Here is a 56,172-nt window from a genome sequence, read left to right as displayed (position 1 = left end):
AGGCCTTCTGTGTAATTCCTAAGCCCGCCTTGAACACGGAATTTCTGACACTCCCCCTCAAGCTCGTCATCATCGTTTGGTAGGGTCGTCCTAACCATGGATGGAATGTCGGTTCTCAGCACTCCGCCGGTCAATCACAAGTTGGTTGGCGTTTTCTTCTCCCAACAAGGTTACGCGCAGGTCCGCAGCGGACTCAGACCGTGGTTTATGGTAAGTAGGGCGCGATCTGCGCTCTATATCGAACGTCGGTAGCTGTCTGCTTTGAGTCAAAAGTAGTCGTTAGATCTAAGTGCTTCTGTAATTCGGTCCTAATCCACCCCAGAAGTTGAAATTCCTAAATAAGAGGAGCTCATTCTTCTGTATATTCCCCCGACTACCTCACCAACGGTAGCCCGGTCTGGAAGCCGGAAATCTCACCAAGTGAACCGCCGTCCCCAAGACGGATCCCCGGCATTCACACGCCCCAGCGAACCCTCTTTCAAAAGAAGGCAAGCCCAAGGCGAGGCCAAGCCAGCCCCCCGCTGGCCCGGTGATTCCAATCTTCCAACCTCGTCTTGCCCAGGGGCGTGAGAACCAACCCTACCTCACCCAAGGCTCCCATGACCCCTCACCCCCTAACCCAAAACCCCTGGTCCCTGGACACCGACCCCGAACACGGACTGGTCGCGCTCTCCCATCTCCAACACCTGGACCGCACCCGCTACGCCATCGAAACCATCGCCCGCATGGTTGGCAATAGCGCATCCGAACCCGACGCCACCGGCTCGCAACCCCTGGACGCCTGGACCGTAGCCACCCTGCTAGGCGGCGTCGAAAGCCTGTGCGACCACATCGGCACGCTGACCGAATCCATGCTGGAACAGGCCCGTGAATCCGGCCTGGCGCTGGCACATTGCACCGAAACGCACGACGCGCCTCCGGTAATCCAATAAGTCCATAACCCAACAAACCAACCGGCCAATCAACCCACAGGCCGCAACAACTGCCTCCCATCAAGGCAACGCAGACCCCCCCCGGGCCGCCATCACCAAGGCGGCCCGTTCCATTTCCGCGCCCACCCCCTAGCTTCAAAATTCCCCAACCAAACCCGCGCCATTGCTCATTACACTGGCCGCTCCCCATCCCCGCCAAACCGTGCCCGGCCATGTCCTGGGCGACGCCACAGGAGACTCAGGTGCTTGGATCCCAGTTGATCATCCGTACGCTGCATCGCCTGGGCGTCAGGACCATCTTCAGCCTGTCCGGCAACCAGATCATGCCGCTGTACGACGCCTGTATCGACTCGGGCATCCGCATCGTCCATGTGCGGCACGAGGCGGCGGCGGTGTACATGGCGGATGCCTGGGCGCAGATGACCGGCGAGCTGGGCGTGGCGATGCTGACGGCGGGGCCGGGCCTGACCAATGGGCTGGCGCCGCTGTATTCGGCGTTGCAGGCGGAAAGCCCCGTGCTGCTGATTTCCGGCGATTCGTCCGTGGCGGAAGACGGCAAGGGCGCGTTCCAGGAGCTGGATCAGGTCGCAATCACTCGCGCGATGACGAAGCTGTCGCTGCGTCCGATGAGCGTGGGGGAATTGCATCCCGCGCTGGACCGCGCGGTCGGGCAGGCGCTGGCGCCCAGGCGCGGCCCGGTGCATCTGGCGCTGCCGTTTGATCTGTTGACGACCGAGACCGGTTTGCAGGAACTGCCGCCGGCTGCGCCGCAGCCGATCGCGCCGTTCGCCACGGGTGCGCTGGACAGGCTGGCCGCGCTGCTGCACGCGGCGCAGCGTCCGCTGGTGCTGGCGGGCCCGAGCGCCGCGCGCTGGCATGCGCGTGCCGCTTGCCGGCAGCAGGAGGAAGCGCAGGACCTGCGCGTCATCCCCATGGAAAGCCCGCGCGGCCTGAAGGATCCTTCGCTGGGCGCGTTGGCGGCGGTCATTCCCGATGCGGACCTGATCGTGCTGGCGGGCAAGTGCCTGGACTTTCCCCTGGGCTTTGGGGGTGCGGCGGGGTTGGGCAGGCAGGCGCGGGTCGTGGTGATCGATCCGGATGCCGCGATGCTGGAACGCGCGCAGCGTTTGCTGGGCGAGCGGCTGGCGCTGGCGGTGCAGGGCGACGCCATCGCGGCATTGTCCGCCTTGCGGGCGGTGCAGCCGTCGGCGGCGCGCGCGGCGTGGCGGACGCGGGTGGACGAGGCGCTGCGTTATCGCGGCAAGCCGGGGCCTGCCGCGTCGGCGGGAGCGGCGCTGGGACCGCGCGCCTTGTGCGAGACGGTGCAGGCGTTTCTGGCGTCCGCGCCGGATCCGGTGCTGGTCTGCGATGGCGGGGAGTTCGGGCAGTGGGCGCAGGCCTATTGCAGCGCGCCGGTGCGCATCATCAACGGCATGTCGGGGGCCATCGGCGCGGGCGTGTGCTACGCCACCGCGGCCAAGATCGCGCGGCCCGGGGCGACGGTGCTGGTCCTGATGGGGGATGGCTCGGCGGGTTTTCACCTGATGGAGCTGGACACGGCGGGGCGCGAGCAGGCGCCGTTCATCGCGGTGATCGGCAATGACCTGCGCTGGAACGCGGAGCATCTGATCCAGCTGCGCAGCTATGGCCCGCAACGGCTGATCGGCTGCGAGTTGTCGCCGACGGCGAAGTATGACGAGGTGGCGTCGGCCTTGGGCGGGGCGGGTTTCGCGGCGGATGACGCGCAGAACCTGGGCGCGGCGCTGGCGCGGGCGGCGGACAGCGGTTTGCCGGCATGCATCAATGTCTCGATGGCGGGAGAGGCCGCGCCTGTGTTCAACGCGTCTGGTCCGTCCGCCGGCGGGCATTGAGCCGCAGTCCGTGACGCATGCCCGCATGGGGATGAACCAGCAGGCGTAAGCCGCAGGCATCACGCCGGCCGCAGTCCGGTCTCGTTTAGCAGTCCCATTGTTCAGCGCAGCACCTGCGCACTGTCAGTCCCGTTGCGCAACGCAGTCCCGCTTCTCAATGCAATCCCGTCGCACAACGTAGTCCCGCCGCATAACGCAGCCTCGCCTCACAACGCAGCCCCGCCTCACAACGTAGCCCCGTTGCACAACGCAACCCCGTTGCATAACGCAGTCTCGTCGCACCAAGCAGCCCGTCGCATCACGCAGTCCCGCCGTTCCGTTGCCACGTCGTTTCATCGCGTAGTTTCGTTCCCCCGCTCGACAGGAGACATCCCATGATCAGCCTCTCCGGCCTCCGGCCGGCTGCCTTTGCTCGCGCCGCGATTTGTGTATGGGGCGCCTGTACCGGGCTGGCCGCCGCCCAGGCTTATCCCGCCAAGCCGATACAGCTCATCGTTCCTTTCAGCGCGGGCGGCGATGCCGACATGGCGGCGCGCAACCTGGCCGCCGCGGCGCAGGGGCTGCTGGGGCAGCCCGTGGTCGTGGTCAACAAGGCGGGCGCGAACGGCGCGATTGGCTCGGCCGCCGTGAAGCAGGCCGCGCCCGACGGCTACACGCTGCTGCTGGGACGGATCGGGTCGCAAGTGCTGCTGCCCGCCTTGCAGCCCAAGACCACGCCCTACACGGCGGGGGATTTCACGTACATCGGGCTGCTGGAGCTGAACCCGGTCGTCTGCGTGGTGCATCCAGACAGCGGCTACAAGACGCTGGACGATCTGGCGAAGGCGGTGAAGGCCAAGCCGGGCAAGCTGAACTACAGCCACTCCGGCCCGGCCACGGTACAGAACCTGGCGCCGCAGCTGCTGCTCAGCACGCTGGGCCTGAAGCCGGACGCGGTGGTCAGCGTGCCGTACAAGGGCGGCAACGAGGTGGCGCTGGCGGTGTTGAGCCGGGACGTGGATTTCGCGTGCAACAACCTCAGTTCCATGACGGGCCTGCTGACAGGCGGCAAGCTGCGCCCGCTGCTGACGACCACGCCCGAGCGGCTGGCGCAGTTTCCGGACATTCCCACGGCGCGCGAGCTGGGCCTGCCGCAGATGGAAGCGGTGATCGGCTGGAGCGGGCTGTTCGGGCCGCCGAAGATGGCGCCCGAGGCGGTGCAGCGATGGGCGGCGGCGCTCAAGCAGATCGCGCGGGATCCGAAGTGGATCGCGGGGAATGAGAATTTTGGGGGGATCCCGCATGTGCTGTCGCCGGAGGATACCGAGCGGTATGTGCGGGACGGGAGCGCGATTTATGCGGAGCTGGTGGCGAAGGCGGGGTTGCAGGTGAACTAGGGCGGGCTATCAAGATCGTTGGCCGACCCTCTATTTGTTCAGACGCGAGAGGCGACGATCGCCGGTTGGTGGTGGCAGGCATGGCCATTTTTCTAGCCAGCATCAGTCAGCGGGCGGGCTAGTGGTTTGAGCAAATACAGAAATTTCTGGTGTTGTTCCCTGCTTTTTTCCAGCGAAAACAGGGTATTTTTTTATATGCCCGGATCTGAGCAGGGATTTGGCAGATTGTGTGTAAGCGGCTTGTGCATTCCTGCGATCTTGCTGAAATCAAAAAAACTGGGAATTAATCGGATGTGTATATGTTGACGGTCTTGGGGCTGCTGACTGCGCCGTTCGCTATTGCAGTATTCATTTGGATTGTCTTTGTTGCCGCGCCCTGGGCATGGCGGATGCTTCACGGCGCCATGAAGCACTTTGCCGCCCTGTTTGTAGGTGGCCTGATGAGAAGGCTGGAGCCTATCAGCGCGGCTCGAAGTTTTACATTCTCCGGTCTATACAGTCTTGGCCTTTTGGGCCTTGCCATCTCGATCCGTGTTCATCTTGACGTGATGGTCATTTCATTGCTCCTGACTGGGTACATCGTTGCTGTCGCTGCTCTTTCTGCTTCGCTTATAGCGAAGTTGCTGGATTCGGGAAGGATCTGGGGGAATGCCGCAACGAAGATCTGCCTGTTCGTCGTACCGATTGTTGTGACCTATTTGGCTAAAGGCTATGGCGCGTGGTGGGTTGGAGAGATCCTCGGCGCGGACGCCAGAAATGCGCCGATGGCGCACGCTGCTGCGACTGGGTTTCTCATGGTTGCATGTGTGGCCATGGCATTGACGTTGGTGGCGCTTGCGGTCGAAGTGATACTGATCTGCGCGCTTGGAGCGCTGAATGCTGGAGAGAAGACATCTGTGATCGGTGCCTGGAAAATTCTTCGGATTCCCCGTAAGCATCGAGACTGGAGGGGAAGGATTTATCTGCAGAAGGAAGCGAAGAAATGGGGGGTTTGGCTGCTCCTGCTATGTACCTTTACCAGTTGTCTTGCGGCATTCAACGCCAGTACATGGATCTTTACCCGATTTGGAAAAATCGTTCTGAGCGCTGCGGTCTTCGAATTCGATGCGGCACCAGCCGGTCGTTGTGTGTTGATGGCCAACGAGAAAACGCTGAGTGAATTCTCGGTGTTAAAGACGCTGTTCGTCAGCGGTCAGCAGGAGAAGGCTATCCTGCTGGAAAGGGGGGGCAACCTGCTGGAACCCGTGGCGCTGAAGAAACTCAAGGATGAAGTTCCTGACACTAGGACGCTGAAAATGGGGCGGGTTGCCGCTTGCTACAAGGTAGATTGATATCGTGGCAAAGGGGTGTCCGGCGCTATCATGCTTCGCCGGACGCCTTGCGGGGGCTAGGCGCTGTGTTCGTCCGCTGAGGGCTCGAAGTCCGGGTCGCGCATGCGGATATGGCGCAGCAGGATGTCCGACAAACGAGGCTTGCGGTTCGCCACGATGATGGCGTTGGCGGCGCTCTTGAACTTGCTCCATGCCAGTTTGTAGCGGTCGTGGTCTGCTTCCATTCCGGGCAGGCGTTCGCTGTAGAACGTCAGGAATCGCTTCAGCTCGTCGAACGCATAGCTCTCGATGGCCTTGCGTAATTGCACGGACGAGATGTTCTGCAGGAAGGGCATGAGCGCTTCCGAGGCCGACGGCGGATCGGCCTCGATCTGCTCGATCGCGTCCATGACGGTCTGCATGGGGCGGCGTGATTCGTTGACCTCCCGGATCGCCTGCGCGATGGGGTCGGCCAGCCCTTGCAGGACGCTTTCCTGCACATATTCTTTCGAAGCCTTGCGCCAATGCCGACCCCAGGCCTCGGCCATGTGCGACGCCCAGTCCTGGCCGCCGCGCCGTTGTAGGTCGCGGATGATGGTGCTGGCCATCTGCGGGGCCAGTGCATGCCAGCCCGTCGCGCCCCAGTCGCGGGCCATGCGCAGGAAGGTCTGGTCGGTGGCGTCCGGGTCGTAGAGCGCCCGGTCCACATAGTCCAGCGCGGCCATCTTCGCGGTCGCGTGCAGCGCGCGCTCATCTCGCGCCTGCATCCGGGCCGCCACGCGGGTTGCGTCGAGCGGGTGATGCTGCACGAAGTCCGACAGCAGGGCCAGCAGTTCGGTGTCGTTGGTGACGCTGCATCGCACGGCCAGCAAGGCGGCGTCGCCAGGCAGCGTGTTGCCCAGCTGATCGGCGCAGACCCGGGTCCAGTCTTCCAGGAAGGTCTCCACCTGTTCGTCCGGAAAGCGGTTCTCGTAATGCAGGATGGCCAGGAAGACCAGGCTGCGCAGGATGTACTCGGGCAGGGACTGCTCTTGTCGCTCCTGGCGAGGAATCGCCTTCCTGAACGCATCGGTCAGTCGCCCGATGCGCTGGATGATGCGGATGTTGGTCAGACCGGCGGCCTCGGCCGTGGCGACGATAGGCTCGCGGTCCGGACAGGCGGGCGACAAGCCCAATCGACAAGCATCGGCCGGCGTGGGCCGAAGATTGATCTCCGCGTCCAGGCACTTCTCCCGCACGGCGCGCCATTCCTTGCCCTGGTTGGCGCTCAGTTCTTCCTCGTTGTAGATCAGCAGCACCGTGCAGCCTTTGCCCTTGAGCGCGTCCACATAGCCGAACAGCGTCTCCAGCGATAGCGCGGCGTCGCGGCGTTCCAGGTCGTCCAGCACGATGATGCGGTCGCGCACCAGCATGCCGGTGATGACGGATTCAGCCAGCGCGCCGGTCGCCAGCAGCGCGTCGGCGGCCTCGCCGATGAAGGGGATGTTGCGCAGCGCGTCAGTGAGCTTCCTGCCGGTTTCCTTGATGACCTTGCCGCCGGCTTCGCCATACTTGGACGCGTTGCTGGCGGCGTCCTGCAACAGCGCGCGGCCGATCTCGTCCAGCGATTTCAGGCCGAAGCAGGAGGCGTACAGGGCGGTCTTCCCGGCGGGCAGCGTGTCACGCAAGGAAAGCCATAGATGCGTCTTGCCCGCGCCCCAGCGTCCGCTCAGGCCGAGCACCTGGCCTTTGCCGTTTTCAAGAAACTGGGTCAGGGCGTTCCTGCTTGCGTTCAGGTCCATGCCGGGGTCCACTTTTTCTGGTGAGTTCACGGAGGATGCCAGCGTCGCCGGAAACGTGGCAGGCGGGTGGGGCGATAGCGGCCAGGCATCGTACCGCATGCATGGCCGCGCGGTCTGACCGGCTTGGGCTACTTACCTCCGTCTTCCGTCTTGTTGTCCGCAGGTGCGGGATCCGGCGAGCATATGGTGGGATGTGGGGTATCCGGCTTGCCGGACAGGCTTTGCGACAGGGGCGGGCTGATTGTTCTGGCAATGGCCGATTTGGGCACGGCGGACGCTGCGCCCGCCTGCAGGACGGCGCAGGTGTCGGTGTTGCACCAGAGCTGATGGATGACGCCTTGGTTCGGATCAAAACCGGGCAGATGGGGAATCGTGGGCAGCGCGGCCAGCGGAACCTCCTGGCAATAATCCTGTGCGTCACGCTTGCCTATGACTCCAAACGGCTCGACCAGCACGATCAGGCTGCAAGCGACGAGAAGCGCGATCACGAGGATCGAACCGGGGATCGCGAGGACATAGCCAGCAAGCCCGGCCGCGATATAGGCAATCTGGCGCCGCAGGCTAAGGTCTTTGAACGGGATCGAGGCTGCCGTGACGCCGGGCTTGGCGGCCTTGCTGCGGAGTTTTTCGATCATCAGGAAGAGGATGAGCAGCACGCAGCCGATCGCAGCGGGTACGAGGGTCGACATGAGTATGTCGAGAAACCAATCGCCGGAGGTCAGCAGGATATGGGCGGCGCCATTTCCCCAGGCGCGATAGGCAAGCCACATCGCATCCGACGTGGAGATGCTCATCTGTGTGTTGTCGAGGTGAAAATACGCCAGATAGCCAGCCTGATAGGCCTTGCCCTGCAGGTAGAACATCGCCGTCAGGAAGACGGTGAATGGAATGGGAATCAGGCGAAGCCAGCTTTTCTTTCCGGAGCTTTCCGCGTTCTTGTCGGTTGTTTCGTTTTGCATGTCTTGGGATGGGCGTGAGTGTGTCGATGTTCCAGAGGGAGGGCGGGGCGGATGCGGCAGGCGCAATGCAGCCTGAATTGTGGGTGGAGTCCTGCTCAAGTCCGCTGATCGCCAGCAATGTTCCATTTTGCCGGGCGCGGAGCCGCCACAACGCGCCTGCCTGATCAATTGAAAAACGGAGTGCTCAGCTTCTGCGTTCCGTTCCCACGGGCTTCTTTTTCCTGCGTATCGCCTCGCGGTACTGGCTGGGCGTAAACCCGGTCAGTATCTTGAACTGCCGGGTGAATGCGCTGTGGTCGGCGTAGCCGCACTGCATGGCGATCTCGGTGATCGTGACCCCGGTGTCCAGCAGATAGTGCGCATGTTCCAGGCGGACCTTGTGGATCATCTGCCTGGGCGTCAGATGGAAGATCCGCTTGCAGCAACGTTCCAGCTGGGCGGCGGAAATCCCCGCGACCTGGGTCAAGGCTTCCATGGTCACGGGCCGGCTGAAATTCTCCCGGATATGGCGATCCACCGCCGCCATCCGCTGGTAGGCCGGGTCCGAGTCGCTGGCCGATTGCAGGTCGCTGGAAATGCCGACCAATCCGATGATCTGTTCGTTGCGATTGAAAATCGGGCGCTTGTGCGTGATGCACCAGCCGGGCTCGCGGCTGCCGTACAGATGCAGTTCCAGCTGATCTTCCAGCGCGATGCCGAGTTTCAGGACGCGTTCGTCCTGTTCCGTATAGGCGGCCCCCAGCTGCTCGGGAAAGACCTCGACGCTCGTCTTGCCCAGTAGAAAGTCCAGCCGCTTGACGCCGCAGCGCTGCACCAGCGTGCGGTTGGCGAACAGATAGCGCGCCTTGGCGTCCTTGATGAAGATCACCGCGGTGGGAATGGCGTCCAGGACAGGGGCCAGCGGAACGATCCCCGCCAGCATCTGCTCCATGTCCACCAGGTTTCCCTTGCCCCCGTTCTGGTCCAGCAGGCTTATCAGACTGTGCATGGGCTGTCTCGGTATCCAGGTCTCTTGGTGTGCGGAATTCGACTTGCGAGGCTGGGAAATTATCAGACGCCGCGCCGTCGCCCGCAAGGCAATTTCGAGGCAGCCATTGCCGCTATTTACAGGGGGAACACCGCGAATTCAAGCGGCTTTCATAGGTAGCGACTATGTGCCAAATGAGGATAAACCCTGATCCAGACTATGCAAACATCGTCATGCCGAGGACGACAAACATCAAGATCCAAGGCGGCGGCGGATCTATCGTCCCGCTATCGCAGAGGGCTGCATCCGGAGGCAGCGCAAGGAGCTCTGCGGCCAAGTGGTTCAGCCCGGTTTCCGTGGGTGCCGCTGTTCGGCTTGGCGCTTGATTGACATTGCCCGTTCACTCCAATAATCAAAACAGGAGACACCATGTCAGGCCTCGGAAAATTCAAGAAGCAGCTGTCGCTGACGGATTTAACATTCATCGGGCTGGGCGCCATATTCGGCTCGGGCTGGCTGTTCGCGGCCAGCCATGTGTCCAGCATCGCGGGGCCGGCGGGGATTCTCTCCTGGCTGTTGGGCGGGTTCGCCGTGCTGTTGCTGGGCATCGTCTATTGCGAGCTGGGCGCCGCGCTGCCGCGGGCGGGTGGCGTCGTGCGCTATCCGGTGTTTTCCCATGGGCCGCTGCTGGGCTATCTGATGGGATTCATCACGCTGATCGCGTTCTCCAGCCTGATCGCCATCGAGGTGGTGGCCGCCCGGCAATACGCGGCGGCCTGGTTTCCCAGCCTGACGCAGGCCGGCGGCAGCAATCCGACGGTGCTGGGCTGGCTGCTGCAATTCGCGCTGCTGGGCCTGTTCTTCTGGCTCAATTACTCCAGCGTCAAGACCTTCGCCAAGTCCAACAATCTGATCAGCATTTTCAAGTTCATCGTGCCCTTGCTGGTGATGGGCGTGCTGTTCTCGTTCTTCAAGCCCGACAATTTCACGATGCACGGATTCGCGCCGTTCGGCATGTCGGGAATCGAAATGGCCGTGTCGGCCGGCGGCATCATCTTTGCCTATCTGGGCCTGACGCCGATCATTTCGGTGGCGAGCGAGGTGCGCAATCCCCAGCGCACGATTCCCATCGCCCTGATCCTGTCCGTGCTGCTGTCGACCGCGATTTATGTGCTGCTGCAGGTGGCGTTTCTCGGCAGCATTCCGACGGACATGCTGGCCGGCGGATGGGCCGCCGTCAGCAAGCAGTTTTCCCTGCCGTATCGGGACATCGCGCTGATCCTGGGCGTGGGCTGGTTGGCCTACATGGTGGTGGCGGATGCGGTGATTTCCCCCAGCGGTTGCGGCAATATCTACATGAACGCCACGCCTCGAGTGGTCTATGGCTGGGCGCGCACCGGCACCTTCTTCAAGGTCTTCACCCGCATCGACGAGAAGTCGGGAATCCCGCGCCCCGCGCTCTGGCTGACCTTCGGCCTGGCGGTGTTCTGGACCATGCCGTTTCCGTCATGGGAGGCGCTGATCAACGTCGTTTCCGCCGCCCTGGTGCTGAGCTACGCCGTCGCGCCCGTGTCCGTCGCGGCCTTGCGCCGCAATGCGCCAGACATGCCGCGTCCGTTCCGGGTCAAGGGCTTCGCCGTGCTGGGTCCGGTGTCCTTCATCATCGCCGCCCTGATCGTCTACTGGTCCGGCTGGGCGACCGTGTCCTGGCTGTTGGGCCTGCAGATCCTGATGTTCGGCATCTACCTGCTGTGCCGGCGCATGGTGCCGACCGATCATCTCTCCATTGCCCAGCAGGTCCGCTCTTCCGCCTGGCTGATCGGCTTCTACGCGATCACCATCCTGCTGTCCTGGCTGGGCAGCTTCGGGGGCATCGGGTTGATCTCGCATCCGTTTGACACGCTGGTGGTGGCCGTCTGCGCGCTGGCCGTCTATTACTGGGGCGCGGCCACGGGCGTGCCCAGCCGCCTGGTGCGCCTGGAAGGCGACGAGGTGGAAAGCGAATCGGAGCCGGCCGCGATCCGGCGTCCGGTTGATGTCGTAGTCGCGGGTTCCGCGTCCTGAGCGGAGCGGGTAGAGGATGGAAGGATGAAACAAGTACGAGTGATCGATTCCCACACAGGCGGCGAGCCCACCCGCCTGATCATTGACGGGTTTCCCGTGCTCGCGGGCGGCACGATGGCCGAGAAGCGCGACGCGCTGCGCGAGCAATACGATCAGTGGCGCCGCGCGTGCCTGCTGGAGCCGCGCGGCAACGATGTGCTGGTCGGCGCGCTGTGTTGCGAGCCGGTGTCGCAGGATGCCGTGTGCGGCGTGATCTTCTTCAACAACGCCGGCTACCTGGGCATGTGCGGCCACGGCACGATAGGGCTGGTGGCGTCGCTGCGGCACCTGGGCAGGATCGCGCCGGGCGAGCACCGGATCGACACGCCGGTCGGACAGGTCAGCGCGACGCTGCATGAGGACGGGGCGGTCACCATTGCCAACGTGGCCTCGTACCGCCATCGCCAGCACGTCCCGGTGGACGTGCCGGGCTATGGCCGGTTCACCGGCGACGTCGCCTGGGGCGGCAACTGGTTCTTCCTGGTGTCCGGGCATGGCCAGGACTTGCAACTGGGCAATGTGGAACGGCTGACCGATCTCACCTGGAAGATGCTGGCCGCCCTGGAGGCGCAGGGCATACGCGGTGAGAACGGCGCATTGATCGATCACATCGAGTTGTTCGCCGACGACGAGCAGGCCGACAGCCGCAATTTCGTGATGTGTCCGGGCAAGGCCTACGACCGTTCGCCTTGCGGCACGGGCACCAGCGCCAAGCTGGCCTGCCTGGCGGCCGACGGCAAGCTGGCCTCGGGTCAGCTCTGGGTGCAGGCGAGCATCACGGGCAGCCGGTTCGAGGGTCGCTACGAATGGCTGGGCGAGCATATCCGCCCCTTCATCACCGGCCGCGCCTACATGACCGCCGACAGCACCTTGCTGATCGACGAACAGGATCCCTTCGCCTGGGGAATCTGATCCCGTACTCCAGGCCGCCCGCGCGGCGGCTTTTCATCGTTCCCCTGAATCGATTTCAAGGAAGTTCCATGAGCGACAATATTTTCACCGGTACGATCCCGGCCCTGATGACTCCCTGCACCGCCGATCGCAAGCCGGACTTCGATGCCCTGGTGCGCAAGGGCCGCGAGCTGATCGACGTCGGCATGAGCGCGGTCGTCTACTGCGGTTCCATGGGCGACTGGCCCTTGCTGACCGATGCCGAACGCCAGGATGGCGTGGCCCGCCTGGTGGCGGCGGGGATCCCGACCATCGTGGGCACGGGCGCGGTGAATTCGCGCGCGGCCGTCGCGCATGCGGCGCATGCCGCCAGGGTCGGCGCCCATGGCCTGATGGTGATTCCGCGCGTGCTGTCGCGCGGCGCGTCCCTGGTCGCGCAGGAGGCTCATTTCTCGGCCATCCTGGACGCGGCGCCGCAGCTGCCGGCGGTGATCTACAACAGCCCCTACTATGGCTTCGCCACCCGCGCCGATCTGTTCTTCAAGCTGCGCAGCAAGCATCCGAACCTGATTGGCTTCAAGGAGTTCGGCGGCGCCCAGGACATGCGCTACGCCGCCGAGTTCATCACGTCCCAGGACGATGAGGTGATCCTGATGGCGGGAGTCGATACCCAGGTCGCCCATGGCTTCATCAATTGCGGCGCGACGGGCGCGATCACCGGCATCGGCAATGCCTTGCCCCGGGAGGTGCTGCAGCTGGTCGAGTTGAGCAAGCGGGCCGCCCGGGGCGATGCCCTGGCCCGCCGCCAGGCGCTTGAGCTTTCCGAGGCCCTGCAGGTGTTGTCGTCGTTCGACGAGGGTTGCGACCTGGTGCTCTATTACAAGTACCTGCTGGTGCTCAACGGCGACCAGGAATACGCCCTGCATTTCAATGACACCGATGCGCTGAGCGCGGCCCAGCGTCGTTATGTCGAGAGCCAGTATGCGCTGTTCCGCCAGTGGTACGCGCAGTGGTCGGCCGAGCAGCGCCTGGGCTGATCTTACCCTTCACGACCGGCCGCGCCGCGCGCGGCCGGCGGCATACGTACATCAGGTGCATCAGGTGCATCAGGAAATCCCATGACATTGACAGGCGACATGCTCATCGGCGGGCAGGCCATTGCCGGAAACCGTGACGCAATCCACGCGATCAATCCCACGACCGATGAGGTCCTGGCTCCCGGCTATGCCGGCGGCGGGCGCGAGCAGGTCGAACAGGCCTGCGCGCTGGCCTGGGCGGCGTTCGACGGTTATCGAGAGACGGCCCCGGCGGTCCGCGCCCGTTTTCTTGAAACCATTGCCGATGAAATCGAGGCGCTGGGCGACGCGTTGATCGAGCGCGCCTCGGCGGAGACCGGCCTGCCTCTTGCTCGCATCCAGGGCGAGAGGGGCCGTACCTGCCAGCAATTGCGCCTGTTCGCGCAGGTCGTCAGGGCGGGCGAATGGCTCGATGTGCGGGTCGATCCGGCGCAGCCCGGCCGCCAGCCCTTGCCGCGCGCCGACTTGCGGCAGCGGCAGATTGCGCTGGGGCCCGTCGCGGTATTCGGCGCCAGCAACTTTCCGCTGGCGTTTTCGGTGGCGGGCGGGGATACCGCGTCCGCCTTGGCCAGCGGCTGTCCCGTGATCGTGAAGGCGCATGGCGCGCACCCCGGCACCAGCGAGCTGGTTGGCCGCGCCGTGGCGCGCGCCGTCCGGCGATCCGGGCTGCCCGACGGCGTGTTCTCCCTGCTGTACGGGGCCGGCCACGAGGTGGGCATCGCCTTGGTGACCGATCCGCGCGTCAAGGCGGTGGGCTTCACCGGCTCGCGCGCGGGCGGCACCGCGTTGATCAATGCGGCCCGCGCTCGCCCGGAGCCCATTCCCGTCTATGCCGAAATGAGCTCGATCAATCCGGTCTTCCTGTTTCCGGCGGCGCTGGCGGCCCGCGGCGCGGCCTTGGCGCAGGGCTTCGTGGGCTCGCTGACGCAGGGCGCGGGCCAGTTCTGCACCAACCCAGGCCTGCTGATCGCCAGGCAGGGCGAGCCACTGGATCGCTTCCTCGACGAGGCGGCCAGGCTGCTTGAACGCAGCCCGGCGCAGACGATGCTCACGCCCGCCATCCACCGGGCCTATGTGGCGGGCGTGCGTGCGCTGGCCGGCAACGGCAAGGCCAGACTGGTCATGCGCGGCGCGGAGAGCCTTGGCCCCAATCAGGGCCAGGCGCATCTGTTTGTTGCCCAGGCCGAGGACTTCCTGGCCGATCCGCGCTTGCAAGAGGAAGTGTTCGGCGCCGCCTCGCTGGTCGTGCAGTGCGGCAGCGATGAGGCGTTGCGCGAAGTCGCGGAGCGGCTGGAGGGCCAGCTGACGGCAACGCTGCACCTGGACGAGGCGGATCTCCCTGCCGCGCGGACGCTGGTGCCGACGCTGGAGCGCAAGGCGGGCCGGCTGCTGGTCAATGGCTGGCCCACGGGCGTCGAGGTCGCGCCAGCCATGGTGCATGGCGGACCTTTCCCGGCCACGTCCGATGCGCGCGCCACGTCGGTCGGCACGGCGGCCATGCTGCGGTTCCTGCGGCCGGTCTGCTACCAGGACTTTCCCGACAGTCTGTTGCCGGCCTCGCTCGCCTTTGCCAATCCCTTGCAACTGCGTCGTCTGCTCGACGGTCAGCGGGAAGCATGATGGCCGCTGAAGACATCGTCGTGGTGGGCGCGGGCATCGTCGGCGTCGCCTGCGCCCTGACGCTCGCGCGCCGAGGTCTGCGCGTGGTCGTGGTCGACAGGCAGGAACCGGGCCTGGGTGCTTCCTATGGCAATGCCGGGCATCTGGCGACCGAGCAGGTGTTTCCGATTGCCGATCTGTCCATTATCAAGCGACTGCCCGCCATGCTGATGGATCCCATGGGGCCGCTGCGCCTGGACTGGAAGTACCTGCCTCGCGCGCTGCCGTGGTTCACCCGCCTGCTGCTGAATCTGCGTCCAGCGCCATATCGGCGCAGCGTGGCGGGTTTGCGCGCGCTCAACGAATGCAGCCTGGCGGCGTGGCAACGGCTGCTGCGTTCCATCGATCGTCCGGACCTGCTCAAGGAAGAGGGCTCGCTCCTGGTCTACGAGCGCCAGGACTCCCGCCCGGCGGTCGAGGGCTTGCTGGCGCGCATGCGCGATCAGGGTGTGCCGGCGGATCACTGGAACGCGGCCGCGGTGGGCGAGGCGGCACCCTTGTTGAGCAGGCATCTGCTCGGCGGCCTGTTCTTTCCCGCGACAGGCCATTTCATCGATCCGTACCAGGTGGTCCGCGATCTCGTCGCAGCAGCCCGGGCCAGCGGCGTGCGCTTCCTGAAGCAGGACATCGGCGATGGCCGCCTGTCTGACGACGGAGTGGTTTTGCATGGCAGTGACGGCGGATTGAGCGCTCGTCGCGTGTTGATCGCGTGTGGCGCGCATTCGGCGTCGCTCACCGCCCGCTTGACCGGCCAGCGCGTTCCCCTGGATACGGAGCGCGGCTATCACCTGATGCTGCCGCACGAACACGACCGGCTGCCGTTCGCGGTCACGTCGTTCGAGCGCCGATTCATCATGACGCCGCTGTCCGGCGGACTGCGGCTGGCGGGCACCGTCGAGTTCGCCGGCCTGGCGCGGCCCCCGGCGATGGCGCGCGCCTGGCAGCTGCATCGACTCAGCAAGGGCCTGTTCGAGCAGGACCTGGACGCCCGCGACGCCACGCCGTGGATGGGGTTCCGGCCTTCCTTGCCTGATTCGCTCCCGGTGATCGACGTGGCTTGCGCAGGTAGGGTGTTGCTGGCCTTTGGACATCAGCACCTGGGCTTGACGCAGGCGGCGATTACCGCCGAGCTGATCGCGGGATTGGCCATGCCCGCTGGCGAGTCCGCCCGTCTGCCTGCCTTGCCCGAGCTGTCCTGTTATCGGCTGGATCGGTTCGCGTGACTCGCGGCGCGATGCCCGGCATGGCCGGCCACGGGTGGGCGGCCATGCAAGAGGCCAGACGCGCGCCGTCCGGAGACTAGGCGCCGGGCATCTGATTCGTCACGCAATGAATCCCGCCTCCCCCCGACGCGATGGCGTCGATGTTCAGCTGCACCACCTTGCGCCCCGGATACAGCCTTTCCAGCAGTTCGCGCGCATGGGCGTCGGCCTTGGCGTCGCCGAACTCGGGCGCGATGACGGCGCCGTTGATGACGAAGTAGTTGATGTAGCCGGCGGCGAAATCGGGGTTGTCGCGCAGGAAGCGGCTGCGGCGCGGGTTCTGCGGCGGCGGCAGGGTGTGGATGTCCAGCGGCTTGCCGTCGGCGTCGGTGCTGCGCATGAGGATGTCCAGGTGCTTGCGCGTCAGTTCGTAGTCGTAGGAATCCGGATCCATGTCCAGGTTGGCGACGACCACGCCGGGGCGGGCAAAGCGGGCATAGAAGTCGACGTGGGCGTCGGTGATGTCCCGGCCCTTGATGCCGGGCAGCCAGATGATCTTGCGGAAACCCAGGTCGTGCGCCAGCGCCTGCTCGATCTCGGCCTTGGTCCAGCGCGGATTGCGGTTGTCGTTGAGCCAGCTGCTCTCGGTCATGATGGCCGTGCCCAGGCCGTCGGTCTCGATGCCGCCGCCTTCGCCGACCAGGTCGCTGCGCAGGTGGTCGATGTCCAGGCCGTCGCACATGATCTTGGCCAGGCGGGAATCGGCGTCGTGGCGCTGCTTGTCGCCCCAGCCGTTGAAGTTGAAGTCCACGCCGGCCACGCTGCCCTGGCCGTCGGCCAGGAAGACCGGGCCGATGTCGCGTATCCAGATATCGTCCAGCGGCGCTTCCTCGAAGCGGACGCGGGCCGCGCCGCAATGGTGTTCGGCCAGACGGCGTTCCTCGGACCGGCAGTACACGGTGACGGGCTGGAAGGCGGCGATGGCGCGGGCGATGCGGCCCAGCGCGGCCTGCACGTCGGGCGTGTAGTCCTCCCAGATGGCTTGCTGGGCGCCGAAGGCGATGAAGGCGCGCGCCTGTGGCGCGTTCTCTTCGGCCATGTGCCAGCCCTTGACGGCGGCGCGTGCGGCCGGGGTGTGGAAGGCCAGGCCCAGCGGCACGGCTTGCGCCCCAAGCAGCAGGGCGGAATGTTGGAGGAATCGGCGGTGGGTCGTCACGCGGGGCTCCTGGTATCGGTATGGATCGATAAAAAATGCTTGTTGATGGAAAAAGGGCGCGCAACCTTCGAACGACAGTGTATTTCCCGGAAAAATACGCGGACAAGCGATATATTTAGCGGAATACTGATTAGCAAGGCTTATCGATATGTTGAAGCACTGGCCTCCCTTGAACGTGCTGCGCGGCTTCGAGGCGGCCGCCCGGCTGGGCAGTTTCCACAAGGCGGCGGAAGAGCTGCACGTGACGCAGTCGGCCATCAGCCAGCAGGTGCGCAGCCTGGAGGCCTACCTGGGCCAGCCGGTGTTCTTCCGGCAGGGGCGGGCGGTGTCGCTGACCGACGCGGGCTGGGATCTGCTGGGCACCACGCAGGCGATGCTGCGGCAGCTGGCGGCGGGCATCCGCCGGCTGGACCAGTACCGCAAGCCCAATCAATTGATCGTGAACGCCAGCCCGGCCTTCGCCCGCCACTGGCTGATGCCCAGGCTGGAATCATTCCGCGCCGCGCGGCCCGAGGCCGACCTGTGGCTCTATACCAGCGACGCGCCGCCGGACATGGCGACGCAGACGGTGGACATCGCGCTGCGCGACGATCTGGCGCCGCAGGCCGATTGCGCGTTTCGCGTGCTGGTCGAGGACCGCCTGTATCCGGCCTGCCATCCGCGCTTGCTCGCGCCGGGCGCGGGGGCGCCGGCCACGCTGCACGGCGAGCGTGAGATGGACTGGAGCCACTGGGAGACGCAGGGCGGGGCCGATGTGGGCCAGCGCGCGCAGGGCATGAATTTTTCCGATCCGGGGCTGCTGCTGGACGCGGCACACGAGGGGCTGGGCATGGCGTTGGTCAGCGCCCTGCTGGCCCGGCGCTGGCGCGACGAGGGCGCGCTGGCCGCGATGACGGAACAGACCGTGCGCGGTCCGAACTGGGCCTGGCTGGTGCATCGCGACAGTCAGGACGATCCGCTGGCGCGGGCGTTCTGCGGCTGGCTGTGCGCGGCGCTGGGCGTGCCGGAGGCGTCGGCATCTGGCGGCTGATGCGCGGCCGTCGATGGTCCGCGCCCGGGCGCGGGCCGGCCGGTTTTCAACGGCTGATGCGCACGCGCATGCCTTCGCGCCGGGTGCGCAGGCGGTAGGTCTGCGCCAGCATGCCCAGCGCTTGCGGGATGTCGTCGATGGGGAAGGTGCCCGAGATCCGCAGCGCGCTTGCGCCGGCGTCCACCTCGATGGTCTCGCGGCCATAGCGCGCCAGCTCGCGCGCCCACAGGTCCACGGGCATGTCGTCGGCGATCAGCAGTCCCTTGCGCCAGGCCAGCGCGGCCTCGCTCGCGGCGTCGATGGCCTCGATGCGCTGGCGCGTGTAGCGCGCGCGCCGGCCGGCGCCGATGATGTTCGCGCCCGGCGCCACGTCGGCGCCGTCGGGGTGGATCTGCACGGCGCCTTCGTACACGGCAAGTTCGGTGTAGCCCGGGTATTGGCGCACGCTGTAGCGCGTGCCCAGCGCCAGCAGCAGGCCATCGTCGGTCTGTACCAGGAAGGGGCGCGGCGGCGCGCGCGTGTCGGCGGCGGTGCGGATGTAGATTTCGCCGCGGCGCAGGCGCAGCAGGCGCTGGCTGTCGTCGTAGCGCAGATCCAGCGCGGTGTCGGTATTGAGCGCGACCTCGGCGCCGTCTTCCAGCGTGATGTCCAGGCGTTCGCCGACGGCGGTGACGTAGTCGGCGGCCAGCCAGTCGCGCCAGAACGGATGGCGCCACGACAGCCAGCCCAGCGGCGCGGCCGCGAGCAGCAGGGCCAGGGCGCGCAGCGCGGCGCGGCGGCCGGCCCGGGGCGGGCGGTTCAGCGCGCGCGTCGCGAGCGCGGGCGGCAGCAGGCCGATGCGGGCCAGCAGCCGTTCGGCGCGCTGCCAGGCGCGCTGGTGCTCGGCGCTGCGCGCGCGCCAGCGTTCAAACTCGGCCTGGCGGGCCGGCGGCAGCGGCCCGTCCTGCATCTGCAGCAGCCAGGACGCGGCTTCTTCAAGAATGCGCGGGGCCAGGGGCGGCAGGTCGCGCGGCGTGCGGATGCCGGCGGCGGCGCGGGCGGCGTCATTCATCGGGCATCAGGCTCAGGCAGGCCAGGTAGGCCTTGTGGATGTAGCTCTTGACCGTGGGCACGGCCACGTTCAGCGCCCGGGCGATCTCCTGCTGCTTCATGCCGTCCAGCGTGGCCATCAGGAAGGCCTGCTTCACGCGCGGCTTGAGCGTGTCCAGCATGGCGTCGATCTCGTGCAGGGTTTCCAGGATGACGCTCTGCTGCTCGGGCGAGGGATGCCGCGGCTCGGGCAGGGCGGCCAGCGCCTCGAGCCAGGCGCGCTCCAGCGTCTGCCGGCGCATCCAGCTGACCAGCACGCCCTTGGCCACGGTGGTGAGATAGGCGCGCGGCTGCTGGATCGCCTCGCGCGGGGCGCCGGCGCGGCTGGACAGGATGCGCAGGAAGGTGTCGTGCGCCAGGTCTTCGGCCGCGCCGCGGCCCCAGGAATTGAGCCGGTAGGCCAGCCAGCCGCGCAGCCAGGCATGGTTCTCGATGTACAGGGCGGCGATGCTGTCGCGCTCTGCGCAGGGCGGCGGCGGGCTGGGGGCGTGCATGGTCGGGACGGTCTTGCGTGAAGCGGAGGGAACGGCCGCGCCGGCAACTGGGTGGGCGTGGCTTGAGAAACGAATAAAAACCATTATCATTAAAGTTTGGGTGATTCGCAATACGGAGAGCCAGCCATGCGCGATTGCCGGCGCGTTGCTCGCGATGGATGCCGCAGGGGCTGGACGGTCCCGCCGCCGCTCGGCCGTCATGCCTCGGTCGCGTGGCGCGGGGGCGTGTGCAGGGCCAACGCCGTGCCCGCCGGCGCCGCCTTGTCGATCCGCGTATTGCGCGCGAAAAGTTTTTCTCCGGAAAACGTATCCCTTTTCCGATCTCGTGCGGCAGAGGAGCTGAAAGCCTGCGCTTGGCGTCGGCTCCAGACCCGACGAGATAGGAAAAGCATGTACCCCGCACGTCATCTTCCCCGTTCTTCCCGATCCCCGCGCCGCCTGCGTCCGTTGGCCCTGGCGCTGCGTTGCGCGCTGGCGGGCCTGCCCGCCACAAGCATCGCCATGCTGCCAGCCGGCGTCGCGCAAGCGGCCGAAACCGCGCCGGGCGCGTCCGGCAGGCCTGCCACGCAGCTCGACGACACACTGCTGCGCAGCTACGACGTGCCGGCCGGGCCGCTCGGCTCGGCGCTGGGCACGTTCGCCAGCCAGTCCGGGCTGCTGCTGTCCTTCGATCCGGCGCTCACGCGCGGGCTGAACGCGCCGGCGCTGGCGGGCCGCTACACGGTCAGCGGCGGCTTGCGCCGGCTGCTCGCGGGCACCGACCTGCGGCTGCTGCCGCGCGCGGATGGCAGCTATGCGCTGGCGGCGGCGTCCCAGGCCTCGGCCGGGGCCATCCCGCTGCCCTCGGTGGTGGTCACGGCCGACGGGCTGCCCGAACCGGAGAAAGAGGTCTACACGGCGCCGCGCTCGTCGGTGTATCTGTCCGGCAAGGATCTGGACCGCTTCGGCCGGGGCTTGTCGCCGGCCGACCTGCTCAAGGGCGTGGCCGGCGTGCAGGTTGGCGACAGCCGCAACGGCGGCGCGCTGGACGTCAACATCCGAGGCGTGCAGGGGCAGAGCCGCGTGGCGGTGAAGGTGGACGGCTCCGAGCAGTCGCTGGATGTATATCGCGGCTACGCCGGCACGCAGCAGCGCAGCTATATCGACCCGGACCTGATCAGCGACGTCACCATCAACAAGGGGCCGACGATGAAGTCCGGCGCCATCGGCGGCACGGTGGAGATGCGCACCCTCGGGATCAAGGACATCCTGGTGGACGGCAACAGCTTCGGCGTGCGCCTGAAGGGCGATGTGTGGAACAACGGCGTGGGGCCGGCGCGCCGCGACGGCACGCCCGGAGAGAGCGTGTCCACGCAGCCGCGCGACAGCCGCGGCAGCCTGTTCGGCTCGCAGGCCAAGTCCGGCAGCGTGGCGCTGGCCTATACAAACGAGCGCCTGGATCTCGTGGCCGCCTACGCGCGCCGCAACCAGGGCAACTACATCACCGGCGAGAAGGGCTGGGAGCGCTACCGCAGCTTCGACCGCTACGGCTATGAAGATTCCACCGTGGCCAAGGTCTACAAGCCGGGCGAGGAAGTGCTGAACTCGTCGTTCAAGACCGAGTCCGTGCTGCTCAAGGCCACCCTGCGGCCGGCGGACGGCCACACGCTGGAGCTGAGCTATCGCCGCTACGACGGGCGCAACGGCGAGATCATGCCGTCGGACATCTTCCGTTCCGGCACGGCGGGCATCTACCAGTATCCGTTGAGCCAAACCAAGATCGACACCTACACGGCGCGCTACCACTACCTGCCCGCCGGCAATCCGCTGGTGGACGTGACGGCCAACCTGTGGCTGACGGACGCCTCGACCAGCCTGCTGACCTCGGTGATGGCGCCGACCTCGCAGGCCTACCGCTCGGACCGCAACTGGACCCGCCAGGCCAACCGCCGCATCGGCGGCGACCTGGGCAACGTCTCGCGCTTCTCGACCGGCATGGGCGATTTCAAGCTGGACCTGGGCGGTTCGTTTCAGTTCGAGGAGATCCGCCCGCAGAAGGGCGTGGTGATCACGCAGCACGACATCAACGGCAACCGCACGCTGCGCGACGCCAAGCGCGAGGAATTCAGCCTGAACGGCAAGCTGGAATACAAGCCGATGGACAAACTGACGCTGTGGACCGGCGGCCGCTACACGCATTTCAGCGTCGAGGACAAGGGCATCCGCGCCATTGCCCAGCGCGAGGACCGCGCGATGCGCTTCATCATGGTGACCAAGCCGCGCGACTATGGCTACCTGTCCTGGTATCCGGACCGCAACGGCCAGTACACGGCCGCGACGGATCCCCGGCTGAACAACGGCATCGTCTACAAGAACACCAACAACCCCTTCGAAGGCGTCAACTACAACGACTTTGGCGCGACCGGCTCGCGCGTCGAGAAAGAGCGGGTCGTCAACATGGTCCAGGGCTACCGCTATGAGGGCAGGAAGCGCAGCAGCGGCGGCGGCTTCTCGCCGTCGGTGGGCTTCAACTTCGAGCTGATCCCGGACACCTTCGTCTACGCCTCGTACACGCAGGGTCTGCGCATGCCGTCGCTGTTCGAGACCAGCCGCGGCACCTTGTCGGTGGATCCGGGCAAGAGCCTCAAGCCGGAACGCTCCAGCAGCTGGGAAGTCGGCACCAGCACGCTGCGCCAAGGCGTGTTCACCGATCGCGACACGGCCGGGTTGAAGGTGGCGTACTTCAACAACAACATCAGGAACTACATCACTCGCTACTACGATCCCAGCCCCGGCCTGAACGGCCTGATGCGCTTCTCCAACGCCGACAGCTACAAGACCAGCGGCCTGGAATTGCAGTCGCACTACGATGCCGGCCGCGTGTTCGCCGACCTGTCGGCGACCTACTACCTGAAGACCGAGACCTGCGATTCGGCCTTCGCCGCCAAGCTGCGCGCCAGCGCCAATCGCTACCGGCCCACGCAGGACACGCCCAACTGCACGTCGGGCAGCTTCATGGGTTCGTACACCAACACGCAGAACCCGCCCCGGCTGGCGCTGAACCTGACGGCCGGCCTGCGCTTCTTCGACGAGACGCTGACCGTGGGCGGGCGCGTGACCTATACCTCGGGCCCGACCGCGAAGGCCGACAAGCCCTGGCAGGTGGGCGCCACCACGCCGCAGCAGGTGTACCACTCGGTCGCGCTGTACGACCTGTTCCTGAACTACAAGCTGCGCGAGCACACCGACGTGAACCTGGCCGTGCAGAACCTGACCAACCGCTATTACCTGGATCCGCTGGCGCAGAGCTTCATGCCGGCGCCCGGGCGCACCGTATTCCTGGGCGTGCAGACCAGGTTCTGACCATGACGCCCGCCACGCTTCTTCCCCGGCCATCGCCGGCCCCATCCACCTCTGCCAGCGAGGATGCACCATGACCACTCTATCGCCCCACGCCGACGCGGGCCGCGCCCGCCGCCTGAAGGCCAGCACCACGTCCACCCATGATTCGCTGGACAGCCGCATCATGGGCGCGCGGATCTTCGCGAGTCGCGAGCGCTACGCGGGCTTCTTGCGCGTGCAGTACCGCTTCCTGCGCGATGTGGACGCGCTCTATGCGCGCGCCGATTTGGCGGCGCTGCTGCCGGACATGCCGGCGCGGCGCCGGCTGGGTCTGGTGACGCGGGACCTGGCCGACCTGGGCATGGCGCCACCGGCCGAGGCCCTGCCGGCGGCCGACGCCGGCATGGCCGTGCCCGGCGCGCTGGGCTGGCTGTACGTGGCCGAAGGTTCGACGCTGGGCGCGGCCGTGCTCTATAAGCTGGCCGGCAAGCTGGGCCTGGACCGCGACTTTGGCGCGCGCCACCTGGCCGCGCATCCCGAAGGCGTGGCGCAGCACTGGCGCGACTTCGCGGCGGCGCTGGACGCGGTGCCGCTGGCGCCGGAGCAGGAGGGCGAAGTCGTGTCCAGCGCCCGCGCCGCGTTCGTGGCCGTGCGCGGCTATGTCGAGCAGGAACTGGCGTGATGGAAGAACCGTCGGCCGGCGCGGATCGGGCGTCGCCGGAAGCAGGGCGGCGGCCCGCCGCGAAGCCGGGCCGGCTGGCGCGCGCCGCCTGGGCCGCGCTGGGTTGGCTGATGGTGGCGCTGGGCATTATTGGCGCGCTGTTGCCGGTGATGCCGACCACCATCTTCCTGATCCTGGCGGTGGCCTGCTTCGCACGCTCGTCGCCGCGCATGGAGGCCTGGCTGCTCACGCACCCGCGCTTCGGCGCGCCCCTGCGCCAGTGGCGCGAGCAGGGCGCGATCAGCCGCAAGGGCAAGGCCTATGCCGTCGGCGGCATGGCGCTGGGCTACGCGCTGTTCGCCTGGGGCGCGCATCCGTCCTGGATGCTGGGCCTGGGCGTGGCCCTGGGCATGGCGGCCTGCGCCGGATGGATCGCGTCGCGCCCGGCGCCCGTCGCGCCGCCGGCCTGAGCGTCGCCGCCTCAACCGCGCTGCCGGACGGCGCGGGGGAATGTCGGTCGGTGAATTTCATTCCAGCAATATTCATTCAAGTAATTAATTGAATGTATGGTAGATTGACACCTTCGCTACTGTCCATGCTTGCTGGCGTCCCGACCCTTGCGCCAGCCCGTTACCGCCATGTCAGACTCCTTTCCGCTCGCGCGCTATTTCACGCGTATCGGTTATCACGGCCCCGTCGAACCCACGCTGGACGTGCTGCGCCAGCTGCATCTGCTGCACCCGCAGGCCATCCCGTTCGAGAACATCGATGCCTACAGCGGCCTGGGCGTCAGCCTGGACCTGGCGCGCATCGCCGACAAGATGCTGGCGCGTGGCCGTGGCGGCTATTGCTTCGAGCACAACCGGCTGTTCCAGGCCGTGCTGGAGCAACTGGGCTTTCGCGTCACGCCGCTGATCGCGCGTGTGCGCTGGCAGGTGCCGGCGGACGTGCGCACCGGCCTCACGCACATGCTGCTGCGCGTGGATCTGGACGGGCGCAGCTGGTTCGTCGACGTGGCCTTCGGGTCCACCACGCAGACTGCGCCGCTGGAGTTCCTGCTGAACGTGCCGCAGGAAACGCCGCACGGCGTGTTCCGCATCGCGCCGGCCGGCCCGGATGAATTCAGCCTGGAATTCCAGACCGCCAAGGGCTGGAACACGGTCTACCAGTACGGCTTGCGGCCAGCGCCGGCCGTCGACTTCGAGATCGGCAACTGGTACACGTCCAGCCATCCGCAATCGGTGTTCCTGTCCGACCTGATCATCAGCCGTACCGCGCCCGGCCTGCGCGAGCTGCTGGTGAACGATGTGTTGACGTTGCGCGGCAACACGGGCGCGCCGCCCGAGACGCGGCGCTACGACGATGCGCAGGCCTGGGCGGATTGCCTGCGCGAGCGCTTCGGATTGGACCTGCCGCCGGACGAGGCGGCGGCCCTGTTCGAGCGGGCCGCCGCAAGCGGCAGGCAGGCGGCTGCCGGGGAGCTGACGGCGGGCTAGCGCCCGGCATGCCGTCGGTCCCTGACGCGCCCGGGCCCGCGCCGGTTCAGCGCTTCAGGTAGGCCATCGCCGTGTCGTGGAAGAACAGGTCGCGATGCGCGGCATAGGCGGGTCGGTTCATGATGTCGACGAACACGTCCAGGTAGCGCGCCGTGTTGTCGACCATGCTGGGCATGTGCCAGTCCGAGCCGTAGGCGACCTTGTCCAGGAAGTCGTGGGGGCGGCCGTTCTGCTGGGCCTCGGCGCGCGCGCGCTCGATGTTGGCGACCAGCAGTTCGCGCGCGTCCTTGTCGTCCAGCAGCTCGGTGATGTAGCCCAGTTCGCAATACACCTTCGGGTAGGTCGCGCACAGGTCGGCGACGATGCGGGCGAAGTTGTCGGCGTCGCGCCACTCGGCCTCGCTGTCGGCCATCCAGCCGGCCGAGGAAACGCCCTGGTTGCTGGCGCGGCCGCCGCCGGCATGGCCCAGGCAGAGCCGCAGATCGCGCCAGCGCTCGTGTTCGAGCAGCGCGCGCCAGTGCTTCGGGTGGGCGTTCAGGCCTTTCTTTTCCTTCGTCTGGAAACCGATGGGCGTGCAATGCACGAACACCGGAATGTCGTCGGTGATGCAGTAGTCGAAGAACGCCGCCACGCGGCTCTCCAGCACGGGGTCGGCGTTGCCGATGGGCAGGTAGCCCAGCGCCGGATAGAACTTGAAGCCCAGGAAGCCGTGCGCGATCGCGGTGTCGGCCAGTTGCCGCCAATTGTCGCGCCGGGGATCGAAGGCGGAAAAGCCGAACATCGATTGCGGGTTGTCCTGCTTGAGCTGTTCCATCTTCCGCAGCTGCTCGGGGAAGGGGTAGCGCGGCGGCTTGGGCACCGGATAGGCCAGCTGCATGTCCATCATCATGTGCAACACCTGGATGTTGCCCGCGCCGAGCTTGTCGTAGCTGGACAGCAGCTGCTTGAGCACGGCCTTCTCCGACTTCAGCATGGTCAGGAAGAATTCCAGGTAGTTCTCGACGTGGCTGCCCCAGGCGAACTTGTCCATCAGGTCCGTGGCCGCGCGCAGCGCCTTGCGGACCACGCGCCGGGCCCAGTCCAGCACGTCGACGAACATCGGCGCGGCCGCCAGCTGCTTGTACGGGACGGCGGGCTGGTGCAGCGGCGAGGGGTCCGGCTCGATCCAGCCCTCGGCGGCGTAGTCGATGTTCGACAGCTGCTCGATGATCTCCATCAACTCCGACGAGGCCACCGGCTCCAGCGGCTGCGCGTTCCAGGGCTGGTTCAGCACGTCGGCCGGGCCATGCTTGGCGAGCGTGGCGGCGGGGACTTCCTGCATCAGTCCGCCGCGGGTGATCTCCCAGATCCGCTCCAGGTAGAACTCGTCCTCGGACACGACCTGCAGGTGCTTCTGCGCGCCCAGGTCCTGGGCGTCCGCATAGGAAGAACCCGCCAGCGCGTACAGCAGCTTCGCGACGTAGTCCGCGAGCTTGCTTTCCTCCTTGTTCATGGCGCTGGCGATCACGCTTTCCAGCGGCATGTAGCGGGCATTGAACAGATGGGTGTGCAGATCCACGACACGGGCAGGCAGGTTCATGCGAGTGCTCCTGGGGATGGGGAATGGCAGTCTAGCTCGGGCATGGCGGCCTGCATGCGGGCGAACGACAGGAGCAGGGAAAGTCCCGATGGGCGGGGTTTTGTCGACATTCTTGCGGGGCATGACGCCGTCCGCGCGGGAATCCCCCGCGCCGGCTTGCGCCAGGTCATGCGGGGCCCGCCCGGCGGGCGCCGCCGTTCCGCGCCCGTCGCGCGGCGTCCGGTAAGATCGCAGGCGGGCCGGGCCTGCCCGCCCGCATCCCGTCCTTGCCCGGCGCTTCGCGCGCCGCCGTTTCCGTCCCGTTACACCGCCACCATGACCCAATCCGCTTTCGAACTCCCGTCCGACCTGCTCGCCTTCCTGCGCAGCCCGCTGGCTTCGGCCGCCGAGCGCGATACGCCCGACGTGTTCTTCGACCGGCCCGAGATCGGCCGCCTGTACGCCCAGGCGCAGGAGCCGGAACGGACGGAAGCGGTGCTGTCCGCCTGCGCCGCGCTGCTGCCCGAGGTGCATCCCAACCGCGCGTCGCTGCTGGCGCTGATGGGCGGCGCGCTGGTCGAGGACGGCGCCGACCCGGCCATCCTGTTTCCCGCCTGCCATGCCTTGCTGGACGTCTGGCTGCAGGAGCTGGAGCCGTACTGCGCCGAGGAAGTCGACGAGGACGACGACGAGGCCGAGCCCGAGGAAGTGCAGGCCTGGGCCGACGCGCAGGCGCGCATGAAGGCCGTGCCGCAGGAGCGCCGCTGGGAGGTCGAGACCTTGCAGCAGGCCGTGGAACTGCTGGTGCTGCCCATGATGGCGATGGTGCTGCGCGACGAGCGCAACCACCGGGCCTTCTTGGCGGACGATGCCTTGCAGGCGCGGATCTACCGCCTGAACCGCAACGGCAGCCTGCCGTTCGAGCAGCTGCATTACCTGTGGCTGGCCGCGAACATGAGCTACGAGGACGAGCTGGTGGTGGTGCTGCCTGCGTCGGGCACGGGCTTCGTGGCGCGGGCGCACGCGGTGAACAACGGTTTCCATGCCTTCACGCTGTTGCAGAACCTGATCCGCGAACACGGCCAGGCGCTGGGCGTGCGCCAGGCCATCGTGGACCGCGCGCCGCCGTCGGAAGACAACGACAGCGACACGGCGGATTTCCTGTGGCTGCAGGCGCCGGCCTACGCGGGCGGCGAGCTGGTCAACGAGCTGGCCTGGTCCTGGGGCGAGGCGCCGCTGCGCGCCAATGCGCAGAAGCACGGCAAGCGCGTGCTGATCGGCCTGGACAAGGGCGACGCGTGCAGCCGCAGCTGGGCCGGCTTCCTGGGCGCCTGCCACGACGCGCAGAATCCGCACGTCGCCTTCAAGCGCTATCTGACGCCGGAGGAAGTGGCGTCGTACCTGCAATGAGTGGGCGCATGGCGGCCGGGGCAACGGGGGCGCGCGGATGAGCGGCGTGCCCGATTCCATCGTCGCGCTGTTGCGCGAGGCCGGCTGGCAGGCGCCACCCGACGACGGGGCGCGGGACCCGGCGGGCGAGCGCCTGCTGGCGTCGCTGGCCGGTCTGTCGCTGGGCAAGACGGGCGCGGGCCGGGAGACCGCCGCCAGCGATGTGGCGTTCTACGAACGGCCCTGCGAGCCGGACGAGGACGAATCGCTGGAAGGCCTGCCCTGGCGCGGCCGCACCGGGCCGTTGCGCGCGGTGGCCGACGCGCATCACAACCACATGATCGTGCTGCTGGACGCCGCCGGCGCGGCTTATGTCTATACGGTGCCGGACGGCATGCTCTATAGGCTGGGCTCGTCGCTGGGCGAGGCGCTGGAACGGCTGTTGCTGGGCCTGAACTACGGCCCGGGAATCGACGCGGACGGCTGAGACGGAGGCAACGGCGGGCGCAGGCCGTGCCACCCGCTGGCAGAGCGTCGTCCGTTCAAGGGCTCAAGCGTTCAAGGGCAGCGCCGTGAAGATCCGATACAGCTCGGGCTGTTCCTCGAAGCCAATGCCGGGCGAGGCGGGCAGCGAGGCGCGGCCTTCCTGGATGCGGACTTCGCGGCCGAAGCCGCCGAAGGCGCCGAACAGGCCGGGATAGGATTCCGCGCCGCCCAGCCCCAGGCCCGCCGCCACGTGCAGGGACATGAGATTGCCGCCGTGCGGCATGATGCGCGCGGCCGGCACGCCATGGCGGGCGGCGATCCGCACGATGCGGTGGAACTCGCCCACGCCATAGGCCAGCGGCGGATCGGGCTGCAGGATCAGGCGCGCGCCGGCCGGCCCATAGCGCAGGAAGTTCTCGGCTTCTTCCTTCGAATACAGGTTCTCGCCGCCGGCCACCAGGCCCGGATAGGCCTGGCTGACCGCGCGGTAGGTCTCGAAGTCGGCCGGATCGCAGGGTTCTTCCAGCCAGCGCAGGCCGTAGGGCGCGATCGCGCGGGCATAGGCCAGCGCCTCGTCGCGGCCGAAGGCGCAACTGGCGTCCAGCGCCAGGCGGCTGCCGTTTTGCAGCAGCGACAGCGCCGATTCGATGCGGTCCAGGTCCTCGGCCAGCGGCAGGCCGCCGGCCTTTATCTTTACGTCGCGGTAGCCGGCGTCCAGATAGCCCTGGATCTCGCGCAGCAGCAGCGCGCGGTCGTCGGCCGGCTTGTAGAAGCCGCCGCCGGCATAGCAGGGAATGGCGCGCGGCTCGCCGGCCCCGGCCACGCCATAGCGCTCGGCCAGCGTCTGGTACAGCGGCCGGCCCTCCAGCTTGGCCGCCGCGTCCCACAAGGCCAGTTCCAGCGTGCCCACGGCCATCGAGCGCTCGGCATGCGCGCCGGCTTTTTCACGGCGCAGCAGCGCGGCCACGGCGCGCGGCGGATCGAGCCGGCCGCTGTCCGGGTCCAGCAGGTCGGACGGCGGCGCGGCCAGCAGGCGCGGGATGAAGCGCTCGCGCATCGGGCCGCCGCAGGCATAGCGGCCGAAGGAATTGAAGGCGTAGCCCGCCACGCGCCGACCGTCGCGGAACTGGTCGGTGGCGATGGCGACGATGGTGGCCGTCATTTCGCTGAAGTCCACCCGCGCGTTGCGCAGCTTGGCATCGATACGGAGGGTCTGTTCGCAGGCGTGGACGATCTTCATGGGGCGTGGGCGGGAGTGGCGGGAATCAATCGAGGGAGGCGCCGGTGCGGCGGACGATGTCGCCCCATTTCTGATGCTCGGCGCGGATGAAGGCGCCGAACTGCTCGGGCGTGCCGTGCACGGCGGGGCTGCCGAGCCGGGCGATCTGCTCGCGCACCTCGGGCAGGTCCATGACCTCGCGCATGACCTGGTTCAGGCGGGCGACGATGGGGGCGGGCGTGGCGGCCGGCGCCATCAGGCCGTACCAGGCCAGCGATTCGTAGCCCGGCACACCGGCCTCGTCCAGCGTGGGCACGTCCGGCAGCAGCGCCGAGCGCTGCTTGCTGGTGACCGCCAGGGGCCGCAGGCGGTTGCTGGTCAGGTTGGGCATGGCCGAAACCATGCTGTCGATGGCGAAGTCGATCTGTCCGCCCATCAGGTCCACCGCCATTGGCGCCTGGCCCTTGTACGGCACGTGCACGGCGCGCGCGCCTGTCAGCGATTCCAGCAGCGCGGACGACAGGTGCTGGGGCGTGCCGTTGCCGGACGAGCCGTAGGTGTAGCGGCCGGGCCGGGCCTTGAGTTCGGCCAGCAGGGCCGGCGCGGTCTGGGCCGGGCTGGCGCGGTTGACCATCAGCACCAGCGGCACCGCCGCCACCTCGACCACGGGCGCCAGGTCGCGCAGCGGATCGTAGGACAGCTTGGGATAGAGCCAGGGGCTGATGGCCAGCGGGCCGCTGGATGACAGCAGTAGCGTGTGGCCGTCGGGTTGGGCCTTGGCCACCACGTCGGTGCCGATATTGCCGCCCGCGCCGACCCGGGCCTCGACGATGACGGGCTGGCCCAGCCGCGCCTGCAGGCGCGGGGCGAGGATGCGGGCCAGGATGTCGGACGGCCCGCCCGCCGGATACTGGATCACCATCGTGATCGGGCGCGAGGGATAGGCCGGGGTGTCGGCGCGGGCGGGCTGGGTCGATGTGGCGGCCAGGCACAGCGCGGCCGCGTACAGCCGGGGCAGCGCGCCGAGCAGGCGGGCGGGAATGCGGGTCATGATGTCTCCTTGGGGCGCGCGTCCTGCGTGGGACGCGCTGTCGTGGGTGAAGCGCCGTGGCGGCTGTGATGTCTTCCGGGGGCGTCTTGGGGCGGTGTCTTCGGATGGCGTCCGGCGTCGCGCCGGGCCGCTCAGAGTCCGTCCATGGAAAACGACAGGCTGCGCAAGGCCTCGCGCAGCGCGGCGCGCTGCCGGGGATTCAGCGCCTCCAGCGGCGGGCGCAGCCGGTTCCAGCCTTCGTCGCCGCTGGCGTCGGCGACGGCGGCCTTCATCGAGGCGATCAGCGGATAGGCGGCGAAGGCGCCGCGCAGCGTGTTGAGCGCGTCCTGACGAGCCCGCGCGTCGGCCTCGCGCCAGCTGCGGGACAGCGCGACGATGGGGCCGGGATTGACGTTGGCGGTGGCCGAGATGCAGCCCGCGCCGCCCAGCCGCAGCGTGTCCAGCAGCAGCGTCTCGGTGCCGGCGTAGACGCCGAAGCCCGCGCTTGAGAACTGTTCGATGGTGCGCGCGGTGTAGGTCCAGTCGCCGCCGGTGTCCTTCATGCCGGCGATGATGCCGGGATAGTGCTTGAGCAGCCGTTCCACCAGCGCATGGGAAAAGCCCACCTGCGCCACGGGCGGGATGTGATACAGGTACACGCGCAGCCGCGCGTCGCCGACGCGCTCGATGAGTTCGCTGAAGAAGGCATACAGGCCGTCGTCGGTCACGGTCTTGTAGTAGAACGGCGGCAGCGCCAGCACGCCGGCGCAACCCTGATCGACGGCGGCGCGGCTCAGGCGCACCGCGTCGGGCAGCGCGCAGCTGCCGGTGCCGGGCAGCATGCCGGCGGCCGGCGCGCCGGCCTCGATGGCGGCGTGCAGCAGGCCCAGCTTTTCCTCGACGGACAAGGAATTGCCCTCGGAATTGGTGCCGAACATCGCCAGTCCGCAGTCCTGCCGCGCCAGCCACAGGCACAGCCGGGCAAAGCGCCTCGGGTCGGGTCGGAGGTTCTCGTCATACGGCGTCAGCACGGGCGCGAGGACGCCGGGCGGGCGGTGGTCTGGAGCTTGCGTCATGGTCGGGGCCTGGTCGGTGGACGGTTGAGGCATCGTAGCGGCGCGCGTCTGGCGCCGGGTTGCCGGATTGCTTTTCTGTTTTGCGAAATCCGCAAAATTCTTGAATCGAAAGCGCTCCCTGGAATCGATTGCCAGACGTACACTCGTCGGCGTGGTTTCCTTTGAGGAATACGCAAATGATCGACCTCGTCGCGCTGAAGGATTTCCTGGTCCTGTGCCAGTTCAGGAGTTTCAGCCGCGCGTCCGAGCGCTGCCATGTCTCGGTGTCCGGCCTGAGCCGGCGCATCCAGGGGCTGGAGCAGTGGCTGGGCGCGCCCCTGTTCGACCGCCGCAAGGCGGCGCTGGAACTGACCGACGCCGGCCAGCGGTTGCAGGCCGTGGCGACCGAGGTCGTGTATGCGCTGGAAGGGCTGCGCAAATCGGTGCGCAGCGACGCGCGCGACCGCCAGCAGCGCATCCGTTTCTGCGCGCCCCACATCATGTCGGCGGTGTTCTTTCCCGACTGGATCCCCCGGCTGCACAGCGATTTCCGCGACGCCAAATTCAGCGTCGAATCCGACAATCTGCCCGAATGCCTGGCCATGCTGGACGAGGGCGCGGCCGACTACGCCGTGGCCTTGTTCGACGAGGGCGGGACCGTGGCGCGGCGCCTGGGCCTGTCCGCCGATGGCCTGCGCGCGCTGGAGCTGGGCCGCGAACGCCTCTTGCCGGTCAGCGCGCCCAACGCGGCGGGGCGACCGCTGTACGACCTGGCGCAGGCGGGCGGACGGCCGGTGTCGTTCCTGGGCTATGCGGACGAATGCCATCTGGGCTGGTCGCTGCGGCCCTTGCTGGACCGGCTGGACCTGGACCTGCGCCAGAGCCACAACGCCAGCCTGACCGACGGCCTGCGGCTGATGGCGCTGTCGGGCCTGGGCGTGGCCTGGCTGCCGCTGTCGCTGGTACGCGCCGACCTGGACGCGCGCCGGCTGGTGCCGGCCGGCGGCGCGGCGTTCGAGTTGCCGCTGCGCCTGATGCTGTTGCGCCATGAGGCGGAACTGGCGGCGCAGGCCGAACGGCTGTGGCAATACCTGATGGCGCTGGCCGAGCCGGCGCCGGTTGCGGACGCGCGCGGCGCCGAGCTGGTCGCGGGTTGAGCGGGCGGACTGGACCCGGCGCGGGCCGCGATGTCCGTCCGCCTCAGCCCGCGTCCTGCGCCATGTTCTCGCCCGTCGCGAACAGGTCCACCAGCGTGCGCCGCAGCCAGCGCTGGGCCGGCACGGTGTCGTTGCGCTGGTGCCAGAACAGCGTGATGGTGCGCGGCGGCGCGTGCATGGGCAGGGGCATGGCGCGCAGATAGCGCGCATGCGGCGTCAGCGCGCCCAGGTGCAGCGGCAGCACGGCGATCAGGTCGGTGTGGCGCAGCATTTCATAGGCCACGTTGTAGTGGTTGACCAGCGCCGCAACGTCGCGCGACAGGCCGCGCGCCGACAGGTACATGTCGTAGGACGGCAGCGTCTGGCCGCCCAGGCTCACGTCCACGTGGCGCGCCGACAGGAAGGCGCGCGTGCTCAGGCGCTTCATGCTGGCCAGCGGGTGATCGTGGCGCATGAAGCAGGCGTATTCCACCAGCCAGAGCGAGCGCGAGCGGATGTGGCCCGGGTATTGGGCTTCGTTGACGTAGGCGCTGAGCACGCAGTCGGCGCGGTTGTCTTCCAGCTGTTCCGGGATTTCCAGCAGCGTGTTGGGCACGGCGCGCACGCGCGCCTGCGGCGCCGATTGCTCCAGCCGCCCGAACAGCGGCGGCAGCACGATGCCCGCGATGTAGTCGGACATCGACAGGCTGAATTCCATCGTGGCGCGGGCCGGGTCGAAGGCTTCGGCGTCGAGCGCGCCGCGCATGCGGTCCAGCGCCTCGCCCAGCTCGCTCCACAGCACGGCGGCGCGCTGGGTGGGAATGACGCCGTTGCCGGCGCGCACGAACAGCGGGTCGTCCAGGCTGTCGCGCAGCCGCGCCAGCGCATTGCTGACGGCGGGCTGGGTCATGCACAGCGCATTGGCCGCGCGTGTCACGCTGCCTTCGGTCATCAAGGCCTCGAAGACCTTCAGCAGGTTCAGATCCAGCGTGCGGAAGCTCATGGGAAGTCATTCACATTGGTGATGTGGGGCATCATAACTATAAATTGGATAGATAGATTTGCGCATGCCTATCATGCGGTTCCTGGTCAAGAACAGCACGGCTGAAGCCGTCGATTGCAAGGGGAATTCCGCATGTCCATGATCTCGGCGCGCATCGAGCGCCTGCCGTTCGCGCGCTTTCACAAACACCTGCTGCTGATGGGCGGCCTGGGCTATATGTTCGATGCCATGGACGCCGCCGTGCTGGCGTTCATCCTGCCCGTGCTGCGGGTGGAGTGGGGCCTGACCAGCGTGCAGATCGGGCTGCTGGGCAGCAGCACCTTCATCGGATTCTTCTTCGGCGCGCTGCTGGCCGGCACGCTGGGCGACCTGATCGGCCGGCGCGCGGTGATGATGTGGGCGCTGGCGCTGTACTGCGTGGCCTCGCTGGTCAGCGCCTGGGTCGACAGCTGGCCGCCGTTCTTCGCGGCGCGGGTGATCGCCGGCATGGGCACGGGCGCGGAAAGCGCCATCATCGCGCCCTATCTGGCGGAGTTCGTGGCGCGGCGCTTTCGCGGCAGCTTCACCGGCGCGCTGGCGGGTTTCTTCTCGTTCGGCTTCGTGGCCGCGGCGCTGCTGGGCTATTTCATCGTGCCGGCGCATGCCAGCGGCTGGCGCATCGTGCTGGTGATCACGGCGCTGCCGGTGGTGATGCTGCTGTGGTGGCGCCGCGCGCTGCCGGAATCGCCGCGCTGGCTGGAAAGCCGTGGCCGGACCGCCGAGGCCGAGACCGTGCTGGACCGCATCGAGGCCGATTTCAGGCGGCGCGGCGCCACGCTGGCCGAGCCCCGGCCCGAGCCCGAGGCGCCGCCGCGCGGCGCGGTCAGCCCCTGGTCCAATTTCGCGCTGCTGCTGCAGGGCCGGCAGACGCGCATCACGCTGATGACCTGGATCATGTGGTTGTCGATCACCTTCAGCTACTACTCGTTCTTCGTGTGGATCCCGGGCCTGCTGGTCGAGAGCGGCATGAGCATGACCAAGAGCTTCGGCTATTCGCTGGCGATCTACTGCGCGCAGGTGCCGGGCTATTTCAGCGCGGCCTGGTTCAACGAGAAGATCGGCCGCCAGGCCACCATCGCCAGCTACATGCTGCTGGGCGGCGCGGGCGCGCTGGGGCTGGCGCTGGCCAAGACGGACGGCCAGATCATGCTGGCCGGCATCATCATGTCCTTCTTCATGAACGGCACCTACGCCGGCGTCTATGCCTACACCGCCGAGGTCTTTCCGACGGCGGTGCGCACCACCGGCGCGGGGCTGGCCTCGGCCATCGGCCGGCTGGGCGCCATCGCCTCGCCCGTGCTGGTGGGTTATCTGTATCCGAACTTCGGCTTCCTGGGCGTGTTCGGCACCACCACGGTGACGCTGGTGCTGGGCGCGCTGGTGGTGCTGGTGATGGGCGTGCCCACGCGCGGCCGCTCGCTGGAAGCCATCGCGGCGGGAGAGGCGAAATGAGCGGCGCACGCCCCTTCCGTCCCGCCGTGGCGGTGCCGGCCTTGAACGCCGTGGCGCGCGCCCATGAGGCGCCATCCCAGCCGCAGGCCGTGTTCGCCGCCGTGGACCACGCGCTGGCCGGCGAGATCGGCCACCGGCTGTTCACCATCCTGTCCTACGACCCGGGCAGCGGCGTGGCCACGCGGCTGTATTCGAACCTGCCCGACGCCTATCCCGCGGGCGGCAGCAAGACCGTGATGCCGGGGCCGTGGACCGACACGGTGCTGGCGCGCGGCGAGTGCTACATCGGCTACACGTCGGACGACCTGCGCAGCGTCTTCGCCGATCATGCGCTGATCGCCTCGCTGGACTGCCAGAGCGTGCTGAACGTGCCGATCCGCTGGCGCGGGCGCACCTGGGGCTCGCTCAACCTGCTGCACGCCGAGCGCTGGTACGGTCCGGACGACGCCATCGCCTGCCGGCCCTATGCGCAGCTGGTGCTGCCGGCGCTGTGCTGCGCCTGAGCGCGGAGCCTTCGTACATCCATGGGCCGGGCTGATACGCCCGGTCCTTCACTTGCCAATGTTTGGGAGCATCATGGAAAGCACATTGTTCAAGAACGCCGCGCTGCTGGATCCCGCCCGGCCCGAGCTGCTGGAGGGCCACGACGTGCTGGTCGAGAACGGCCTGGTCAAGGAAGTCTCGGACCGGCCGCTGTCGGCCGCGTCGGCGCGCGTCATCGACCTGAAGGGCAAGACGCTGATGCCGGGCCTGATCGACCTGCACGTGCATGTGATCGCGGTGCAGCTGAACCTGCCGCAGCAGATGGCCATGCCCAATGTGCTGGTGACGTTCCGCTCGGCGCCGATCCTGCGCGACATGCTGCGCCGGGGCTACACCACCGTGCGCGACGCCGGCGGCGCCGGCCATGCCTTCAAGGTGGCGGTGGAGCAGGGACTGGTGCAGGGGCCGCGCCTGTTCGTGTCGGGCCGGGCGCTGAGCCAGACCGGCGGCCACGGCGACGGCCGTCCGCGCAGCGACTTCATGCCGGGCGAGTCGCCGTGCCCCTGCTGCGTGCGGGTGGGCGCACTGGCGCGCGTGGCCGACGGCGTGGACGAGGTGCGCCGCGCGGTGCGCCAGGAGCTGCAGATGGGCGCGGACCAGATCAAGATCATGGCGTCCGGCGGCGTGGCCTCGCCCACCGATCCGGTCGGCGCCTGGGGCTATTCCGAGGACGAAATCCGCGCCATCGTCGCCGAGGCGCGCGCCCGCCAGACCTATGTGCTGGCCCACGCCTACACCGCCGAGGCGATCTCGCGCGCGGTGCGCTGCGGCGTGCGCACCATCGAGCACGGCAACCTGGTCGACGCCGAGGCGGCGCGGCTGATGGCCGAGCAGGGCGCCTATGTGGTGCCCACGCTGATCACCTACGAGGCCCTGGCCAACGAGGGCGCGGACCTGGGCCTGCCGGCCGACAGCGTGGCCAAGGTGGCGCAGGTGCGCAACGCCGGCCTGCATTCGCTGGAGATCTATCGCGACGCCGGCGTGCCGATGGGCTTCGGCACCGACCTGCTGGGCCCGTCGCACCGTCTGCAAAGCGAGGAATTCCGCCTGCGCGCCGAGGTGCTGGGCGCGCCGGCCGTGATCGCCAGCGCCACGCAGGTGGGCGCGCGGGTGCTGGGCATGGAGGGCAAGCTGGGCGTCATCGCGCCGGGCGCCTGCGCCGACATGCTGGTGGTGGACGGCAATCCGCTGCGCGACGTGTCCTGCCTGCTGGGGCAGGGCGAGCACATCCCGCTGGTGATGCAGAACGGCAAGGTGCAGTTCGACGAGCTGGCCGCCTGAGCGGGCGGCGAGGGGCGGCGGCTTGGCGTGCTGTTTCCCGGGTGCGTGCGCATCCTCGGGACAGCACGCTAGGGCTTGGCGCCGTCGCTCGCGGGCCTGACCGCCGCCCGCCACAGGTCCAGGAAATGGCGCTTCTTGAGCGTGTCCTGGTACACCAGCAGGCCCACGCCCAGGCCCAGCGGCCGCACGCCGGCGGCCGGCACCACCGAATCGCCCACCGGCCGCATGCCGGAAGCCTGCGCGATCATGTGCTGGCCGCGCGGCGACAGCAGGTAGTCCAGCAGCATCGCGCCCAGGTCCGGGCGCGGCGCCTGGCGCGGGATCAGCGCGGCGCGTGACAGCATCAGCGTGTAGTCGCGCGGGTAGATGATGCCCAGCGGCGCGCCGCGTTCGATGCGGTGGCGGGTATAGGACTCCAGCACGTTGTAGGCCAGCGTGGTGTCGCCGCGCTCCAGCATGTCCAGCGCGTCGTCCGACGACGCATACAGCGCCGCGCCGTTCTGGCCCAGCGCCGCCAGCAGCGCCGGCGCCATGCTGTCCAGGCGCGTGTCCTGGGTGGCGGCCAGGTAGCCGATGGCGCTGGCGCCGACGTCATAGGTCGACACGGCGCCGGCCAGCGGCCGGTCGGGCGCCTGCAGCAGCGACAGCAGCGCGCGGCGGGTGCGCGGCGCGCGCGCCGCGTCCAGCCTGCGCGTGTCGTAGACCATGACGATGGGATCGGTGCCGGTGCTGAAGACCTCGTCGCGCCAGTTGGCCCAGGCGGGCAGGGCGCGGGTCTCGGGCGAGTCATGGGGCAGCGCGTAGCCGTCGTTGGCCAGCTTGGTCTGCAGGTCCATGGCGCTGCTGATGACCAGGTCCGGGCCGGATTTTTCGCTTGCCGCGTCGCGACGCCGCGCGACGATGCCGTCGTACAGCGCCTGGGTGGGCAGTTCGGTGTATTCCAGGCGCAGGGCCGGATGGATGCGGTGGAAGTCCTCCAGCACGCCACGGAACACGGGCAGGCTGTTGGACGCATGCACCACCAGCACGTTGGCGGATCCGTCCGGGCCCAGCGCGAGCGTGTTGGGCGGTTCGGCCTGGGCCCGCGCCGGCGGGGCCAGGGTCAGGGCCAGCGGCAGCAGCAGCGGCAGCAGCAGCGGAAGAAACAGCGCGCGCGCCAGCCGGCGCGGGAGGGTGTCAGCTTTCATGGGGCAGCGCCGGCAGCAGGATGACGGCGTCCAGCCCGCCGCCCACGCGGTTGCTCAGTTGCAGCTCGCCGTGGTGGCTGTCGACCGCGCGGCGCACGATGGACAGGCCCAGGCCGGCGCCGGCCGAGCGCGGATTGGGGCCGCGCACGAAACGCTCGAAGGCGGCATGGGCCAGGGCCGGCGGGATGCCCGGTCCCTGGTCGGACACGGTGACGCGCCAGCGCGCGCCGTCGCGTTCCAGCCGCACGTCGATATGGCCGTCGGGCGCGGCGCCGTGGCGCAGCGCGTTGTCGATCAGGTTCTTGAAGGCCTCGCGCAGCATCAGGCTGTCGCCCAGGGCCGGCGCGGGCGCGCCGTCGACCGGCAGGGCCAGGCGCACGTCGGGCGCGGGCTCGGCCTGCGGCACCGAGTCGTACACGGCCTGGTCCAGCAGCTCGGACAGGTCCAGCGGCTGGAACTGCCGCACATTGCTGCGGTGGATCACGCTGGCGTCGCTGAGCAGCTGGTTGACCAGCCGCGACAGTTTCTCGGCGTTGCGCAGCACGGCCAGCAGGCTGCGGCGCTGTTCGGCCGGATCTTCCTCGTCCAGCGCCACTTCCATCTGCGCGTGCAGCGCGGCCAGCGGCGTGCGCAGCTGGTGCGCGGCCTCGGCGATGAACAGGCGCAGCGTGTCCAGGTTTTCCGCCAGCCGCGCCATGAAGCCGTCCAGCGTATGCACCAGCGTGTCCAGCTCTTCCGGCACCGGCGCCTTGATGGGCTGCAGGTCGGACGCGCCGCGCGCGGCCAGCTCGCGCTCGATGCGGCGGATCGGCGCCAGCGAACGGCGCAGGCCCCACCAGGCCAGCGCCAGCGCGGCGGCGGTGAAGCCCAGCAGCGCCAGCGTGCCGCGCCACAGCACCCGCGCGGCCAGCGCATCGCGCGCCTCGCTCGTCTGGCCGACCAGGACGCGCGCGCTGCGCGTGCCGGCGGGACCGGCGATCTTGCGTTCCATCCAGGCGAAGCGCACCGGCTGGTCCTGGTAGCGCGCCTTGAACAGCTGCGATGAGGCCGCGTCGTCGGACGCGCCATCCGTGGGCGGGGCGGGCAGGTCGGGATAGCCGGACACCAGCGCGCCGTCGCCGGCCCGCACCTGGTAGAACGCGCGGTCGCGCGGCGCCTGCTCCAGCAGGGCCAGCGCGGCATAGGGCATGTCCATGCGCCATTCGTCGTCGACCAGCTGCAGGCTGTCGGCGATGGACAGCGCCGAGGCGCGCAGCAGCTGGTCGTAGGCGGTGTCGGCGGTCTGCTGCGCATAGCCGCGCACCATCAGGTAGAGCCCGCCCACGCCGGCGATGAACAGCGCCAGCAGCATGGCCAGCAGCCGGCGGCGGATCGAGATGCGGCCGGCGCCGGCATCGGGCCGCGGCGCGCCGGCCGTCTTAGCCGCCGGTTGGCGCGTCGGGCTTGCCGTCATCGCTGCACGTCAGGATGTAGCCGGTGCCGCGCCGGGTCTCGATGCGCAGCGGCGAGCCTTCGAGCTTGCGCCGCAGCCGGGCGATGTAGACCTCGATGGCATTGGGCGCCGCGTCGTCGTCGAAGGCGAACAGCTTGTTGGCGATCTCGTCCTTGCTGACGGCGCGGTTCATGCCGGCCAGCAGGATCTCCAGCAGGCTGTATTCGCGCTTGGGCAGCTCGATGCGCTGGCCGGCCAGCGTGAGCAGGCGCGCGGCGCTGTCGATGACCAGATCGCCGAAACGCTGCACGCCGGCGGCCTGAGCGCTGGGGCGGCGCAACAGGGCGCGGCAGCGCGCCTCCAGTTCGCGGAAGTCGAAGGGCTTGGCCAGGTAGTCGTCGGCGCCGGTGTCGAGCGCGTGGACGCGGTCCTCGATGTCGATGCGGGCGGTCAGCGCCAGCACCGGGATCTTGCTGCCCCGGTCGCGCAGGCGATGCAGGATGTCGAAGCCCGACATGCGCGGCAGGCCGATATCCAGGATCACCAGGTCGAAGCTTTCGTATTGCAGCACCCCGTCGGCGCTCAGGCCGTCGTTCTGCCAGTCGACCGCATGGCCGAGCCGGCGCAGCCGGCGCACGATGGCGTCGGCCAGGTCTTCGTCGTCTTCGATCACCAGGATGCGCATGCGGCCAATTTTCGCATAGTGGATGGCCAGGGTTGGCTTGCCCCCATGCTACGCGTCCCAAGGGCGCTTGCTGCCCCCCGAGGGGGCCGCCCTTCCTTGGGGCGGCCCGGCGCAGGGGCGGGCCGCTCCCTCCGCCGGGCGCGCCTCGCAAAAAACGACAGGTTCCAGACAGCTTTAATTCCTAGCCTTGCGGTCCTGTCCGTCTCCCCTTGCCGGGGCGGCTACGAATAACAACGATCCGTGGAGATACCCCCATGCTTCTGACCCTGCTTGGCTTCGGCATGGTGATCACGTTCATGACGCTGATCATGACCAAGCGACTGTCGCCCCTGGTGGCGCTGATCCTGGTGCCCATCCTGTTCGCGTTGATGGGGGGCTTCGGCGCCGGCATCGACAAGATGATGCTGGACGGCATCCGCAAGATCGCGCCCACGGGCGTGATGCTGATGTTCGCCATCCTGTACTTCGGCGTGATGATCGACGCCGGCCTGTTCGATCCCATCGTCGGCCGCATCCTGCGCGCGGTGAAGGGTGATCCGCTGAAGATCGTGGTGGGCACCACCGTGCTGGCGCTGGTGATCTCGCTGGACGGCGACGGCTCGACCACCTATATGATCGTGGTGGCGTCGATGCTGCCGCTGTACCGCCGCCTGAAGATGAATCCGCTGTCCATGACCTGTCTGGCCATGCTGGCCAGCGGCATCATGAACCTGACGCCCTGGGGCGGCCCGACCGCGCGCGCCGCCAGCGCGCTGCATGTGGACGCCGGCGACATCTTCGTGCCGCTGGTGCCGGTGATGGGCGTGGCCATCGTGGCGCTGCTGGCGCTGGCCTTCGCGCTGGGCCTGAAGGAACGCCGCCGCCTGGGCGTGCTGTCGCTGCCGGACGGCGCCACGCTGCACGCGGGCTACGACGAGGACGGTCCCAAGAACCTGCCCGAGATCGAGGTCGACCAGGACCTGCGCCGCCCGCGCCTGCTGTGGGTCAATGCCGGCCTGACGCTGGCGCTGATGGTCAGCCTGGTCATGGGCGTGCTGCCGCTGCCGGTGCTGTTCATGATCGCCTTCGCCATCGCGCTGATCATCAACTACCCGGACCTGGCCGAGCAGCGCCGCCGCGTGGCGCAGCACGCGGGCAACGTGCTGTCGGTGGTGTCGCTGATCTTCGCGGCCGGCATCTTCACCGGCATCCTGTCGGGCACCGGCATGGTCGAGGCCATGTCGCGCAGCCTGCTGGCCGTGATCCCGGACGCCATGGGCCCGTACCTGGCCGGCATCACCGCGCTGGTCAGCCTGCCCTTCACCTTCTTCATGTCCAACGACGCGTTCTATTTCGGCGTGCTGCCGATCCTGAGCGAGGCGGCGCAGGGCTACGGCATCAGCGCCGTGGAAATGGCGCGCGCCTCGCTGATCGGCCAGCCGGTGCACCTGCTGAGCCCGCTGGTGCCGTCCACCTATCTGCTGGTCGGCCTGGCCGGCGTGGAATTCGGCGACCACCAGCGCTACGCGCTCAAGTGGGCCACGATGATCTGCCTGGTGATGCTGGCGGCGGCGCTGGCGTTCGGCTTGTTTCCCCTGGTCGGCAGCGTCGGCTGAGCCGGCGCGCCCTTGAAATAGGAGTTTCCATGGCTTTGCGCATTGCTTACGTCACCAGCGGCATGGGCCATACCGGCACCGCCATCTGCCAGGCGCTGCACCGCGCCGGCCACCGCGTGGTGGCCGGCTGCGGGCCGAAATCGTCCCGCAAGGACCATTGGCTGAAGGCGCAGAAGGCGCTGGGCTACGACTTCACGGCGTCCGAGGGCGACGCCACCGACTGGGAATCGACCCGCGCGGCCTTCGCGCGCGTGCGCGCCGAGGTCGGCGAGATCGACGTGCTGGTCAACAACGCCGGCGCCATGCTGGACATGCGGTTGCGGCAGATGGGCTATGCCGAGTGGTCGGCGGTGCTGCGCAGCAACCTGGACACGCTGTTCAACACCACCAAGCAGGTGGTCGACGGCATGGCCGACCGGGGCTGGGGCCGCATCATCAACATCGGTTCGGTGGCGGCCGAGAAAGGCCAGATCGGGCAGGTCAACTACGCCACGGCCAAGGGCGCGGCCATCGGCTTCACGCGCTCGCTGGCGCAGGAAGTCGCGGCGCGCGGCGTGACCGTCAACCTGGTGTCGCCCGGCTTCATCGCCGACGACACGGTCAAGGCCTTTCCGCCGGCGCTGCTGGACCGCATCGTGGAAAGCGTGCCGGTCGGCCGGCTGGGCACGCCGCAGGACCTGGCGGGGCTGTGCGCCTGGCTGGCCTCGGACGAGGCGGCCTTCGTGACGGGCGCGAATTACGCCATCAACGGTGGCGTGTACATGAGCTGAGGCGAGGGCGCTGGCCGCGCCCGCCGGCCCTAGCTGTTCAGGGCCGGGCTGCCGTGGCGCTGCAGGAAATCCGGGATGGACGAGGGCGTGCGCTTGCTGCCCTCCAGCCATTCCACGCGCCACTCGGTCAGGCGTTCGCCGGTGTGGTGCTCGTAGCGGCCGGGCTCTGGCTCGTTGATGCACTCGTCCTGGCGCACCAGCACCAGCGGCTGCTCGGCCCCGGCGGTCTCGCGCGAGTAGGCGCTGGCTTCCTCGAAGGTGGCGAAGGCGCAGTAGTAGTCGTCGCCGTCGTAGAGGTCTTCGCCGCCGTCGTGCGGGTGCACCCAGACGCGGTATTCCAGCACGGCGTCGTAGAAATAGCCGCCGCCGGACTTGGTCTGGGCGGGATATTCGCCGATCAGGTCGGCATCGACGGCGATGGGGAAGGCGGAGCGGAGAGAGGTGGGCATGGCAGAGGATTCCGGGCGCTGGACGCGCTATTTGGGACGATTGTAGAAAGCCTGATGGCCCGGGGCGCCCGCCGCGCCCCAGGTTTCCATTTCAGACGGTCACAAATCCAACCGAATCAAGGGTAAACCCTTAATAGCCAAAAACCGCCTCAGCCCCGGTGCACCGACACCCCGCCATCGACCAGCAGCGCCGTGCCGGTGGTGAAGCTGGACGCGTCCGACGCCAGGTACAGCGCCGAGCGCGCGATCTCGGCGGGCGCGGCCAGGCGCTTGAGCGCGTGCAGGTTCTCGACGTAGGCGCGGGCCTCGGGCGAGGCCATGGCATCGCGCCCCATCGGCGTGTCGGTGCCGCCGGGCAGCAGCGCGTTCGCGCGGATGCCGCGCGCGCCGTATTCCGAGGCGATGACCTGGGTCAGGCCGATCAGGCCGGCCTTGCTGGCCGCATAGGCGCCCATGCCGGGAAACCCCGCCGTGTAGCCGACGAAGGTGGACGTGAAGATCAGCGAGCCGCCGCCGCGCGCCAGCATGGCGGGAATCTGGTGGCGCGCGCCCAGGTAGGCGCTGGTCAGGTTGGCCTGCAGCACGTCCTGCCATTCCTGCGGTTCGATTTCGTGCAGCGGCCGCGACGGGCCCATGGCGCCGGCGTTGTTGAAGGCGATGTCCAGTCCGCCGAAGCGTTCCACGGCCGCGGCGACGGCGTCGCGCGCCAGCGCCTCGTCACGCACGTCGCCGGCCAGGGCCAGCGCCCGGCCGCCTGCGGCCTCGATGGCGGCGGCCAGCCTGTCCAGCTCGGCCGCGCGGCGCGCCACCAGCACCACGCTGGCGCCTTCGCGCGCATAGAGCTTCGCCGTTTCCAGCCCGATGCCGGAACTGGCGCCGGTGACGATGGCGACCTTGCCGGCCAGTTGTCCTGATGCTTGCATGCCCGATCTCCTGTGGTTGCGGGGTCAGGCCGCCAAGGTAGGCGAGGCGTCGGGGCGCGGCTATCCGTTTATTGCCGCGCCCCGGCTTCTTGCTACAGGCCGAAGGCCTTGCGCTCGTCGGCGCTCAACCGGGCCAGCTGCGTGGCGTCCAGCGGACCGTCGCCCACCACCTGCACGGCGCCGTCGCGCCGGTACGCCGCCTGGCGCTCCGACGAGGGAGCCGCGGCCCCCGGGCTGGATGCCGCGCCCGCCGTCGGCTCGTCGCCAAAGCCCAGGATCTGCACGCTGATGATCGAGGGTTGGTTCTGGCGCGCCTGGTTCTGCGCGCGCTGCGCCGAGTCCTGGGCGGCGCCGACGGCCGAGCTGGCGGCGGCGCTGGCCGACGACAGCGCGCCGGTGTTGACCGAGGCGGCCACCGGCACGCCGACGCTCTCGCCCTGCGCCTTGATGTTGGCGGCGTTGAGCACCTGCTGGGCATGGATGTTGATGTTGCCCGACACGCGGATGCCGGCCTCGCCCGCGTCGATGGTGCCCAGCGGCGCGTACAGGTCCACGTCGCCGGCCGGCACTTCCGCGATCGGCGCCAGCGTGGCGATGCCGGCGCCGGTGGCGGGCGCCGACGGCGACAGCGCCACGTTGCCGACGCTGTCGTAGCGGCGGGTTGGCGGGGTGTAGACCACGGTGGTCTTGGAGCCGCGACCGGCGTTGATGTCGCCCTGCGCCGACCAGGCCAGGATGCCGCCGCCGAAGGTCGTCATGACGCGGCTCTGGCCCAGCAGGATGCTGTCGCGCGCATAGAACTGGATGTCGCCGCTGCCCTGGGTCAGCACGCCCGCCGTGGCCGGCGGGACCGCGCCTTCCACGCCGTAGACCTGCGCGCCGCCGGGCGTCAGCACCTGGATGTCGCCGCCGGCGCGCGTCTGCACGCCCGCGCCGCCATACATGGTGATGCCGCCGGCATAGTCGGCGCCGGCCTCGCGCGCCGGGAAGAGCGCGGCGATGGCCTGGCGGCCGCGCAGGAAGCTGCCCAGGCGCGGGCTGGACTTGGCGTTGTACTCGCGGCCGCCGGCGCGCAGCTCGGCGAAGTAGACCTGGCGCGCGAACACGCGCTGCTGCTCGGGCGGCAGCGCATCGAAGTAGGCGCGCGCGTCGCTGGTATTGCCGGCGAAGCCGTAGACCTGCGTCAGCCACAGCAGCAGTTCGTGCTCGTAGGTCTTGAACGGCAGGCCCTGGTCGGTCAGCGGCCGCGACGGATCGGCGACGCGGGACGGGTCCAGGTAGCGGCGCAGGAAGCCGGCGTAGTCGGCGCCCTGCGCGCCCAGGCCGGCCTGCATGGCGATGCCGGCGCCCGGGCGGGTGTCGCCCGGCACCACCGGCCCCAAGCTCAGCACGGCGGCCTGGTCCAGCATCTGGATGTTGCGGCCGGCGCTGATTTCCAGCGTGCCGGGCCCGGCCACGGTGAAGCTGCCGGCGATGATGTCGCGTCCAGCGCGCACCAGCGAGACGTCGCTCGCCTGGTCGTGGATGAACAGGTTGTTGGTGTAGCTGTAGCTGAACGGGAAGGGGCTCGACTCCAGCGGTCCCAAGGGGCTGCCGCTGCCGACGATGTCGCGTCCGGCCAGCATGCGCACGGGGCCCGCGCCCAGGTGCCACTGCCTGCCGCTCAGGTTTTCCGGCGGGCCGAAGCGCAGCAGGCGGCCGCTGCTGACGCCGACCAGGTCGCCGTCCATCGCGTAGAAACGCGACGCCGCCCAGGGGCCGGCGGCGGCTGCTGCCGGCGAACCGAAGGCGAACAGCACGCGCTCGCCGTAGGAGCCATCCCGCGACAGCGTATTGGGACCCCAGATGGCGGAGTTGAAAACGCCGTTCTTCACCATGCCGACGAAGGCGGGGCGGTAGGGCGAGGCCAGCGTGTCCGGCGATGCGCCGCTGCGCATGAGCGGCGCGTTGCCGCCGTAGATCGAGTCGCCCGCCAGCAGGTCCAGGCGGCCGGCGGGGCCGGGCGCCAGCAGCACGGAGGTCTTGTAGTAGATGCTGCCGTTGGCGGCCACGGCCGACAGCTGCGACGGGTAGGTCACGACGCTGTCGTTCAGCGGCGACACCGGCATGATGGGCGTCAGGTTGCCGCCGGCCGAGAACAGGTCGATGGCGGTGTTCGCGGTCCACAGCGAGAACCAGGTGTTGGCGCCGTACACGCCTGGCGTGCCATTGGCCAGTACATAGGGCATGGACAGCGGCATGGGGACGCGGCCCGGATCGTCGGCCTTCTCGATGGCCAGGTCGCCCAGGCTCAACAGGCGGAAGGCGCTGTCGCCGGCGTACAGGGCGATGCCGCCCGTGGTCACGACGTCGGCCGCGCGGAACAGGTCCAGGGCGCGGGTGTCGCGCGCCGCCTTGACGCCGTACAGCGGATCGAGCCTGCCGAAGGACGCGGCCTGCAACGAGGTCTGGCCGCGCAGGTTGGTGACCGAGCCGCTGGACTCGTAGGGCGTGGGCAGGGCCGGGTTCAGGGCGCCGCTCACGCGCAGCTCGATGTCGCCGCCGCCGGTCAGCGCCAGGCGCCGGGCGGCCTGCGGGGGGCCGGTGCTGCCCACCGCCAGCACCAGGGCCTGGCTGCGCGGATTGATCTGGCGCAGGCTGTCGCTGACCGGGCGGGGTTGCTGCCGGCCGGCATCGCCGCCCACGTCCATGCTCAGGTTGCCGCCGCCCAGCGTGCCGAAGCCGGTGAAGCCGCGCAATTCGTCGGCGGGCTGGTTGATGTCGCCGGCCACGTAAGTGCCGAAGTTGATCCACCAGGCGGTGGGCTGCGCCTGGCCGATTGCCGCCGAGCCGGATCCCTGGCGCCAGAGCCAGTTGCCCGGCGTGTCGCTGTTGTAGCCGATGGTGGATGTCACCGGCCGGCCATAGGACGCCGGCGCGGCGAGCATCACGTCGCCGATCAGGTTGGCGCCGGCGCGCACGGTCAGGTTGCCGCCGCCGTCCGGATACCAGGCGCGGTAGACGCTTTGCGCGCCGCCGTTGACGTAGGACTCGAAGCCCTGGCTGGGATCGTTCGTCACCGTGCCGGCCAGGCCCTTCAGGCGCGACTGGTTGTACGGGTCGCCGGCCTGGGTGACGGCCGACGAGGCGCCGGCGGTATAGACGCCGTACAGCGAATGCATGCGCAGGTCGCCGCCGGCCAGCAGGTCCAGGTCGCCGGTGCCGGTGCGCAGCACGCTGAAGCGCGCGGTCGCGGGAGCCGCCAGATAATCCTTGGGCTCCTTGGCGCTGCAGTAGTCGGGCACGTCCTGGCACAGCGACCCGGCTGACGGATAGCCGAAGTTGTCCTTGATGAACTGCTCGTCGATCACCGTGCCGGCCAGCCAGGGCATGCCGATGTCGTCGGCGCCCTGCTGGGTCCACAGGAAATTGCCGGGCGCGTCGAAGCCGTACATGCCATAGTGGTTGTCGGCCAGCACCAGGTTGCCGCGCTTGACGCCATATTGCGTGGCGCGCGTGTCGGCGCCGTCCAGGTCGGCGCCGCCGACCAGGCGCATCGACCAGGACTGCGAGCCTTCCGGCAGCATGGGCGCCACGGCCCAGACCTTGCCCTGCGCGTCGTTGACGACCGGACGCAGGTCCACGTATTGCACGCCGGGATTGAGCTTGACGTTGGCGCCGGACGGAATCAGCGCGCCGCGCGGCAGGATGACGTTGCGCGCCAGCGTCAGCAGGTTGGAGCCATAGGGGACGTTCGGCAGGTTGGGCAGCGCGATGCCGGCGGGCCAGTCAGTGGTGGCCAGGAAAGTCGTGGTCGTGATGCGCCAGCCGGCGGCCAGTTTCGCGCCCGCCGCCAGCGTGCGAGGCTGCGCCAGCACGGTGCCGGCGGCCAGCGCCACGCTGCCGTCCGGGTTGAACACGGCGGCCGACAGGATGGCGCCGGCCGGCAGCGTCAGCGGCTGGGCCAGCGCCGCCGTCACGGGCAGCACGGAGCCGGATTCCAGCGTGAAGCTCGACAGCGTCACGTTGTAGTTCAGCACCACGCCGCCGGGGATCTGCGTGCCGGCGGCCAGCTCCACGCCGGCGTGCGGCGTGACCATGTCGCCGCCGGTGTAGTCCACGCCCGGCAGCAGGCGCCAGCCCTTGGCGTCCTGCTTCACGTCGGGGGGCGGCGCGAAGCCGTCGTTGATGCTGCCGTGGATCTGCAGGTCGCCGCCGGCGCGGATCACCAGGTTGCCGACTTCGCCCGAGCCGTAGACGCCGGTCAGCGGGGTGTGCGGGTTGAGGCTGGCGTAGCGGTAGTGGGACAGGTCCAGGTCGCCCTGCACCACCAGGTCGCCGTCGGGCGTGGCGCTGCGGATCTCGATGCCGGGGCGCAGGTGCAGCGCGTCGGCATAGGGGCGCAGGCCGGCCAGCTTGCCGTCGACCAGGCTGGCGTTGGCCAGCGCCTGGGTGATGAAGGCGCGGCTGTCGTCGTGCAGGCGGTCCAGGTAGTCCTGGTCGATGATCTGATAGGGCTTGCCGGCGGCAGTGGTTTCGGTGCCGGGGTTGGCGCTGCGGTCGACCCAGACGCCGTTGACGGCGATGCTGCGCGCGCCGCGGATGTCCAGCGGGCCGCGCGCCTCGATGTCGATGTCGCCGCCGCGCGCGCCGTTCAGGCGCGGCGCGTTCAGTTCCAGCGTGCCGCGCGGCTTGCCGTCCTGGCGCGGGTCGTCGCTGCCGGCGCGCAGGTCGATGCGCGCGCCGCCGTCCAGGCGCAGCGTGCCCTGGCCGGCCTTGAGTTCGACGATGGCGCGGTTGGGCGCGTCGATGATCTGGCCGTAGCTGTCGACGCGCAGCGTGGCGCCGTGCGCGTCCAGCACGGCGTTGGACGCCAGGCGCAGGCCGTCGCGCGCCGACAGGCGGATGCTGCCCACGCTGACGCCGCTGGCGTCGATGCGGCCGGCCACCGTGAGGCTGCCGGCGTCGACCGAGATATTGACTTCGCGGGCGCGGACTTCGTCGCCGATGGTCAGGTCGCCGCGCTTGATCTGGAAGCTGCGCGCGCCGTAGACCGAGCCCGCGTTCAGGCGCTGGTTCAGCGCGGTGAAATCCAGCTGCTGGGCGCGGATGTCGACGGCGCCCTGGGCATACGGCACGCGCGAGCCGCCGGTCTCGTAGTCGCCCGAGGCGCTGCCCAGGATGCGCCCTTGCAGGTCGACGCGGCCCGCGCCGGGATCCAGCGCGATGGCCGTCAGGCGGCCGGCGCGGTTGTAGCTGGCAGACAGGTCGATGACGCTGCCGGCGGCCTGGGTGATGTCGCCGTGGCGGCTTTCCAGGATGGCTTCGCCGCCCCAACTGTATTTGGTCAGCTCCTCGAACGGCACGGGCCGGCCCGCCAGGTCCAGCTGCGCCTGGCCGGTCAGGACCAGCGCCCGGTCGGCGCGCAGCGCCACCTTGCCCGAAGGCAGGGCGATGCGGCCGTCGATGTTGAGCCGGCCCGCGTCCAGTCCAAGTTCCGCGCCCAGGCCGCGTATGGCGCCGGCCTGCGCGCCGGCGGGCATGGCCAGGTTGATCGCGTCGCCGGCCTTGATCCGGTTGACCGAGCCAGCCTCGCCCGTGAGCAGCGGCGTGAGCAGGTTCAGCGTGCCGCCGCTGTATTGCCAGCCGCCGGCGCTGTCGTAGGCGCCGCGCGCCTGGTACACGTTCAGGCTGCCACGATGGTTGGCGGTGATGCGGTCGCTGGCGCGCAGGTTGACGTTGGCGAAACCCAGCGTCAGGCGCGCCTGGTCCAGGCCGCCGACGGGCTGGGTGTACGGGCCGTAGCCGAACTCGATGCGCTCGGCCTCGATGTTCAGCGACCCCTGGCCGGTGCCGGCGCCGTTGTTGACCACGCCGACCGGCGCGCTGACCGAGCCGTTCCAGATCAGGTTGCCGGCGCGGATGGTGGCCGCATCGCCGGCCTGGCCGTAGCCGTAGATGGCCGGCGCGGTCAGCGCCAGCGTCTGCAGGCGCGACTTGCCGGTGGCCGGATCCAGCGTGTCCAGCATGACATTGTTGAAGAAGTTGAAGGAATCGCTGACGGCCAGCGTCAGCATTTCCAGCGCCGGCGCGCCGTGCTGCCGGTCGCCCGCCATCAGGCGGTCGAGCAGCGTCTGGTTCAGCATCAGCCCGCTGGACAGGCCGCCGCGCGCGGCCGCGTCGGCCAGCGCCTGCTCGCTGCCGGCATTGACGCTGCCGACCGCCAGCGTCAGGTAGCGCGCGCCGTAGCGGGCGGCGTTGTCCAGCTCGAAGGCCTTGTTGGTGGCGAAGGCGATCGTGCCTTCCGAATAGAGCTGCGCCTCGCCCGCGCAGGCGGCGGGACCGCAGGCGCCGATGCGGATGGCGCCCGCGCCGACGGGCGGCTGGTCGGCATCGGGCGGCAGCAGGTTGATCCAGCCGTTGGACACCGCCACCACGCTGGCGGGGCCGGGCCTGTAGGTGAAGCCGGTCGACGAGTCGAAGCCGGGCGCGCCGCGTCCCACGGTGTTGATGGACGCGCCGCGTTCGATGACGATGCTGCCCGAGGGCACGCCGGCGACCAGGAAGACCTCGGCGCCCGTCAGTTGGGCGCCCGCGCGCAGCGCGATGCTCTGGAAGTGGGTGGTGCCGTAGCCGAAGTAGACAATGTTGCCGATGGTCCGGTACTCCACGGCCGGCGTGGCGCCCACCATCAGGCGCGGCGCGCCCAGGCGGTTGAGCTGGGCCGAGTCCAGCGAGAGGCCGGTGAAGCCGGCGCTGCGGCCGGCGCCGGGCGCGGTGATTTCCAACGCGTCCTGCCAGCTGTTCATGGAAGCGACCGCGAACGTGCCGCTGTTGCCGCCTCGGGCGGCCGAGAAATCGGCCCGGCCGGCGAAGCTGAAGGACTCGCCCGGCGCGTCCTTGGCCAGCAGCAGGCGCAGCGTGCGGGCATCGGCCGGCGCCAGCGCGCGCGGCTGTCCACGGCGCGCCGCGTCGGCCGCCACGAAGGCGGCGTAGTCCATTTCGTTGTACTGCGAGTACTGGCGCAGCACCTGGCCCGAGGTGATCAGCAGTTGCCGGGGCACGGCGTCGGCGATGCCGGCCGAGGCATTGCCCAGGCGGCCGGCGATGGTCCAGGAGCCGTTGCGCAGCCGCAGCGCGCCGGCGGCGTCCAGGCCGGGCGTCGCGCCGTTGATCTCGACGCGGAAGGCGCCGGGCATCAGGGCGTAGGTGGACGGCATCAGCGTGTAGGTGCCGGCCGGCAAGCCCGGCACGCCGGCGCCGATGGTGACCTGCTGGCCGATCTGCGGCTGGCTCTGGCCCGCGTCCGGCGCGGTCGGCGCGGCCATGGGCTGCGCGCCCGGCACCAGCGCGTAGACGGGATTGGTGGACAGGCCGGGCAGGGTGAAGCCGCCTTGCGGATTGGTCTGCGCCAGCGGATTGAAGCGCGCGTCGGTGGAGCCGCCGCGGCCCGAGATGAAACCCGCGCCCAGCAGCTGTCCGCCGCCGGACAGGTCCACCAGCGCGTTGTCGCCGACCTGCACGGCCTGGCCGGCGAGCTGCAGGCCCACGGACAGGCTGCCATGGTATTCCCCGCCGCCCTGGCCGGTCAGGCGCACGTCCTGCCCCAGCCATTGATAGCCGACGCCGTCCACGGTGCCGCCGTAGGGCATCGTCAGGCCGCGTCCGCTGACGGAAGTGACGCTGCCGGGCAGCAGCGTCACGCGCGAGGTGATGCCGTTGGTGGTCGCCTCGCCGATCTCCAGCAGGCCGAGCGGCGCGCGCAGCACGCCGCCCTGTTCGATGATGTCGGCCGAGAGCCGCAACGTGCCGAAGGCGCTGTAGGGCGTGTCCGGCACCTGCTCTGTGGCGCGCCGGATCACGAGGCGGCTGCCGGCCTCGAAACCCGGTTGGCCGTCGCGCTTGCCGCCCACGCCCGCCACCACGCGCACGATGGCGCCGGTCTCGGGATAGATCTGGGCGGCGGTCAGCGTCAGGTCGCCGGGTGTGGCGAACTGCGTGGTGAGGACGGCGTTCGAGTCCCGGTTCAGCGAGCCCAGGCCGCCCAGGATGCGGATGTCGCCGCGGCTGACCAGTTCGGCCATGGGGAAGCCCAGGCCGGTGTAGCGCGTCTGTCCCGAGGCCGGATGCGTGATGGTCAGGGGGCCGAGCATGACGTTGTCGCGCAGGTCGATCAGGCCGGCTTCGGCGCGCAGCACGGATTCGCTGACGCGATTGCTGGCGGTTGGCGCGGGCAGCGGCCGCTGGTAGCCTTCGCGGCTGTTGCCGTCGGTGGCGCCGGCCAGCATGATGTAGGGCGCGGCCAGCCGAACGCGGGCCGTCGGCGCGGCATCGGGCGTCATGGCGAGGGTCCGGCTGAACAGGCGCAGGCTCTGGCCCAGGTTCAGCGTGACGTCGCCGGCGAAGCTGAGCAGGCCGTTGGACAGCAGGTCCAGCGCGCCGAAGCCGCCTTGCTCCAGCTGGTCGGCGCCCAGCGTGGCGTGGCCGTAGGCCAGCTTGTCGGCGGCCGTGGCGGGATTGTCCAGTGCGGCAGGCAAGCTCGCCGTCGCCTTGTCCGACAGCACGAATTCGCGCGGCGCCTTGACCCGGTCCTGGATCGCGCTGCTCTTGTATTCCGGCGTGTCCAGCCCCAGCGCCAGGCGGCCGCCGGCCGCGCCGGCGCCGCCCGAACGCGCGATCATCTGTCCGTCCAGGTACAGGCCGTTGGCCGAGCTGATGGCGATCAGGCCGCCGGCGCTGGCGGCGGCCACCGGCGCGCCGTTGGCCAGCAGGCTGGCGGAGGCGCCGGACGCGTCCAGCCGGCTGCCCGGCCGCAGCACGATGAACAGGTCCGGCGCGGCCACGTTGCCCTTGGCGACGTTGACGACGCCGCCCAGCGTGATGCTGCCGCCGTCCTGCAGCAGGCCGTAGGACTGGCCCTTGAGGTTGACCGCCGTGGCCGCGCGCGCGGCCACATCCAGCACGGCGTGGTCGCCGACCCAGAGCGAGCGGCCGGAGCCGGTCGCCATCGTCTCGTCCATGGTCGTGTCGCGCAGCGCGGTCACCGCGATGCGGCCCGACCAGGCCTGCAGCGTGCCGTTCAGCGTGATCTGGCCGACGCCGGCCACGTTGATGCGCTGGCCCGGGTCGACCGCCACCAGCGAACCTTCCGCCAGCGTCAGGCCGACGCGGGACAGCTCGTTCTGCGCGGTCTGCAGCGTGCCGCTCTGCAGGGTCAGGCTGGCGCCCTTGCGCTGCGTCAGCACGCTCTTGACCGCGTCTTCCTGGTAGAGCGGCGGCGTCCAGGCCTGCAGGGCCCGCGTCTTGTCCGTCGCGGCGGCGGCGTCCGGCGCCAGGCGCAGCAGCGGCATCGAAACGCGCAGCTGCGCGCCTTCGACGACTTCCAGGCCGCGAGTGCCGATCAGTTCGTATTGCGAGAAGCCCTGCGCGAAGTCGCTGTCCGCCAGCACCGACACGCCGGCGGGCACGGCCTGGCCGCGCTGCTCGGCGCGCACCACGCGGATCTGGTTGGCCTGCAGGGTCAGCTTGCCGCCGCCGTCCACGCCGCGCGCGGCCAGCGCGCCGTCCAGCGCCAGCACGCCGGGCGACCCGGCCGAGCCGGCCTCCAGCAGCACATCGCCGCCCCGGCCGGCCAGGGCCTTGCCGCCGCTCTGGATGGCGGCCCCGCCGCTCACGTCCACCAGGCTGCCCTGGCCGAGCGCGATGCTGCCGCTGCTGCGCAGTGCCACCTGTCCGCCGTTGCGGCGCGCCAGGCCGGGCGAGGCGGCGGGATCGAGCGCGGCATTGGTCCACAGGCCGCTGACATCGAGCGTGGCGCCCGCCGCCAGCGTGACGCCGGCGGGCTTGCCGGTCGCGGGCCGGACCAAGACGTCCTCGAGTGCGCCGCGGTCATTGACCTGCCTGAGCACGTTGCCGGCCTGGATGCGGCCGCCCTGCGCGGCGATGCCGGCCTGGATGTCGACCTGCGGCGCGTACAGCAGCACGCCGGCGCCGGGGGCGAAACCCAGCGCCTGTTCGACGGCGATCCTTTCCTTGGCGGCCACGGTCAGCTGACCCGGATTGACCGCGTTCAGCCAGGCGGCGTCCAGGCGAATCTCGCCGTCGGCGGCCGGACCGCCGCCGATGGATACCTTGCCGGCCAGCGCGGCCAGAGCCCAGTTCACCTGGCCGCTGTCGGCGTCGTAGCGCGGCAGATAGCTGCCGACGATCAGGCGGCCGCGGCGCGCCACGGTTGTCTGCGACTGCAGATAGCCGTCCATGTCCCATTGCGGCGCTTCGGTCTGGCGCGGGCCCTGGTAGACCTCGCCGGTGACGCCGCCGTCCAGGCGGGCCTGCCCGGTCGAGACGATCAGGGCGCCGGCGTCGCGGCCGACGGTGTAGCCGTTCTCGAACCGCGTCCGGGGGCCGATCAAGGGGTTGTAGAAGACCCGCGTGGCCTTGTCGCCCCAGCGCTGGTGCACCTGCTCGAAGCCCTTGTACAGGCCGGTGTAGAGCAGGTCGCCGGGCGCGCGCGACACTTCGTAGAGGCGGCCGTCGGCGCCGCGCAGCCAGCTTTGGCGGATGTACCCGTCCTGCACGTCCAGCGTGCCGCCGGACAGGTTGATGTCCGAGCCGGCGCGGGTGACCAGCGCGCCGCCGGTGAAGGTGGCGGTGCCGCCCTGGGCCAGCCATTCGCTTGCCGTGCGCCCGCTGGTGGCCAGGTAGCCGCCCACTTCCAGCAGGCCGCCGCCGGTGTACCAGCGCTCGCCGGCATAGCCGTTGGCGCCGCCGGGGACCTTGACCAGCGTGCGCCGGTCGATCCAGATCTCGCTGTTGTTGAGCAGCTTGCTGTCTCGGTTGACCGGTGCATCGCGCTGTTCATTGCCCTGGACGTCGATCTTCAGGTTGTTCGATTCCATGGCCAGGCGCACGCCGATGGCGCCCGCCACGTCCAGCCGCGCGCCGGCGTCGAGCAGGGTCTGCTTGCGCGCCGACACGGCGATCTGGCCGCCGGTGGCCAGCGTGGTCGAGCCGTCCAGGAACGAGGCCAGGTTGCCGCTCACCACTTCGATGCGCGGCAGGTCCGGGCGGTCGGCCACCGTGCTCAGGTTGTCGAAGACGCCGGCCGTGTTGTTGTTGGCGACGCCGTCCAGCGTCTTGAGCGCGGCGGTGCGCTGGCCCTCCAGGCCGGTCACGGCGGACGGCTCCAGCAGCACGGCGGTGACGCTGCCCGCGCCCAGCGTCACGCTGCCGCTGGCGTCGCTGGCGCGGTTGAGCAGGTGGATGGCGCCGCGCGCGCCGATGTCGGTGCTGGCGACCAGCACGCCGTCCTGCCGCACCTGACGGCCGGTCAACGTGATGTCGCCGGTGGCGGCGCTGATCAGGCCACTGTTGCGCACCAGTCCCGCCGCGCTGCCGGTCTTGATCGTCGTGCCGACCTCGTTGCCGGCCGTGGTCGACTTGACGTTGCCATCGGTGCCGTAGCCCTTGCGGATGTAGAAATCGTCACCCGCCGCCAGCACGGTCTGCCCGCGCGGCGTCGCGATCT

At 69.0% G+C, this 56,172-nt stretch carries 38 protein-coding genes and 1 pseudogene; 22 read left to right on the top strand and 17 right to left on the bottom strand.

From position 1 onward, the window contains the following. Positions 1-599: 599 nt before the first annotated feature. From KDH83_RS06575 to KDH83_RS06560, 4 genes are all read left to right on the top strand, one after another. Positions 600-932, top strand: coding sequence for a hypothetical protein (locus KDH83_RS06575; RefSeq protein WP_249204896.1), 333 nt, complete (start codon positions 600-602; stop codon positions 930-932). 242 nt (positions 933-1,174) lie between these two features. Then, positions 1,175-2,803: a thiamine pyrophosphate-binding protein gene (locus tag KDH83_RS06570; RefSeq protein WP_212313688.1), complete on the top strand. Its 1,629-nt coding sequence runs from the start codon at positions 1,175-1,177 to the stop codon at positions 2,801-2,803. A gap of 374 nt (positions 2,804-3,177) precedes the next feature. Beyond that, the gene (locus KDH83_RS06565) at positions 3,178-4,179 is read left to right on the top strand and encodes a tripartite tricarboxylate transporter substrate binding protein (protein ID WP_212313686.1); all 1,002 of its coding nucleotides are present in this window, start codon (positions 3,178-3,180) and stop codon (positions 4,177-4,179) included. 299 nt (positions 4,180-4,478) lie between these two features. Continuing rightward, entirely contained in the window at positions 4,479-5,510 is a 1,032-nt protein-coding gene (locus KDH83_RS06560; RefSeq protein ID WP_212313684.1) for a hypothetical protein, read from the top strand. A 56-nt stretch (positions 5,511-5,566) separates the two neighbouring features. On the opposite strand, the gene KDH83_RS06555 is transcribed toward KDH83_RS06560, so the two are convergent. From KDH83_RS06555 to KDH83_RS06545, 3 genes are all read right to left on the bottom strand, one after another. Then, complete coding sequence (locus KDH83_RS06555) at positions 5,567-7,270, bottom strand: hypothetical protein (RefSeq protein ID WP_212313682.1); 1,704 nt, start codon at positions 7,268-7,270, stop codon at positions 5,567-5,569. Positions 7,271-7,398: 128 nt separating this feature from the next. Next, complete coding sequence (locus tag KDH83_RS06550) at positions 7,399-8,229, bottom strand: hypothetical protein (protein ID WP_212313680.1); 831 nt, start codon at positions 8,227-8,229, stop codon at positions 7,399-7,401. A 184-nt stretch (positions 8,230-8,413) separates the two neighbouring features. Continuing rightward, on the bottom strand, positions 8,414-9,217 hold the full coding sequence (locus tag KDH83_RS06545; protein ID WP_212313678.1) for an AraC family transcriptional regulator: 804 nt from the start codon (positions 9,215-9,217) through the stop codon (positions 8,414-8,416). A 408-nt stretch (positions 9,218-9,625) separates the two neighbouring features. Between KDH83_RS06545 and KDH83_RS06540 the strand changes: the two are divergent. From KDH83_RS06540 to KDH83_RS06520, 5 genes and pseudogenes are all read left to right on the top strand, one after another. Beyond that, positions 9,626-11,188 (top strand): annotated as a pseudogene (locus KDH83_RS06540) (APC family permease); the annotation flags it as partial. 96 nt (positions 11,189-11,284) lie between these two features. Beyond that, the gene (locus KDH83_RS06535; protein WP_212313674.1) at positions 11,285-12,211 is read left to right on the top strand and encodes a 4-hydroxyproline epimerase; all 927 of its coding nucleotides are present in this window, start codon (positions 11,285-11,287) and stop codon (positions 12,209-12,211) included. A 68-nt stretch (positions 12,212-12,279) separates the two neighbouring features. Beyond that, on the top strand, positions 12,280-13,227 hold the full coding sequence (locus KDH83_RS06530) for a dihydrodipicolinate synthase family protein (protein WP_212313672.1): 948 nt from the start codon (positions 12,280-12,282) through the stop codon (positions 13,225-13,227). Between the two features lie 81 nt (positions 13,228-13,308). Then, a complete protein-coding gene (locus KDH83_RS06525; RefSeq protein ID WP_212313670.1) occupies positions 13,309-14,886 on the top strand; it encodes an aldehyde dehydrogenase (NADP(+)) in 1,578 nt (525 codons plus the stop codon). Further along, positions 14,886-16,148: an FAD-dependent oxidoreductase gene (locus KDH83_RS06520; RefSeq protein ID WP_249204895.1), complete on the top strand. Its 1,263-nt coding sequence runs from the start codon at positions 14,886-14,888 to the stop codon at positions 16,146-16,148. Before KDH83_RS06525 ends, KDH83_RS06520 begins: the two co-directional genes overlap by 1 nt. 76 nt (positions 16,149-16,224) lie before the next feature. Here the strand turns inward: KDH83_RS06520 and KDH83_RS06515 are convergent, their stop codons facing one another. Then, positions 16,225-17,343 carry an agmatine deiminase family protein gene (locus KDH83_RS06515; RefSeq protein ID WP_212313667.1) on the bottom strand — a complete coding sequence of 373 codons (1,119 nt, stop codon included), beginning with the start codon at positions 17,341-17,343 and terminating at the stop codon, positions 16,225-16,227. A 148-nt stretch (positions 17,344-17,491) separates the two neighbouring features. On the opposite strand from KDH83_RS06515, the gene KDH83_RS06510 reads away from it, so the two are divergent. Next, positions 17,492-18,373: a LysR family transcriptional regulator gene (locus KDH83_RS06510; RefSeq protein WP_212313653.1), complete on the top strand. Its 882-nt coding sequence runs from the start codon at positions 17,492-17,494 to the stop codon at positions 18,371-18,373. A gap of 46 nt (positions 18,374-18,419) precedes the next feature. On the opposite strand, the gene KDH83_RS06505 is transcribed toward KDH83_RS06510, so the two are convergent. Further along, on the bottom strand, positions 18,420-19,424 hold the full coding sequence (locus KDH83_RS06505; RefSeq protein WP_212313650.1) for a FecR family protein: 1,005 nt from the start codon (positions 19,422-19,424) through the stop codon (positions 18,420-18,422). Continuing rightward, positions 19,417-19,956: a sigma-70 family RNA polymerase sigma factor gene (locus KDH83_RS06500; protein ID WP_212313648.1), complete on the bottom strand. Its 540-nt coding sequence runs from the start codon at positions 19,954-19,956 to the stop codon at positions 19,417-19,419. The genes KDH83_RS06505 and KDH83_RS06500 overlap by 8 nt, the downstream gene beginning before the upstream one ends. 390 nt (positions 19,957-20,346) lie before the next feature. Between KDH83_RS06500 and KDH83_RS06495 the strand changes: the two genes are divergently transcribed. The 4 genes from KDH83_RS06495 to KDH83_RS06480 all read left to right on the top strand — a co-directional run bounded on the left by KDH83_RS06495 (position 20,347) and on the right by KDH83_RS06480 (position 25,434). Then, positions 20,347-23,298 (top strand): TonB-dependent receptor, encoded by a 2,952-nt coding sequence (locus KDH83_RS06495; protein ID WP_249204894.1) that lies wholly within the window; start codon positions 20,347-20,349, stop codon positions 23,296-23,298. A 70-nt stretch (positions 23,299-23,368) separates the two neighbouring features. Next, positions 23,369-23,959 carry a biliverdin-producing heme oxygenase gene (locus KDH83_RS06490; protein WP_212313646.1) on the top strand — a complete coding sequence of 197 codons (591 nt, stop codon included), beginning with the start codon at positions 23,369-23,371 and terminating at the stop codon, positions 23,957-23,959. Continuing rightward, complete coding sequence (locus tag KDH83_RS06485) at positions 23,959-24,408, top strand: YbaN family protein (RefSeq protein WP_212313692.1); 450 nt, start codon at positions 23,959-23,961, stop codon at positions 24,406-24,408. The genes KDH83_RS06490 and KDH83_RS06485 overlap by 1 nt, the downstream gene beginning before the upstream one ends. Before the next feature lie 168 nt (positions 24,409-24,576). Beyond that, a complete protein-coding gene (locus tag KDH83_RS06480) occupies positions 24,577-25,434 on the top strand; it encodes an arylamine N-acetyltransferase (RefSeq protein ID WP_212313644.1) in 858 nt (285 codons plus the stop codon). A gap of 46 nt (positions 25,435-25,480) precedes the next feature. Here the strand turns inward: KDH83_RS06480 and KDH83_RS06475 are convergent, their stop codons facing one another. Next, positions 25,481-27,013, bottom strand: coding sequence for a hypothetical protein (locus KDH83_RS06475; protein WP_212313642.1), 1,533 nt, complete (start codon positions 27,011-27,013; stop codon positions 25,481-25,483). Between the two features lie 315 nt (positions 27,014-27,328). On the opposite strand from KDH83_RS06475, the gene KDH83_RS06470 reads away from it, so the two are divergent. Then, positions 27,329-28,402, top strand: a complete 1,074-nt coding sequence (locus tag KDH83_RS06470; RefSeq protein WP_212313640.1) for a hypothetical protein — start codon at positions 27,329-27,331, stop codon at positions 28,400-28,402. 46 nt (positions 28,403-28,448) lie between these two features. Next, the gene (locus KDH83_RS06465) at positions 28,449-28,868 is read left to right on the top strand and encodes an SUKH-3 domain-containing protein (protein ID WP_212313639.1); all 420 of its coding nucleotides are present in this window, start codon (positions 28,449-28,451) and stop codon (positions 28,866-28,868) included. A 63-nt stretch (positions 28,869-28,931) separates the two neighbouring features. Here the strand turns inward: KDH83_RS06465 and KDH83_RS06460 are convergent, their stop codons facing one another. The 3 genes from KDH83_RS06460 to KDH83_RS06450 all read right to left on the bottom strand — a co-directional run bounded on the left by KDH83_RS06460 (position 28,932) and on the right by KDH83_RS06450 (position 32,192). Next, the gene (locus tag KDH83_RS06460) at positions 28,932-30,107 is read right to left on the bottom strand and encodes an enolase C-terminal domain-like protein (protein ID WP_212313638.1); all 1,176 of its coding nucleotides are present in this window, start codon (positions 30,105-30,107) and stop codon (positions 28,932-28,934) included. A 25-nt stretch (positions 30,108-30,132) separates the two neighbouring features. Next, on the bottom strand, positions 30,133-31,137 hold the full coding sequence (locus KDH83_RS06455) for a tripartite tricarboxylate transporter substrate binding protein (RefSeq protein ID WP_212313637.1): 1,005 nt from the start codon (positions 31,135-31,137) through the stop codon (positions 30,133-30,135). Between the two features lie 131 nt (positions 31,138-31,268). Then, positions 31,269-32,192, bottom strand: coding sequence for a dihydrodipicolinate synthase family protein (locus KDH83_RS06450; RefSeq protein ID WP_212313636.1), 924 nt, complete (start codon positions 32,190-32,192; stop codon positions 31,269-31,271). Between the two features lie 176 nt (positions 32,193-32,368). Between KDH83_RS06450 and KDH83_RS06445 the strand changes: the two genes are divergently transcribed. Beyond that, complete coding sequence (locus tag KDH83_RS06445; RefSeq protein ID WP_212313635.1) at positions 32,369-33,328, top strand: LysR family transcriptional regulator; 960 nt, start codon at positions 32,369-32,371, stop codon at positions 33,326-33,328. Positions 33,329-33,371: 43 nt separating this feature from the next. Here the strand turns inward: KDH83_RS06445 and KDH83_RS06440 are convergent, their stop codons facing one another. Beyond that, positions 33,372-34,310, bottom strand: a complete 939-nt coding sequence (locus KDH83_RS06440; protein ID WP_212313634.1) for a LysR family transcriptional regulator — start codon at positions 34,308-34,310, stop codon at positions 33,372-33,374. A 132-nt stretch (positions 34,311-34,442) separates the two neighbouring features. Here KDH83_RS06440 and KDH83_RS06435 point away from each other — a divergent pair, with 132 nt between their 5' ends. The 3 genes from KDH83_RS06435 to KDH83_RS06425 all read left to right on the top strand — a co-directional run bounded on the left by KDH83_RS06435 (position 34,443) and on the right by KDH83_RS06425 (position 37,625). Further along, positions 34,443-35,801 (top strand): MFS transporter, encoded by a 1,359-nt coding sequence (locus KDH83_RS06435; RefSeq protein ID WP_212313632.1) that lies wholly within the window; start codon positions 34,443-34,445, stop codon positions 35,799-35,801. Next, positions 35,798-36,304 carry a GAF domain-containing protein gene (locus tag KDH83_RS06430; RefSeq protein WP_249204892.1) on the top strand — a complete coding sequence of 169 codons (507 nt, stop codon included), beginning with the start codon at positions 35,798-35,800 and terminating at the stop codon, positions 36,302-36,304. The genes KDH83_RS06435 and KDH83_RS06430 overlap by 4 nt, the downstream gene beginning before the upstream one ends. Before the next feature lie 73 nt (positions 36,305-36,377). Continuing rightward, entirely contained in the window at positions 36,378-37,625 is a 1,248-nt protein-coding gene (locus KDH83_RS06425) for an amidohydrolase family protein (RefSeq protein WP_212313630.1), read from the top strand. A 68-nt stretch (positions 37,626-37,693) separates the two neighbouring features. On the opposite strand, the gene KDH83_RS06420 is transcribed toward KDH83_RS06425, so the two are convergent. From KDH83_RS06420 to KDH83_RS06410, 3 genes are all read right to left on the bottom strand, one after another. Continuing rightward, the gene (locus KDH83_RS06420; RefSeq protein ID WP_212313628.1) at positions 37,694-38,812 is read right to left on the bottom strand and encodes an ABC transporter substrate-binding protein; all 1,119 of its coding nucleotides are present in this window, start codon (positions 38,810-38,812) and stop codon (positions 37,694-37,696) included. Beyond that, positions 38,802-40,163 (bottom strand): sensor histidine kinase, encoded by a 1,362-nt coding sequence (locus KDH83_RS06415; protein WP_249204900.1) that lies wholly within the window; start codon positions 40,161-40,163, stop codon positions 38,802-38,804. The genes KDH83_RS06420 and KDH83_RS06415 overlap by 11 nt, the downstream gene beginning before the upstream one ends. Positions 40,164-40,230: 67 nt before the next feature. Further along, entirely contained in the window at positions 40,231-40,929 is a 699-nt protein-coding gene (locus KDH83_RS06410; RefSeq protein WP_212313624.1) for a response regulator, read from the bottom strand. A gap of 254 nt (positions 40,930-41,183) precedes the next feature. Between KDH83_RS06410 and KDH83_RS06405 the strand changes: the two genes are divergently transcribed. Then, positions 41,184-42,524: a CitMHS family transporter gene (locus KDH83_RS06405; RefSeq protein WP_212313622.1), complete on the top strand. Its 1,341-nt coding sequence runs from the start codon at positions 41,184-41,186 to the stop codon at positions 42,522-42,524. 29 nt (positions 42,525-42,553) lie between these two features. Further along, positions 42,554-43,294 (top strand): acetoacetyl-CoA reductase, encoded by a 741-nt coding sequence (gene phbB / locus KDH83_RS06400; protein ID WP_212313621.1) that lies wholly within the window; start codon positions 42,554-42,556, stop codon positions 43,292-43,294. 29 nt (positions 43,295-43,323) lie between these two features. Here the strand turns inward: phbB and KDH83_RS06395 are convergent, their stop codons facing one another. The 3 genes from KDH83_RS06395 to KDH83_RS06385 all read right to left on the bottom strand — a co-directional run bounded on the left by KDH83_RS06395 (position 43,324) and on the right by KDH83_RS06385 (position 56,146). Next, entirely contained in the window at positions 43,324-43,743 is a 420-nt protein-coding gene (locus KDH83_RS06395; protein ID WP_212313620.1) for a GCN5 family acetyltransferase, read from the bottom strand. Positions 43,744-43,892: 149 nt separating this feature from the next. Continuing rightward, a complete protein-coding gene (locus tag KDH83_RS06390) occupies positions 43,893-44,666 on the bottom strand; it encodes an SDR family oxidoreductase (protein WP_212313619.1) in 774 nt (257 codons plus the stop codon). Between the two features lie 92 nt (positions 44,667-44,758). Continuing rightward, positions 44,759-56,146 (bottom strand): filamentous haemagglutinin family protein, encoded by an 11,388-nt coding sequence (locus tag KDH83_RS06385; protein WP_212313695.1) that lies wholly within the window; start codon positions 56,144-56,146, stop codon positions 44,759-44,761. Positions 56,147-56,172 lie beyond the last annotated feature (26 nt).

Origin of the sequence: Achromobacter sp. Marseille-Q0513 (assembly GCF_018195695.1) — a bacterium.
Classification (GTDB): domain Bacteria; phylum Pseudomonadota; class Gammaproteobacteria; order Burkholderiales; family Burkholderiaceae_B; genus Achromobacter.
Note: the sequence above shows the minus strand (reverse complement) of the source record. Positions and strands in the feature narration are given on the sequence as shown.

Excerpts from the sequence above, each read along its gene's own strand:
- KDH83_RS06575 (WP_249204896.1), top strand. The coding sequence starts at position 600 with ATGACCCCTCACCCCCTAACCCAAAACCCCTGGTCCCTGGACACCGAC.
- KDH83_RS06565 (WP_212313686.1), top strand. The coding sequence starts at position 3,178 with ATGATCAGCCTCTCCGGCCTCCGGCCGGCTGCCTTTGCTCGCGCCGCG.
- KDH83_RS06560 (WP_212313684.1), top strand. The coding sequence starts at position 4,479 with ATGTTGACGGTCTTGGGGCTGCTGACTGCGCCGTTCGCTATTGCAGTA.
- KDH83_RS06555 (WP_212313682.1), bottom strand. The coding sequence starts at position 7,270 with ATGGACCTGAACGCAAGCAGGAACGCCCTGACCCAGTTTCTTGAAAAC.
- KDH83_RS06550 (WP_212313680.1), bottom strand. The coding sequence starts at position 8,229 with ATGCAAAACGAAACAACCGACAAGAACGCGGAAAGCTCCGGAAAGAAA.
- KDH83_RS06545 (WP_212313678.1), bottom strand. The coding sequence starts at position 9,217 with ATGCACAGTCTGATAAGCCTGCTGGACCAGAACGGGGGCAAGGGAAAC.
- KDH83_RS06535 (WP_212313674.1), top strand. The coding sequence starts at position 11,285 with ATGAAACAAGTACGAGTGATCGATTCCCACACAGGCGGCGAGCCCACC.
- KDH83_RS06530 (WP_212313672.1), top strand. The coding sequence starts at position 12,280 with ATGAGCGACAATATTTTCACCGGTACGATCCCGGCCCTGATGACTCCC.
- KDH83_RS06525 (WP_212313670.1), top strand. The coding sequence starts at position 13,309 with ATGACATTGACAGGCGACATGCTCATCGGCGGGCAGGCCATTGCCGGA.
- KDH83_RS06520 (WP_249204895.1), top strand. The coding sequence starts at position 14,886 with ATGGCCGCTGAAGACATCGTCGTGGTGGGCGCGGGCATCGTCGGCGTC.
- KDH83_RS06510 (WP_212313653.1), top strand. The coding sequence starts at position 17,492 with ATGTTGAAGCACTGGCCTCCCTTGAACGTGCTGCGCGGCTTCGAGGCG.
- KDH83_RS06505 (WP_212313650.1), bottom strand. The coding sequence starts at position 19,424 with ATGAATGACGCCGCCCGCGCCGCCGCCGGCATCCGCACGCCGCGCGAC.
- KDH83_RS06500 (WP_212313648.1), bottom strand. The coding sequence starts at position 19,956 with ATGCACGCCCCCAGCCCGCCGCCGCCCTGCGCAGAGCGCGACAGCATC.
- KDH83_RS06495 (WP_249204894.1), top strand. The coding sequence starts at position 20,347 with ATGTACCCCGCACGTCATCTTCCCCGTTCTTCCCGATCCCCGCGCCGC.
- KDH83_RS06490 (WP_212313646.1), top strand. The coding sequence starts at position 23,369 with ATGACCACTCTATCGCCCCACGCCGACGCGGGCCGCGCCCGCCGCCTG.
- KDH83_RS06485 (WP_212313692.1), top strand. The coding sequence starts at position 23,959 with ATGGAAGAACCGTCGGCCGGCGCGGATCGGGCGTCGCCGGAAGCAGGG.
- KDH83_RS06480 (WP_212313644.1), top strand. The coding sequence starts at position 24,577 with ATGTCAGACTCCTTTCCGCTCGCGCGCTATTTCACGCGTATCGGTTAT.
- KDH83_RS06475 (WP_212313642.1), bottom strand. The coding sequence starts at position 27,013 with ATGAACCTGCCTGCCCGTGTCGTGGATCTGCACACCCATCTGTTCAAT.
- KDH83_RS06470 (WP_212313640.1), top strand. The coding sequence starts at position 27,329 with ATGACCCAATCCGCTTTCGAACTCCCGTCCGACCTGCTCGCCTTCCTG.
- KDH83_RS06460 (WP_212313638.1), bottom strand. The coding sequence starts at position 30,107 with ATGAAGATCGTCCACGCCTGCGAACAGACCCTCCGTATCGATGCCAAG.
- KDH83_RS06455 (WP_212313637.1), bottom strand. The coding sequence starts at position 31,137 with ATGACCCGCATTCCCGCCCGCCTGCTCGGCGCGCTGCCCCGGCTGTAC.
- KDH83_RS06450 (WP_212313636.1), bottom strand. The coding sequence starts at position 32,192 with ATGACGCAAGCTCCAGACCACCGCCCGCCCGGCGTCCTCGCGCCCGTG.
- KDH83_RS06445 (WP_212313635.1), top strand. The coding sequence starts at position 32,369 with ATGATCGACCTCGTCGCGCTGAAGGATTTCCTGGTCCTGTGCCAGTTC.
- KDH83_RS06440 (WP_212313634.1), bottom strand. The coding sequence starts at position 34,310 with ATGAGCTTCCGCACGCTGGATCTGAACCTGCTGAAGGTCTTCGAGGCC.
- KDH83_RS06435 (WP_212313632.1), top strand. The coding sequence starts at position 34,443 with ATGTCCATGATCTCGGCGCGCATCGAGCGCCTGCCGTTCGCGCGCTTT.
- KDH83_RS06430 (WP_249204892.1), top strand. The coding sequence starts at position 35,798 with ATGAGCGGCGCACGCCCCTTCCGTCCCGCCGTGGCGGTGCCGGCCTTG.
- KDH83_RS06425 (WP_212313630.1), top strand. The coding sequence starts at position 36,378 with ATGGAAAGCACATTGTTCAAGAACGCCGCGCTGCTGGATCCCGCCCGG.
- KDH83_RS06420 (WP_212313628.1), bottom strand. The coding sequence starts at position 38,812 with ATGAAAGCTGACACCCTCCCGCGCCGGCTGGCGCGCGCGCTGTTTCTT.
- KDH83_RS06415 (WP_249204900.1), bottom strand. The coding sequence starts at position 40,163 with ATGCTGCTGGCGCTGTTCATCGCCGGCGTGGGCGGGCTCTACCTGATG.
- KDH83_RS06410 (WP_212313624.1), bottom strand. The coding sequence starts at position 40,929 with ATGCGCATCCTGGTGATCGAAGACGACGAAGACCTGGCCGACGCCATC.
- KDH83_RS06405 (WP_212313622.1), top strand. The coding sequence starts at position 41,184 with ATGCTTCTGACCCTGCTTGGCTTCGGCATGGTGATCACGTTCATGACG.
- phbB (WP_212313621.1), top strand. The coding sequence starts at position 42,554 with ATGGCTTTGCGCATTGCTTACGTCACCAGCGGCATGGGCCATACCGGC.
- KDH83_RS06395 (WP_212313620.1), bottom strand. The coding sequence starts at position 43,743 with ATGCCCACCTCTCTCCGCTCCGCCTTCCCCATCGCCGTCGATGCCGAC.
- KDH83_RS06390 (WP_212313619.1), bottom strand. The coding sequence starts at position 44,666 with ATGCAAGCATCAGGACAACTGGCCGGCAAGGTCGCCATCGTCACCGGC.